The organism is Pseudonocardia petroleophila (genome assembly GCF_014235185.1).
Lineage (GTDB): Bacteria > Actinomycetota > Actinomycetes > Mycobacteriales > Pseudonocardiaceae > Pseudonocardia > Pseudonocardia petroleophila.
Map to the genome: position 1 here is coordinate 6,101,290 of NZ_CP060131.1, position 57,671 is coordinate 6,158,960.

43 protein-coding genes and 2 pseudogenes (2 of these 45 only partly in view) are annotated in these 57,671 nt (G+C 76.8%); 17 read left to right on the top strand and 28 right to left on the bottom strand.

Features of this window, described 5'->3' with window-relative positions:
- The 9 genes from H6H00_RS29900 to H6H00_RS29940 all read right to left on the bottom strand — a co-directional run.
- A protein-coding gene (locus tag H6H00_RS29900) for a cyclic nucleotide-binding and patatin-like phospholipase domain-containing protein (RefSeq protein ID WP_185718955.1) crosses the window boundary here: on the bottom strand, positions 1–959 show its 5' portion. It extends 955 nt beyond the left edge of the window; the window shows 959 of its 1,914 coding nt (coding positions 1–959); the start codon lies at positions 957–959; its stop codon lies beyond the left edge, outside the window.
- Complete coding sequence (locus tag H6H00_RS29905; RefSeq protein ID WP_185718956.1) at positions 956–1,711, bottom strand: MinD/ParA family ATP-binding protein; 756 nt, start codon at positions 1,709–1,711, stop codon at positions 956–958. Before H6H00_RS29905 ends, H6H00_RS29900 begins: the two co-directional genes overlap by 4 nt.
- Positions 1,708–2,433, bottom strand: coding sequence for a response regulator (locus H6H00_RS29910; protein ID WP_185718957.1), 726 nt, complete (start codon positions 2,431–2,433; stop codon positions 1,708–1,710). The genes H6H00_RS29905 and H6H00_RS29910 overlap by 4 nt, the downstream gene beginning before the upstream one ends.
- A complete protein-coding gene (locus H6H00_RS29915; protein ID WP_185718958.1) occupies positions 2,430–2,609 on the bottom strand; it encodes a hypothetical protein in 180 nt (59 codons plus the stop codon). Before H6H00_RS29915 ends, H6H00_RS29910 begins: the two co-directional genes overlap by 4 nt.
- 11 nt (positions 2,610–2,620) lie before the next feature.
- Positions 2,621–5,653, bottom strand: coding sequence for a hybrid sensor histidine kinase/response regulator (locus H6H00_RS29920; RefSeq protein WP_255425898.1), 3,033 nt, complete (start codon positions 5,651–5,653; stop codon positions 2,621–2,623).
- Positions 5,654–5,755: 102 nt separating this feature from the next.
- A complete protein-coding gene (locus tag H6H00_RS29925; RefSeq protein WP_185718960.1) occupies positions 5,756–8,449 on the bottom strand; it encodes an AAA family ATPase in 2,694 nt (897 codons plus the stop codon).
- A 64-nt stretch (positions 8,450–8,513) separates the two neighbouring features.
- A complete protein-coding gene (locus tag H6H00_RS29930; RefSeq protein WP_185718961.1) occupies positions 8,514–9,938 on the bottom strand; it encodes an aldehyde dehydrogenase in 1,425 nt (474 codons plus the stop codon).
- The gene (dmpG, locus tag H6H00_RS29935) at positions 9,938–10,972 is read right to left on the bottom strand and encodes a 4-hydroxy-2-oxovalerate aldolase (RefSeq protein ID WP_185718962.1); all 1,035 of its coding nucleotides are present in this window, start codon (positions 10,970–10,972) and stop codon (positions 9,938–9,940) included. Before dmpG ends, H6H00_RS29930 begins: the two co-directional genes overlap by 1 nt.
- Positions 10,969–11,874, bottom strand: a complete 906-nt coding sequence (locus H6H00_RS29940; RefSeq protein ID WP_185718963.1) for an acetaldehyde dehydrogenase (acetylating) — start codon at positions 11,872–11,874, stop codon at positions 10,969–10,971. Before H6H00_RS29940 ends, dmpG begins: the two co-directional genes overlap by 4 nt.
- A gap of 117 nt (positions 11,875–11,991) precedes the next feature.
- Here H6H00_RS29940 and H6H00_RS29945 point away from each other — a divergent pair, with 117 nt between their 5' ends.
- Positions 11,992–12,528: a YbhB/YbcL family Raf kinase inhibitor-like protein gene (locus H6H00_RS29945; protein ID WP_185718964.1), complete on the top strand. Its 537-nt coding sequence runs from the start codon at positions 11,992–11,994 to the stop codon at positions 12,526–12,528.
- 49 nt (positions 12,529–12,577) lie between these two features.
- On the opposite strand, the gene H6H00_RS32715 is transcribed toward H6H00_RS29945, so the two are convergent.
- Genes H6H00_RS32715 through H6H00_RS29965 form a run of 3 tightly spaced genes read right to left on the bottom strand, consistent with a single transcriptional unit; the run spans position 12,578 to position 15,171 of the window.
- Positions 12,578–13,102, bottom strand: coding sequence for a UGSC family (seleno)protein (locus H6H00_RS32715; RefSeq protein WP_304633001.1), 525 nt, complete (start codon positions 13,100–13,102; stop codon positions 12,578–12,580).
- Entirely contained in the window at positions 13,099–14,517 is a 1,419-nt protein-coding gene (locus H6H00_RS29960) for a thioredoxin family protein (protein ID WP_185718967.1), read from the bottom strand. The genes H6H00_RS32715 and H6H00_RS29960 overlap by 4 nt, the downstream gene beginning before the upstream one ends.
- A gap of 9 nt (positions 14,518–14,526) precedes the next feature.
- Positions 14,527–15,171 (bottom strand): TetR/AcrR family transcriptional regulator, encoded by a 645-nt coding sequence (locus tag H6H00_RS29965; protein WP_185718968.1) that lies wholly within the window; start codon positions 15,169–15,171, stop codon positions 14,527–14,529.
- A gap of 100 nt (positions 15,172–15,271) precedes the next feature.
- Between H6H00_RS29965 and H6H00_RS29970 the strand changes: the two genes are divergently transcribed.
- The 3 genes from H6H00_RS29970 to H6H00_RS29980 all read left to right on the top strand — a co-directional run bounded on the left by H6H00_RS29970 (position 15,272) and on the right by H6H00_RS29980 (position 18,217).
- Positions 15,272–16,279, top strand: a complete 1,008-nt coding sequence (locus H6H00_RS29970; protein ID WP_185718969.1) for a CPBP family intramembrane glutamic endopeptidase — start codon at positions 15,272–15,274, stop codon at positions 16,277–16,279.
- 5 nt (positions 16,280–16,284) lie between these two features.
- Positions 16,285–16,953, top strand: a complete 669-nt coding sequence (locus H6H00_RS29975) for a hypothetical protein (RefSeq protein ID WP_185718970.1) — start codon at positions 16,285–16,287, stop codon at positions 16,951–16,953.
- Positions 16,954–17,041: 88 nt separating this feature from the next.
- A complete protein-coding gene (locus tag H6H00_RS29980; protein WP_185718971.1) occupies positions 17,042–18,217 on the top strand; it encodes a hypothetical protein in 1,176 nt (391 codons plus the stop codon).
- 12 nt (positions 18,218–18,229) lie between these two features.
- Here H6H00_RS29980 and H6H00_RS29985 read toward each other — a convergent pair whose 3' ends face one another.
- Together H6H00_RS29985 and H6H00_RS29990 are read right to left on the bottom strand one after the other, a co-directional pair.
- Positions 18,230–19,168, bottom strand: coding sequence for an NADP-dependent oxidoreductase (locus tag H6H00_RS29985; protein ID WP_185722884.1), 939 nt, complete (start codon positions 19,166–19,168; stop codon positions 18,230–18,232).
- Positions 19,169–19,232: 64 nt separating this feature from the next.
- The gene (locus H6H00_RS29990; RefSeq protein WP_185718972.1) at positions 19,233–19,616 is read right to left on the bottom strand and encodes a YkvA family protein; all 384 of its coding nucleotides are present in this window, start codon (positions 19,614–19,616) and stop codon (positions 19,233–19,235) included.
- Between the two features lie 67 nt (positions 19,617–19,683).
- Between H6H00_RS29990 and H6H00_RS29995 the strand changes: the two genes are divergently transcribed.
- The 3 genes from H6H00_RS29995 to H6H00_RS30005 all read left to right on the top strand — a co-directional run bounded on the left by H6H00_RS29995 (position 19,684) and on the right by H6H00_RS30005 (position 22,570).
- The gene (locus H6H00_RS29995; RefSeq protein WP_185718973.1) at positions 19,684–20,151 is read left to right on the top strand and encodes a hypothetical protein; all 468 of its coding nucleotides are present in this window, start codon (positions 19,684–19,686) and stop codon (positions 20,149–20,151) included.
- A 5-nt stretch (positions 20,152–20,156) separates the two neighbouring features.
- Complete coding sequence (locus H6H00_RS30000; RefSeq protein ID WP_185718974.1) at positions 20,157–21,740, top strand: thiamine pyrophosphate-binding protein; 1,584 nt, start codon at positions 20,157–20,159, stop codon at positions 21,738–21,740.
- 116 nt (positions 21,741–21,856) lie between these two features.
- Positions 21,857–22,570, top strand: a complete 714-nt coding sequence (locus H6H00_RS30005) for a PadR family transcriptional regulator (RefSeq protein WP_185718975.1) — start codon at positions 21,857–21,859, stop codon at positions 22,568–22,570.
- A 107-nt stretch (positions 22,571–22,677) separates the two neighbouring features.
- On the opposite strand, the gene H6H00_RS30010 is transcribed toward H6H00_RS30005, so the two are convergent.
- From H6H00_RS30010 to H6H00_RS30020, 3 genes are all read right to left on the bottom strand, one after another.
- The gene (locus H6H00_RS30010; RefSeq protein ID WP_185718976.1) at positions 22,678–23,067 is read right to left on the bottom strand and encodes an SCO5389 family protein; all 390 of its coding nucleotides are present in this window, start codon (positions 23,065–23,067) and stop codon (positions 22,678–22,680) included.
- Positions 23,068–23,076: 9 nt separating this feature from the next.
- Positions 23,077–24,030: an ATP-binding protein gene (locus H6H00_RS30015; protein WP_185718977.1), complete on the bottom strand. Its 954-nt coding sequence runs from the start codon at positions 24,028–24,030 to the stop codon at positions 23,077–23,079.
- A gap of 94 nt (positions 24,031–24,124) precedes the next feature.
- Positions 24,125–25,444 carry an MFS transporter gene (locus tag H6H00_RS30020; RefSeq protein WP_185718978.1) on the bottom strand — a complete coding sequence of 440 codons (1,320 nt, stop codon included), beginning with the start codon at positions 25,442–25,444 and terminating at the stop codon, positions 24,125–24,127.
- A gap of 99 nt (positions 25,445–25,543) precedes the next feature.
- Between H6H00_RS30020 and H6H00_RS30025 the strand changes: the two genes are divergently transcribed.
- On the top strand, positions 25,544–26,485 hold the full coding sequence (locus H6H00_RS30025) for a proteasome assembly chaperone family protein (protein WP_185718979.1): 942 nt from the start codon (positions 25,544–25,546) through the stop codon (positions 26,483–26,485).
- Positions 26,486–26,500: 15 nt separating this feature from the next.
- Here the strand turns inward: H6H00_RS30025 and H6H00_RS30030 are convergent, their stop codons facing one another.
- The gene (locus H6H00_RS30030; protein ID WP_185718980.1) at positions 26,501–27,592 is read right to left on the bottom strand and encodes a calcium-binding protein; all 1,092 of its coding nucleotides are present in this window, start codon (positions 27,590–27,592) and stop codon (positions 26,501–26,503) included.
- Positions 27,593–27,711: 119 nt separating this feature from the next.
- Positions 27,712–29,976, bottom strand: coding sequence for a thiamine pyrophosphate-binding protein (locus tag H6H00_RS30035; protein ID WP_185718981.1), 2,265 nt, complete (start codon positions 29,974–29,976; stop codon positions 27,712–27,714).
- 89 nt (positions 29,977–30,065) lie between these two features.
- Here H6H00_RS30035 and H6H00_RS30040 point away from each other — a divergent pair, with 89 nt between their 5' ends.
- Both H6H00_RS30040 and H6H00_RS30045 read left to right on the top strand, forming a co-directional pair.
- Positions 30,066–30,536 carry an Lrp/AsnC family transcriptional regulator gene (locus tag H6H00_RS30040; protein ID WP_185718982.1) on the top strand — a complete coding sequence of 157 codons (471 nt, stop codon included), beginning with the start codon at positions 30,066–30,068 and terminating at the stop codon, positions 30,534–30,536.
- A gap of 153 nt (positions 30,537–30,689) precedes the next feature.
- Positions 30,690–32,399 carry a BCCT family transporter gene (locus tag H6H00_RS30045; RefSeq protein ID WP_185718983.1) on the top strand — a complete coding sequence of 570 codons (1,710 nt, stop codon included), beginning with the start codon at positions 30,690–30,692 and terminating at the stop codon, positions 32,397–32,399.
- Here the strand turns inward: H6H00_RS30045 and H6H00_RS30050 are convergent.
- A complete protein-coding gene (locus H6H00_RS30050; protein WP_185718984.1) occupies positions 32,389–33,357 on the bottom strand; it encodes an NADPH:quinone oxidoreductase family protein in 969 nt (322 codons plus the stop codon). The two genes, H6H00_RS30045 and H6H00_RS30050, sit on opposite strands and share 11 nt — an antisense overlap.
- A 62-nt stretch (positions 33,358–33,419) precedes the next feature.
- Positions 33,420–33,722, bottom strand: coding sequence for a hypothetical protein (locus tag H6H00_RS30055; RefSeq protein WP_185718985.1), 303 nt, complete (start codon positions 33,720–33,722; stop codon positions 33,420–33,422).
- 82 nt (positions 33,723–33,804) lie between these two features.
- On the opposite strand from H6H00_RS30055, the gene H6H00_RS30060 reads away from it, so the two are divergent.
- From H6H00_RS30060 to H6H00_RS32940, 3 genes and pseudogenes are all read left to right on the top strand, one after another.
- Positions 33,805–34,383, top strand: a complete 579-nt coding sequence (locus tag H6H00_RS30060; RefSeq protein ID WP_255425448.1) for a class I SAM-dependent methyltransferase — start codon at positions 33,805–33,807, stop codon at positions 34,381–34,383.
- Positions 34,384–34,435: 52 nt separating this feature from the next.
- Positions 34,436–36,094, top strand: coding sequence for a hypothetical protein (locus H6H00_RS30065; protein ID WP_185718986.1), 1,659 nt, complete (start codon positions 34,436–34,438; stop codon positions 36,092–36,094).
- A 349-nt stretch (positions 36,095–36,443) separates the two neighbouring features.
- Positions 36,444–36,728 (top strand): annotated as a pseudogene (locus tag H6H00_RS32940) (hypothetical protein); the annotation flags it as partial.
- Positions 36,729–36,919: 191 nt separating this feature from the next.
- Here H6H00_RS32940 and H6H00_RS32945 read toward each other — a convergent pair.
- Positions 36,920–37,669, bottom strand: a pseudogene (locus tag H6H00_RS32945) (serine/threonine-protein kinase); the annotation flags it as partial.
- A gap of 70 nt (positions 37,670–37,739) precedes the next feature.
- Here H6H00_RS32945 and H6H00_RS30075 point away from each other — a divergent pair.
- Positions 37,740–38,732 carry an alpha/beta hydrolase gene (locus H6H00_RS30075; protein WP_185718988.1) on the top strand — a complete coding sequence of 331 codons (993 nt, stop codon included), beginning with the start codon at positions 37,740–37,742 and terminating at the stop codon, positions 38,730–38,732.
- Here H6H00_RS30075 and H6H00_RS30080 read toward each other — a convergent pair.
- The 3 genes from H6H00_RS30080 to H6H00_RS30090 all read right to left on the bottom strand — a co-directional run bounded on the left by H6H00_RS30080 (position 38,653) and on the right by H6H00_RS30090 (position 42,467).
- Positions 38,653–40,197, bottom strand: coding sequence for a serine/threonine-protein kinase (locus H6H00_RS30080; protein WP_255425449.1), 1,545 nt, complete (start codon positions 40,195–40,197; stop codon positions 38,653–38,655). The genes H6H00_RS30075 and H6H00_RS30080 overlap by 80 nt on opposite strands.
- A gap of 53 nt (positions 40,198–40,250) precedes the next feature.
- The gene (pgm, locus tag H6H00_RS30085; protein ID WP_185718989.1) at positions 40,251–41,876 is read right to left on the bottom strand and encodes a phosphoglucomutase (alpha-D-glucose-1,6-bisphosphate-dependent); all 1,626 of its coding nucleotides are present in this window, start codon (positions 41,874–41,876) and stop codon (positions 40,251–40,253) included.
- Positions 41,877–41,969: 93 nt separating this feature from the next.
- Positions 41,970–42,467, bottom strand: a complete 498-nt coding sequence (locus H6H00_RS30090) for a hypothetical protein (RefSeq protein ID WP_185718990.1) — start codon at positions 42,465–42,467, stop codon at positions 41,970–41,972.
- Between the two features lie 198 nt (positions 42,468–42,665).
- Here H6H00_RS30090 and recC point away from each other — a divergent pair, with 198 nt between their 5' ends.
- The 3 genes from recC to recD are packed head-to-tail and all read left to right on the top strand — an operon-like array spanning position 42,666 to position 50,982.
- Positions 42,666–45,872, top strand: coding sequence for an exodeoxyribonuclease V subunit gamma (gene recC, locus H6H00_RS30095; RefSeq protein ID WP_185718991.1), 3,207 nt, complete (start codon positions 42,666–42,668; stop codon positions 45,870–45,872).
- Positions 45,869–49,171, top strand: a complete 3,303-nt coding sequence (locus H6H00_RS30100; RefSeq protein WP_185718992.1) for a UvrD-helicase domain-containing protein — start codon at positions 45,869–45,871, stop codon at positions 49,169–49,171. The genes recC and H6H00_RS30100 overlap by 4 nt, the downstream gene beginning before the upstream one ends.
- Positions 49,168–50,982, top strand: coding sequence for an exodeoxyribonuclease V subunit alpha (gene recD / locus H6H00_RS30105; protein WP_255425450.1), 1,815 nt, complete (start codon positions 49,168–49,170; stop codon positions 50,980–50,982). The genes H6H00_RS30100 and recD overlap by 4 nt, the downstream gene beginning before the upstream one ends.
- Positions 50,983–50,984: 2 nt before the next feature.
- Here recD and H6H00_RS33035 read toward each other — a convergent pair whose 3' ends face one another.
- The 3 genes from H6H00_RS33035 to H6H00_RS30125 form a co-directional block, all read right to left on the bottom strand.
- The gene (locus H6H00_RS33035; RefSeq protein WP_439653260.1) at positions 50,985–52,046 is read right to left on the bottom strand and encodes a DUF3558 domain-containing protein; all 1,062 of its coding nucleotides are present in this window, start codon (positions 52,044–52,046) and stop codon (positions 50,985–50,987) included.
- A 2,832-nt stretch (positions 52,047–54,878) separates the two neighbouring features.
- Positions 54,879–55,856 (bottom strand): hypothetical protein, encoded by a 978-nt coding sequence (locus H6H00_RS30120; protein WP_185718995.1) that lies wholly within the window; start codon positions 55,854–55,856, stop codon positions 54,879–54,881.
- Positions 55,853–57,671, bottom strand: partial view of an AAA family ATPase gene (locus tag H6H00_RS30125; protein ID WP_185718996.1) — the 3' portion only. Its footprint extends 1,550 nt past the window's final position; the window shows 1,819 of its 3,369 coding nt (coding positions 1,551–3,369); its start codon lies beyond the right edge, outside the window — the gene reads right to left on this strand; its stop codon occupies positions 55,853–55,855. Before H6H00_RS30125 ends, H6H00_RS30120 begins: the two co-directional genes overlap by 4 nt.

The following is a 57,671-nucleotide window of genomic DNA, read 5'->3' on the forward strand; positions in this document are numbered from 1 at the left end:
CCCGACGGCGCCGCCGTGCCCACGGGGTGCAGCAGCACCAGGTCGCGCCGCCGCTCCCCCGGGACCAGTGCGAGCGCCCGCTCCGCCGCGCCGGGGGCGGGGTCGTCCCCGGCCCGCGCGACCAGCAGCACCCGGTCGGCCTGGCGCAGGCAGCGGCGCGTCCACTCGGTGTCGCCGTCGTCGGCGCGGTAGACCACGAACCGGTGCGCCGCCTCGACGCGCTGCAGCCAGGCCAGCAGCCGGCCGTTGCGCGGGTCGGCGGGCTCGGTGCCCGACGCGCCCGGTCCGATGGCGGCGTCGACCGTCGCGGAGGAGACCTCCCGTGCCCGGCCCAGCGCCGTGACCAGCGCGGCGACGACCTCGTCGGGCACCCGGCCCGTCCCGGCGGGCAGCAGCGCGATCGTGGTGCCCGGGACCTCCGCGGGGACGGTCGCGGGCGCGGGGCCGGACTCGGCGCGCAGCAGGGCGCGGCACAGCCCGAGCAGCGACACCGGGTGCGCCGCGGCGACCCGCTCGAACCCGGCCACGCCCAGGCGCAGCACCAGCGAGTCGCGGACGGCGTGCACGTGCGGGCCGTCCGGGTCGGCGTCGGGTCCGGTCGCGTCGGCTCCGGGGGCGGCCCGCAGCAGCGCCGCGGCCCCGACGACCTCGCCCGGGCCGATCTCGCGGACCCCGCTCCCGGACCGGACGGCGAGCCGGCCGTAGGCGAGCAGGTGCAGCGCGCCTGCGCCCGGCACCACCTCCCCCGCCGCGACGTGCACCGGGTCGAGCTGCACGAACAGCTCCCGCAGCGCGGGGCGGTCCAGCCCGCCGAACACCTCGGTGCCGGCGAGGAAGTCGAGCACCTCGCTGCCCGGTTCGGTGCCCGACCAGCTCTCCGCCAGCAGCAGCAGCGGGCGGCGGCGGCGCGTGGACCCGACCCCGGCCGCGATCCTCCCGCGGTCGAAGAACTCGCTCACGCCCGCACCCCGACCAGGTGGTCCGCGAGCTGCGCGTACAGGGCGGCCACCGGGTGGTCCGGGTGCTCCAGCACGAGGATCCCGCCGCTGGAGAGCACCATCAGCTCCTCGGAGTGCGGGACGACCGCCGCCACGGGCGTGTCGTAGGCCGCCGTCACCCGCCGCGCCACCTCGGCGGCGTCGAACGACTCCGGGGTCTTGTTCACCACCAGCACCGTGCGGGGCACCGCGAGCTTGCGCGCCACGCTCACCGTGACGTGGGTGCCCTCGTAGTCCTGGTGGTCCGGGCGCAGCACGATCGCGAGCGCGTCGGACAGCGCGATCGACAGCAGCGTCTCCTCGTTCAGGCCGGGGTGGGTGTCGAGCAGCAGCACGTCGAGCTCCAGTTCGGCCGCCAGCGACCGCACCCCCTCGCCGAGCAGCCCGACGTCGTACCCCTCGGCCATGATCCGGGCGATGTCGTGCGGCGCGACGCTGGAGGGGACCAGCCAGATCCGGCCCGCCACCCCGGGCGGGGTCACCTCGCGGGCCGCGTCGCGCAGCGGGTACCGGCCCCACAGGTAGCCGTCGAGGTGGTGCTCGAGGCCGTCCTGGTCGACCCCGAAGAGCACGTGGATGCCCGGGGAGAGGATGTCGAGGTCGACCACCCCCACCCGCAGCCCGCGTCCGGCCAGCACCGCCGCGACGTTCGCGGTGGTGTTGGACTTGCCGGTGCCGCCCCGGAAGGAGTGGACGGACACGATGGACGTCATGGGGTTCCCCCGTTCTGCCGGCCCGGCCCCGAGCGCAGGTCCGCGGCTCGGCGTTGCAGGTCGGCGAAGTAGTCGGTCTCGGTGATGGCGGCGACGGCGCGCGCGGTCCGGGCCTCGTCGATCTCGATGCGCAGGGCCCCGACCTGCGCGCGCAGCCGCTGCTCGCGCTGCGCGACCTCGTGCGCCATCCGCCCGAACACCCGTGCCAGCAGGCCCAGCGCGTCGTCGCGGCCGGCCACGCCGTCGAGCGATCCCGGGTCGAACTCCCCGCGCTCGACGGCCGCGGCGGCGTCGACGACGTGCCCGACCTGCTCGCGGTACTCCCGCTCCAGGTCGGCGAGGCGCTTGCGGGCCAGCCCCGACCGCAGCCGCGCGCGCAGCACCGCGGGGTCGACGGGCTTGGGCAGGAAGTCGTCGGCGCCCAGCTCGATGCAGCGCACCACGCCGTCGCGGTCGTCGGACCCGGAGATGACGACGACCGGCAGCGTCGCCGTCGCCTCCTGCGCCCGCATCCGCGCCAGCACCGCGTAGCCGTCGAGGACCGGCATGACGATGTCGAGCAGCACCAGGTCGAACCCGCCGCCGGAGACCAGCTCCCAGCCCTGCCCTCCGTCGACCGCGACCTCCACGTCGAGGCCCTCCCGCTCGAGCGCACGGCGCAGCAGCAGGCGGTTCATCGGGTCGTCGTCGACGACGAGCACCCGCCCGCGCAGCGCGCTCACCGGGTGACCGCGTCGGGGGTGCGGGGTTCGAGCAGCCGCAGCAGGTCCATCCAGCCGGAGAAGTGCACGACGTCGGGCGAGCCGGTCCGCCCGACGGTGCCGACCACCCGGCCGTCCGGGGTCGGCCGGATCTCGACGACGAACCGCTCGCCCGCGCCACCCGCGTCCACGTCCATCGGTTCCTCCTCTACACGGCCGGCTCGGCGGCCGGCAGCTCGCGCAGCACCGCCGCGACCCGGGTCTCGATCTCCGTGACGAGCGCGGCGGCGTCGGGCGCACCCGCCTCCAGCGCGCGGCAGGCGTCGGCCAGGCGGGCCGCGCCGAGCGTCGCGGCGTTGGAGCGCAGCGTGTGGGCCGCCGTCCGGACCTCCCCCGCGTCGCCGGACCGCAGCCGGGCCACCAGCCTCGGCAGCTCGTCGGCCGCGGCGGCGACCAGCTCGGCGACGACCGCGGCCCCGTCGGGCCCGAAGGACCGGGCCAGCTCCCGGAGGACCGCCGGGTCGAGCTCCGGGACGGGGTCGAGCTCCGGGGCGGCGTCGATCACCGGGGCCGGGGCCGGGACGCGGCGCAGGACCTCGGCCAGGCCGTCGAGCCGGATCGGCTTCGCCAGGTAGTCGTCCATGCCCGCGGCCAGGCACATCTCGCGGTCACCGTCCATCGCGTTGGCGGTGACCGCGACGAGCCACGGGCCGCGCCCCTCGCCCGCCCGGATCCGCCGGGCCGCCTCCAGCCCGTCCATCTCGGGCATCTGGACGTCGAGGAGCACGGCGTCGTAGGGGCGGGCGGCGACGGCGTCGAGGACCTCCAGCCCGGTGGTGGCGACGTCGGCCGTGTGCCCGAGCTTCGTCAGCATCGCCAGGGCCAGCGTGCGGTTGACGGGGTTGTCCTCGGCGAGCAGCAGCCGCAGGCCCGCTCCCGGGACGGGTGCGGGCGCCGGGGCCTGCGCGGGGACGGCGGGCGCCCCGAGCAGCGTCGCGAGCACCTCGGCGAGCCGGGCCCGCTTCACCGGCTTGGTCAGCCAGGCCGCGACCGCGGCGCCGTCGCGGGTGCCGCCCAGCGACGACAGGCAGGCCACCGGGGGCCCGCCGTGCTCGCGCAGCCGCGCGGCGAGGGTGCCGCCGTCCATCTCCGGCATGACGTGGTCGAGCAGCGCGACGTCGTAGACCTCGCCGTCGGCGACCCGCGCCAGCGCGTCGAGCGGCGACCCCGTGTCGTCGACGACCATCCCCCACGACGCGCACTGCGCGGCGAGGATCCGGCGGTTCGTCGCGTTGTCGTCGACGACGAGGACGCGGCGCCCGGACAGGACCGCCGGCGTCACGACGGCGGGGGCGGGGGCGGACGGCGCCGTCACCGCGAACCCGAACGTCGTGCCCCGCCCGACCTCGCTGCGCACCCACACCCGCCCGCCCATCAGCTCGGCGAGCCGCCGGGAGATGGCCAGGCCGAGCCCGGTGCCGCCGTGGCGGCGGGTGGTGGAGACGTCGACCTGGCTGAACGAGCGGAACAGCCGGTCGAGCCGGTCGGCCGGGATGCCCGGGCCGGTGTCGGTGACCTCCACGGACAGCCCGTCCGGCTCGGCCGCCACCGTCACCACGACCTCGCCGCGCGCGGTGAACTTCACCGCGTTGCCCACCAGGTTGACCAGGATCTGGCGCAGCCGCGTCGGGTCGCCCAGGACCGCCGGGGGCACGTCCGGGTCGACGGCGCAGACCAGCTCGATCCCCTTCTCCGCCGCCCGCGGGGCGAGCAGGTCCAGCGCGCCCTCGACGCAGTCGCGCACGTCGAGCGGCACCGCCTCCAGCTCCAGCCGGCCCGCCTCGATCTTCGAGAAGTCCAGGATGTCGTCGATGATCGTCAGCAGGCCGTCGCCGCTCTGCTCGATCACCCGGGCCAGCTCGCGCTGCTCGGCGTCGAGGTCGGTGGTGAGCAGCAGCTCCGTCATCCCGATGACGGCGTTCATCGGGGTCCGGATCTCGTGGCTCATGTTGGCCAGGAACGCGCTCTTGGCCGCGTTCGCGGCGTCGGCGGCGGACCGGGCCTCCCGGGCCTGCTCGTGCAGCCGGGTGCTCTCGATGGCCCCCGCGATCTGCCCGGCGACGGTCTCGGCCAGCGCCAGCTCGGCCGGGGAGAACACCCGGCGCCGCTCGACGGACTCCGCGAGCACCATCCCGATGACGTGCCCGCCGCGGCCGAGCAGCGGCGCGACCATGAACCCGCGGACCCCGCGCGCGGCGAGCAGGTCGCGCGTGGCGGGGGCGAGCGTGACCGCGTCGGGGTCGGCGACGGCGACCGCGCGGCGCAGGGCGGCCGCCCGCTCCGTCGGCCCGCCCGCGGTCAGCGGCACCTCCACCCCGACCTGCGTGGGCGCCGGCCCGTCGACGGCGTGGTCGGCGCGGATCACCAGGGACCCGGCGTCGTCGAGCAGGGCGACCGCGGCCCACGGCACCCGGAACAGCGCCGCGAGCCGCCGCGCCGCCCCGTCGAGGACGTCCTGCAGCGACGACGCCGTCGCGACCGTCCGGGTGATCGCGCTGAGCGCGGCGAGCTGCTCGCGGTCGCGGGTGAGGCTCTGCGCGATCACCCCGGCGACCGCCGCGATGATCAGGCCGATGCCCATCCGGAAGGTGATCGACACGACCAGGAACGGGTGCCCGTAGACGAGCGTGCCGAACACCTCCCGCAGCGTGTACGCCACGGTGAGCAGCCCGATCGCGACCATCGCCCCGCGCAGCTGGAACCGGACCGCGGCCTCCATCGGCAGCACGTAGAGCACCGCCCAGATCGCGGTCTCGGTGTCGAAGGTGAAGACGAAGACCAGCCCAAGGAACACCGTGCCGTTGAGGACCAGCGCGGCCACGCCCGTGCGGCGGGCCCGGCGCACCGTCGTCATCCGCGGGATCAGCGGCCAGATCACCAGGTTGCCCACCGCCAGCAGCGCCAGCAGCCCGAGCGCCAGCTCGAACATCCCGGGCGGGTAGGGCAGGTAGTAGGTGAGGACCTGGGCGAGCCCGAACACGAACCCGCCCCAGCGGATCCGCAGCATCGCGCGCTCGGCCCGCACGAGCCGGGCGAGCTCGGCCGTCGCGAGCGTCTCGAACTCGGCGGTGGTGTCGGGCTCGCGGCCGCCGGCCATCGCCAGGCCGCCGCCGGATCCCCGGCCCCGTCCGCGGCCCGGCGGGCGGCCGGGACCCGGTGACCCGGCCGAGCCCCAGTGCATCGCCACGCTCCGCCCCCTCGGTCACCGGGCGACCCCGGCCGGGACCGACCCTGGCAGTGCGGCGACCGCGGCGCGCCACGGTGCTCCGTGGGATGCGGTGGGTCAGCCGCCGTCCGCCCCACGGAGCGCCCCACGGAGCGGGCGCTCCAGGCGGCCCGCGAGCTGTGCGCGGGAGCGGATCCCGAGCTTCGCGTAGACGTTGCGCAGGTGGAACTCCACGGTGTTCAGGCTGACGATCAGCTCGGCGGCGACCTCCGGGTTGCTCATCCCGGACGCCGCGAGGCGCGCGACGCACAGCTCCCGCGGGGTGAGCGCGCCGGGTTCGCGGGCCGTCCGGCGGGTCGGGGTGAGGCCGCAGGCCGCCAGCTCCTCGTCGCAGCGCTCCAGCGCGGGGCGGGCCCCGAGCCGTTCGAGCACCGCGCGGGCCGACCCCAGCGCGTCGGCCGCGGCGCGGCGCCGCCCCGACCTGCGCAGCAGCGCGCCGTGGGCCAGCGCGGTGAGGGCGGTGTCGATCTCGGCGCCGGTGTCGCGGGCGTGCCCGGCCGCGGCCCGCAGCGCCCGCTCGGCCCCCGCGACGTCGCCGCGCGCGGCCTGCAGCCGGCCGCGGACCCGGCAGGCCGCGGTCAGGGCGACGCGCCGGCCGAGCTCCTCGGCGCGGCGCTCGAACGGGGCGAGCACGTCCTGCGCCTCGTCGGGGCGCCCGAGGTGCAGCAGCGCGTCGGCGAGCATGCACGGCCAGTTCGAGACGCCCGGCTCCCCGGCCCGGCCCGCGGCGCGCTCCGCGAGCGGTCCCAGCAGCTCGACGACCCGCGCGTGCGCCCCGCGGGCGTCGGCGACGTTCGCCGCCGCCACCGTGGCCCCGACCCGGTCCAGCGGCAGGCCGGTCGCGGCGGCCGCGGCCGTCGCCGCCGCGACGTGGGCGTCGGCCCGCTCCCAGTCCCCGCGCGCGGCGTGCGGCATCGCGGCGTAGGAGTGCAACCGGGCCAGCATCCAGTCCTGCTCGGCGTCCTCGGCGAGCGCGACGGCCTCCGCGGCGTCGGCGACCGCGCCGTCCCAGGCGCCCATCCGGTGCTGGGTCAGGGCGAGGTAGCCCTGGGCGTGCAGGCTCGCCACGAACATGCCGCCCGAGCGCAGCGCGGTGACCGCGTGCGACAGCTCCGCGCGCGCCCCCGCGTGGTCCTCGGTCCACAGCAGCCGGGCCCCGCGGGCCACGGCCGTCGCGAGCTGCTCGGTGGGGGCGATCGAGCGCCCGGCCAGGGCCAGGCTGGTGACGAGCGAGACCGACTGGTGCGGGTCGACGGCCAGGGCCCGGGTGCCCCACTCGACCGACTCCGCGGCGCGCAGCTGCAGGTAGTAGAGGTGGCACAGCGCGTCGCAGACCCCGGCGCGGAACCCCGGGTCCGCCCCGCCCGCGGCCGACCAGGCCGCCAGCAGCAGCTGCTCGGCCTCGGACGTGCGTCCCGCGGTGAACGCCAGCAGCCCGCGCACGAAGCTCTCGTGCGCCGATCCGCCGCCGGGCACCGCGCGCGCCAGCTCGGTGGCCCGCGAGCGCTCGCCCGCCAGCACCAGCAGCTCGACGGCGTCGAGCAGGCTGCGGTTGCGGTCGGCCGGGTCGGGGAACAGCCCGGCCGCGGAGATCAGCGTGGCGGCCGCGCGGGAGCGCTCGCCGCCGTCGACCTGGTCCGCGGCCAGCGCCCGCAGCTCCCCGGCGAGCTCCCGGTCGCTGCCGCCCGCCGCCGCGACGCGGTGCCGCAGCACCTCGTCGGGGGTCGCGACGATCCGGGCGGCGCGGGCGTGCAGCGCCATCCGGTCGGCCAGGTCGAGGTCGTGGTAGACCGCCGCCCGGATCAGCGCGTGCGGGAAGCGCAGGGCGGTGCCGTGCGGGGCGGGCGCCGTCGTCACGATCCGGGCGGTGACCGCGGCGGCGACGACCTCGGCCCCGCTCTCCCCCGCCAGTGCGACGGCGTCGGCGAGGCGGCAGCGCTCGCCGAGCACCGCGGCCGCGGCCACGACCGCCCGCGCGCCCGGCGGGCACTGCGAGAGCCGCCCCAGGACCAGCACCGAGTAGGACAGCGGCGAGGGCAGCGGCCCCTCCCCCGCCCGCAGGACGGCCGGGTCCACCTCCTCGAACAGCGCCCGGGCGTGCAGCGGGACGCCCCCGGTGTGGTCCAGCAGGCGCTGCGCGGCGGGCAGCGGCAGCTCCCCCGACCCCAGCTCCCGGCCCAGCGCGACCAGGTCGTCGACGCCCAGCCCGCCCAGGCGCAGCGTCCGGCCGCGGTCCCCGGACGCCAGCGCCCGGAGCCGGTCGACGCGCCCGCCGTCGAGCGGGCGGGCGGCGACGAGGGTCAGGACCCGGTCGGAGCCCAGCCGGCGCAGCGCGAACACCAGTGCCTGCACCGACGGCACGTCGGCCCAGTGCCCGTCGTCGACGACGAGGACGACGGGCCCGCCGCGCTCGCGCAGCCGGTCCAGCAGCGCCACCAGCGCCGCCCCGACGACGGGCGGCTCGTCCGCCGCGCGCACGGGCAGCGGCGGCCCCGCCACCCCCACCCGCTCGACGGCCCGGGCCAGCTGCTCGACGACGCCGTAGGAGACGAGCTCCTCGGCCTCCTCGCCACTGGCCCGCAGCACGCCCGCGGAGGGGTCGAGCCCGTCGAGGAAGGCCTGGACGAGCGCGGTCTTGCCGGTCCCGGGGTCGCCCTCGACGACGACGACCTGCGAGCGGCCGGCCCGGGAGAGCGCGAGGTGCTCCCCGAGCACCGCCAGCTCGCGGTCCCGCCCGACGAACACGGCCATGCGCCGATCATGGCACCGGGCGGACGTGCTGGGCCACGTGCCCTCGTCGGCTCCGCCGAACGGGCTACTGCCGGATCGCCATCACCACGGCCTTGGGCTCGGTGAAGAACTCGCGGCTGAAGTTGCCGCCCTCGCGGCCCCAGCCGGAGTCGGCGAACCCCCCGAACGGGGCGCGCAGGTCGCGCACGAAGAAGCAGTTGGTCCAGATCGTGCCGGCCCGCAGCTGCGCGGCGACGCGGTGGGCGCGCGAGAGGTTCTCGGTGAAGACCATCGCGTTGAGCCCGTAGGGCGAGTCGTTGGCGACGCGGACGGCCTCGTCCTCGGTGTCGAACGGCGTCACCGTGACGACCGGCCCGAACACCTCCTCGCACATGATCGGCGAGTCGGCCGGGGCGTCGACGACGACGGTCGGCCTCACCGTCCACCCGTCGCCCAGGCCGCCGGTGAGGACCTTCCCCGCGCTGGTCTCGACGTAGCCGCGCACCTTCTCGAAGTGCGTCCGCGACGCCAGCGGCCCGATCTGGGTGGCCGGGTCGCGGGGGTCCCCGATCACGAGCGCCTCCGCCGCGGCGACGAAGCGGGCCAGGAACTCGTCGAGGACCGGCCGCTCGACGTAGAGCCGGGAGCCCGCGAGGCAGACCTGCCCGGCGTTGGTGAAGATCGCCTTGATCGACCAGTCGACGGCGTTGTCCAGGTCGGCGTCGGCGAAGACCAGGTTGGCGCCCTTGCCGCCCAGCTCCAGGCTGACCGGCGTGAGGTTCCTCGCCGCGGCCCCGGTGATGATCCGCCCGGTGCCGGACTCGCCGGTGAAGGTGATCCGGTCGACGCGGGGGTCCTCGGTGAGCGCGGAGCCGGCCGAGTCGGGGCCGTAGCCGTGCAGCACGTTGAGCACGCCGGGCGGCAGACCGGCCTCGATCGCGAGCCGGGCGAGGATCGTCGCGGATGCGGGGGTGTCCTCCGCGGGCTTGAGCACGACCGTGTTGCCCCAGGCCAGCGCGGGCGCGACCTTCCAGGACTCCAGCATCAGCGGGAAGTTCCACGGCGCCACCGCCGCGACGACGCCGGCCGGCTCGTAGCGGGTGTAGGCGTGGTGGCCGGTGTCCATCGGCAGCGTCTCGGCCATCGCCAGTCGGGCGTGGTCGGCGAAGAAGCGGAAGTTCTGCGCGGTGCGCGGCACGTCCTTTCCCAGTGCGTCGGCCAGCGGCTTGCCCATGTCGCGGGAGTCGGCCATGGCCAGCTCGTGGGCGTGCTCCTCGACCAGGTCGGCGAGGCGGTGGATCAGCGCGCCGCGCTCGGCGAAGCCCATCCGCGGCCACGGCCCCTCGTCGAACGCGCGGCGGGCCGCGGTCACGGCGAGGTCGGCCTCCGCCGCCCCGCCGAGCGCCACCCGCGCCCACGGCTCCCGCGTCCACGGGTCGACCGAGTCGAACTCGGCCCCGTCGAGGGAGGGACGCTCCTCGCCGTCGATGACGTGCCCGAAGGTCTCCATCAGCCCTGCTCCCCCTCCGCGGCCAGCTGCAGCGCCACGTCGATGATCATGTCCTCCTGGCCGCCGACCAGGCCGATCTCCCCGCAGCGGCGCAGGATCGCGTGGGCGGGCACCTTGTAGCGCTCGGCCGCGGTCTCCGCGTGCAGCAGGAACGACGAGTAGACCCCGGCCCAGCCCTGCACGATCGCGTTGCGGTCCATCTTGGGCCAGCGGTTGAGGTACGGGCGGACGACGTCCTCGGCGGCGTCGATCAGCGCCATCGGGTCGACGCCGGTGGAGACGCCGAGCCGGTCGAACACCGCGGCGAGCACCTCGGTGGGCGAGTTACCCGAGCCCGCGCCGAGCGCGCACAGCGAGCCGTCGATGTAGCGGACGCCCACCTCCTGCGCGATCACCGAGTTCGCGACGCCGAAGCTGAGGTTCTGGTGGCCGTGGTAGCCGACCCACGCCTCGTCCCCGACCTCGGCGACGAGCGCCTCGAACCGCGCCCGCGCCTCGTGCATGAGCAGCGCGCCGGCCGAGTCGGTGCAGTACGGGGCCTGGCAGCCGGCGTCGACCATGATCCGCGCCTGCTTCGCCAGGTCCTCCGGCGACGTCCGGTGCGCCATCATGAGGAACCCGGCGGTCTCCATGCCGAGCTCCCGCGCCGCGGCGAAGTGCTGCGGCGAGACGTCGGCCTCGGTGCAGTGGGTGGCCACGCGCACCATGTCGGCGCCGGCGTCGCGGGCGCGCTTGAGGTCGTCGACGGTGCCGATGCCGGGCACCAGCAGCACCGCGATCTTCGCCTGCTTCGCCTCGTCGCGGGCCGCCGCGATGAGCGTCATCTCGTCGGTGTGGGAGAAGCCGTAGTTGAACGACGAGCCGCCGAGGCCGTCGCCGTGGGTCACCTCGATGACGCCGACGCCGGCGCGGTCCAGCGCGCGGACGGTGTCGCGCACCTGCTGCTCGGTGAACTGGTGCGCCATCGCGTGGCTGCCGTCGCGCAGCGTGGTGTCGACCATGCGGACGTCGTGGGTGAGATCGGGGCGGCTCATGCCGGCACCTCCAGCTTCCGCGCCGCCATCAGCTCGCCCACCCGGGCGGCCGCCGCGGTCATGATGTCGAGGTTCCCGGCGTACTCCGGGAGGTAGTCGCCGTTGCCCTTGACCTCCAGGAAGACCGCGACCCGGCCGTTGCCGCGCCAGCTGTCCCGGGGGTCGTCGAACTGCGGTTCGGCCCGCAGCGTGTAGCCGGGCACGTACTCCTGCACCGCGGCCACCATCTCGTGCACCGAGCGGGTGATCGCGGCGTGGTCGGCGTCGGGGCCGATCATGCAGAACACGGTGTCGCGCATGATCATCGGCGGCTCGACCGGGTTGAGGATGATGATCGCCTTGCCGCGCTCCGCGCCGCCGACCTCGCTCACCGCACCCGAGGTGGTGTGCGTGAACTCGTCGATGTTGGCCCGCGTGCCGGGCCCGGCCGAGCGCGACGACACCGACGCCACGATCTCGGCGTAGGGCACCGGCGTGACGCGCGAGACGGCGTGCACCATCGGGATCGTCGCCTGGCCCCCGCAGGTGATCATGGAGACGTTCGGGGCCGCGATGTGGTCGTGCAGGTTCACCGGCGGGCAGACCATCGGGCCGAGGTGCGCAGGGGTGAGGTCGACGGCCTGGATGCCGGCCTCGGCGTAGCGCGGGGCGTTCGCGATGTGCGCGGCCGCCGACGTGGCCTCGAACACGATCTGCGGCAGCGGGTCCTGGCGCAGCAGCCAGTCCACCCCCTCGGCGCTCGCCTCGATCCCCTGCTCCCGGGCACGGGCGAGGCCGTCGGACTCGACGACCCCCACGACGTACCGGACGTCGATGACGTCGCTGCGCTGCAGCTTGGCCAGCAGGTCGGTGCCGATGTTGCCCGGCCCGACGATCGCGGCGGGCACGCGTGCGGAGCTCATGGCGTCCACACTGGCGTGCACCCCGGTACGGGGGAACCACGGCGTTCCGACCAGCGGAACACCTCTCTCCGTAACTAGGTTGTGTCCCGTACACCGCGATCCGAAGGAGCAACACACATGGCGTCCCCCGCCGACCCGTACACCTTCCTCCCCGAGGTGCCCACGTTCACCGTGACGAGCACCGACGTCGAGGACGGCAAGACCCTCCCCGCCCCGCACACCAGCGGCGCGTTCGGCGTGCCCGACGGCGAGGACCGCTCCCCGCAGCTGAGCTGGTCCGGCTTCCCGGAGGGCACGAAGAGCTTCGCCGTCACCGTCTACGACCCCGACGCGCCCACCGCGTCCGGCTTCTGGCACTGGGCGGCGTTCAACATCCCGGCGTCGGTCACCTCGCTGGACGCCGACGCCGGTGCCCAGGGCGGCGCGAACCTGCCGTCCGGTGCGGTGCAGCTGAAGAACGACGGCGGCTTCGCCGGCTACATCGGCGCGGCCCCGCCCGCCGGCCACGGCCCGCACCGCTACTTCGTCGTGGTGCACGCCGTCGACGTGGAGTCCCTGGAGGTCCCCGCGGACGCCACACCCGCGTTCCTGGGCTTCAACCTGTTCTCCCACACCCTCGGCCGCGCGACGATCACGCCCGTCTTCGAGCAGTGACCGACGCACTTCGGAGCCGTAGCGCTGTTCCGGGGCCTCCCGGACCGCGTCACGGCTCCGAAGTGCGGGTGACCCGGGTGAGGATGGCGTCCAGCGAGCTGTCCGCGAGGGCGCGCATCTCGGCGTCGGTGCGGTCCTGGACGGGGTGCGGCACGAAGACCGCGGGGACCTCCGCGTAGCCCAGCGCCCCGGCCTGGGCCGCTGCCGCGTCGACGAACTCGGTGGACGCGCAGAACGCGACCACCACTCCCCGGGACTCCAGGTCGGCGAAGTCGTGCACACTGCACGACGTGCACGAGCCTCAATCGGCGAGCGCGGAGATCACCACGTCGCACTCGGCGGCGATCTCGCGGCGCAGGTCCGGCGGCAGCGGCTTGGCGAAGGTCGGCTTCGCGTAGCGGCGCACGGCCACCCCGCGCCCGGTCAGCAGCTCCTCCAGCCGGTCGAGGAACACGTCCCCGCGGGGCTTGGAGATGTCCAGCAGCCCCACCCGCACGCCGTCGAGCGACTCCGGGCGGGCGATCGCCCCGCGGTGCGCCGACGCGGTCTCGTCGGTCGGGTCCAGCACGATCACGGTCGAACCTCCCTGGTCACGGGCGTGGAACCGGCGGCGCCGCCGACCCAGCCACCGATCACCGCCGAGAACATCCCGGCACCCCCGCCCGCGTGCACGACCATCAGACCACCGGGGCGGAACTTCGGCAGCGGCTGCGTGGCGCGCGCCGCCGGCACACCCTCCTCGATGCCGCCCGCCCCGCGCACGACCTCGGCCGGGTCGAGCGTGAGCGCCTCGGCGAGCGCGTCCTCCAGGTCGGCCCGGGACCACCCCGCGGCGGCGAAGACCCGCGCGTGCTCCGGGCAGACGACGAGGGTGGCGTCGAAGCCCGTCACCAGCTTCGGGTGCGCCACCGACCGCAGCCCGGCGGCGAGCGAGCGGGCCAGCGAACCGGGTGTCCGGGAGATCTGGTCGGCGATCCCGCGCGGGCCCTCCGCGGCGAACACCGTGACGGCGGAGACCCCCGGCGCGATCCCGCGCGAGACCGACAGCGGCTCCCACGGCGACCCCGCCTCGTCCTCGGCGAAGCAGAACCCGGTCTTGCCGGGATGCCCCAGGGTCGCCCGGTCCACCCCGCCGGGCCGCCCGCCGCCGACGTTGCGGACCACCAGCTGCAGCGCCCGGCCGATCGTCGCGTTGGCGCGGGTGCCCTGGCCGAGTGCGTTCCCGCCGGAGTTGAGCCCGATCTGCCCCGCCACCGGCCCGTTGACGACGATCGCCGGGCCCGCGCCCCACGTCGTGGCGAGCAGGCCGTGGGCGTTGAACTCGTCGGTGCACGCGGCCTCGACGGCGGCCAGCACGACCGGCAGGTACTCGGGGCGGCACCCCGCCAGCACCGCGTTGACCGCCACCTTCTCGACGGTGACGGGCACCAGGTTCGGCGGCACCACGGCCACGACCTCGTCCGGGGCGCGCGTCGTGCCGTCGAGCATCCGCAGCACCCGGGGCCGGGTCGGGGCGACCACCGGGAGACCGTCGGTCCAGCCCCGGTCGAACAGCGCCTCGGCCTCGTCCTCCAGCGCCGTCAGCTCCAGGGGCCGGGAGCGCAGCGTGTGCCCGCGGGCGCGGACCAGCAGCTCGTCGGCCAGCTCCGGGTCCGACGTCCGGGAGCCGCAGCCGGGCCGGTGCTCCGGCAGGCCCTCCCCCAGCCCGTCGACGCCCGTCAGCTCCTCCCAGGCCGGGCGCAGCCACCCCTCGGTGCGCGCCACCTCGGCGCCGTCGGCGAACCGGACGAGCGTCGGGACGGTCTCCACGCCGAGCGCGAGGCTGACCTCCAGGCCCGTGTCGTCGCGGGCGCCCGGCGGGAACGCGGGATCGTCCTGGCTGTAGACCGTGACCCCGGCCAGCCCGGCCAGCACCGGTTCGACGAGCCGGCAGGTGGGGCAGTCGCGCTTGACGACGGCGACGATGCCGTCGCGCGGGAGATCCGGCACGCGGTGATCCTAGAGCGCCGCCCGATCGTCCGCCGTCGCCCGGACCCCGGCCGGTCGCACCGGTGACCCGGCCGGCCGCAGGACGGCCGCAGCGGCGGTCGCGAGCGTGTGCGCCTCGAACGCGAGCCGCGTCCGGTCGCCGGGCAGGGCGCGCTCCGCCAGGAGGCCGGTGACGACGGTCAGCAGGAACCGGGCGTGGTGCTCGAGCTCGCCGGGCGCGAGCGCCCCCTCGTCGCGGAGGTGGGCCAGCCACTTCCCGACGCGGTGCACGGCGAGCCGTTCGAGCGCCAGGAAGGCGTGGACGGCGTCGTCGGACGGGGGCGACGCGACGTAGGCCGCGTGCTGTGCGCGCCAGTGCTCGCGCGCCGGCTCGCCCGTCCCCACCTGCGCCAGCAGCAGTCGCAGGCAGGCCTCGAGCCGTTCGGCCGGCGTGCGTGCGGGGTCCTGCATCGGGTCGTCGGGCAGCTCGAGGGTGTGGATGCCGGCGACCACGGTGTCGACCAGTTCCCGCTGCGTCGGGAAGAAGTGGCGCAGCGACCCGGTGCTGACGCCGGCCCGGGCGGCGACCGCGCGCACGCTGAGCCGGGCCGTCGGGTCCTCGCCGAGCATCGTCGCCGCAGCGATCAGGATCTTGTCTCGCGTGCTCCGCCCCATGCGTCCGCTCCTCCTCTCCGGCTGTCCGCCGCCACTGTCTATCACAGTGTGCTAGCTTCCCGGACTATCACACTGTGCTAGTCGACCGCGGGGAGAGACGATGACGACGACCGACCACCAGCCCTGGCTCCTGCGAGGTGACCACCCGGTGCGGGGTCCCGCGGTGCCGGCCGGCGTCGAGTACCACCGCGTGTACGCGGGGCAGGACCGGCGCATCCTGCGCGGGCTCCTCGCGATCGTGCTGCTCGTGGCGGGGTTCGTCGGGTTCGCGGTCCTGTTCCAGCACCTCTCGGAGGTCCTCGACGCCGCCCTGTACGGACGGTCGGGACCGTCGACGCCGCTGCGGCAGGCCGCGGGCGCGCTGGCCCTGGCCGCGCTGATCCCCTACTCGATGCTGCTGCAACGCGTCCTCTACGGGGTGCCCGCGGGGTCGCTGCACTCGGTGGCGGGCCGCTTCCGCTTCGGGGTCCTCGGCCGGTCGCTGCTGGTGCTCGGGCCGCCGGTCCTCGTCGTGATGGCGATCGGGGCGCTGGGCGGCGTCGACTCCGTCCCGTGGACCACCGCCGACCTCGTCTGGTCCTTCGTGATCGGGATGCTGCTGACCCCGCTCGGCGCGGCCGGTGAGGAGTACGGCTTCCGCGGGCTGATGTTCCGCGTCCTCGGCGGCTGGACCCGCGGAGCCCGGTCCGGGGCGGTCCTCGGCATCGTCGTGACGACCGTGCTGTTCTCGCTCGCGCACGGGACGCTCGACCCGTTCCTGTTCACCTCCTACCTCGTGCTGTTCTCGTCGACGGCGATCGTCACCTGGCGCACGGGCGGGCTCGAGGTCGCCGTCGTCGTGCACGGCGTCTACAACACCGCCGCGCTCGTGCTCGGCACGGCCCTGCACGTCGACATCGGCGCCGAGCTCGCGAGCCGGTCGGAGGCGGTCGGCTCCTGGGCGAACCTCGTCCCCAGCGCGGTGCTGGTCCTCCTCACCGCGGCCGTCTGGTGGGCCACCCGCGGCGGTCCGGCACGCACCCCGCAGGACGCGCGGCCGACGGGCGCGGCCCAGGCCGCCGCAGCGCCCCCGCGGACGCCCGCCGTCCCGACGACGCGGGGCCGGTGACGTCGATGGGTGCGAGGTCGACGGGTGCGAGCTGGAACGAACGCCGCCTGAGCAGGCGCGCGGAGCCGGGCGACGGGCGGGCGCTGCGGCCCTTCCGCTGGTGGCAGGTGATGAGCCGCTCGGTGCTGTCGATCACGCTCCCGGTCCAGGGCCGCCCGGTCGTGCACACGGTCGAGGTCCGGCACGCCGGGGACGCCGTGACGGGGGTGGTCCGCGCCGGGCTGTACGTCGACGGCCGCCTCCGGCTGCAGTCGCCGCTGCCGGCGCGCTTCCCCGTCGCGGGCGGGCACGTCGAGGTCCGCACCAGCCAGGCGGGCATGCGTCGCTGCCGGTTCGTCGGCGACGACGGGACGGTGCGGCGCCTCGTCCCGGACCCGCGGTCCGCCGAGGGGCGGCGCCTGCGCTTCGCGCGCGAGCACCCGACGGCGAGCGGGATCGTCGGGGCCGCCTCGATCCTCGTGCTGCTGATCGGGCTCGGCCTGAACCTGCTGCAGATCGCGGAACCGGTCTCCCGGATCCCGCCGATCGCCGCGGCGTGGGGCACGTTCACCTCGCCGGTGGACCTGCCGCTGTGGCTCAACCTCGCACTCGGCGTCGCTGCGGCGGCCGGTGCCGCCGAGCGCGCGATGCGGCTGCGCCACCACTGGCTCCTCGACGGCGGGGCCGCCACCTGACCCCTCGACCCGACCGTCCACGACGATCTCCGGGCGGCGTCCCGGACGGGTAGCGTGGAGGTCGTCCCGGCGCGCGAGGGGAGACAGGTTGTTCCGATGGTCCGACCGGGGCACCCCGGACGCGGCTCCGGACGACCGCGCCCTCGCCGCCCGCAACGCCGCCACCCAGGCCTTCCTCGCCCTCGACGACGAGCAGCGGGCCACGGCCACGGCGGTCGACGCCGCGGAGGAGCTGGGCACGGGCCGGCGTCTGGGTGAGGCGTGGCGGCAGGTCGCGGTGCTCGGCGACCACGCCACCGAGGCCTACCTGACCGCCACCACCGACACCCCGCCCGGGCGCACCACCCACGCCGCCGACGAGCGGGCCGCCGCGGAGATCGAGCGCGCCCGCGAGGCGATCCGGCGGTTCCGCTCGTCGCACGCGCGGGTGCTGGACGAGGCCGCGCACGTGGTCACCGGCCTGCCGCGGTCGGTGCACGAGGCCCGGGTCGCCCTGGTCGACGCCCGTGCGGCCGTCGCCGGCACCGACGGGGTCCGCTCGCGCCGCGCCGAGGAGCGGCTCGCCGCGGCCGAGCAGTCCGCCCTGCGGCTGGACTCCCCGGGCCTGCGCGAGCGCCGCGACGCCGTCGCCCGCACCCTGGAGCTGGCCCGCGAGGCCCACACCCTCGCCGCCGACGCCCCGCGCACCGCCGCCCAGGTGCGCACCGCGCTGTCCAGCGTCGCCACCCGCCGGGCCGCGGCGCAGACCCGCACCGACCGGATCCCGCCTGCGCTGTCCGGCCTGCGCCGGGAGTTCTCCGAGAAGTGCTCCCGCGACCTCGACGACGCCGAGCGGCGCGCGCAGGCCGCCCTCGTCGCGGCCGACACCGCGGTCGCCGACGCGCGCCGACTCGCCGACGCGGGCGACTGGGACGACGCCGCCGACCAGATCGCCGCCGCCCGCGCCGAGCTGGGCCGGGCCGAGGAGCGCGCCGACGCCGTCACCGACCGGCTCGCGGAGCTGCGCGACGTCCGCGCCGACCCGGCCCGGTACGCCGCCGACGCCCGGTTCGTCGTGCGCGACGCCCAGCGGCTCGTCGTGGACCGGGGGGTCGTGGCCGAGTTCGGGCCCGTCCTCGACGCCCAGTCGGTGCGGCTGCAGAACGCCGTCGACCGCCTCGACGGCGTCCACCCGGACTACTGGTTCTACCTCACCGAGCTGCGCGGGGTCCGCGAGCGCGTCGGGCAGGTCGTGGAGCGGGTGCGGGCGGCGGCCGGCCGCTGACCGCGGGCACGGTCAGACGGTGAGCACCAGCTTCCCGGTGGTGCGCCCGAGCTCCCCGGCGCGGTGCGCGTGCGAGGCGCGCTCCAGCGGGAACGTCTCCGCGACGACGACGCGCAGGTTGCGCTGGTCGACCAGGCGCGCGAGCTCCTCGAGGCCGTCGCCGTCGGGCTCGACCATCATCCCGGTGGCCCGCAGCCCGCGCTCCCGGGCGGCGGCGAGCGCGTCGGCGGCGGCGGCCGAGGGCAGGCAGACCATCAGCCCGTCGGGGTGCAGGACGTCGAGCGAGCGCACGGCGACCTCGCCGCCGATCAGGTCGTACACGACGTCGACGGGGTCGACGACCCGCTCGAACGCCTCCCGCCGGTAGTCGACGGCCTCGTCGACGCCCAGGTCGTGCAGCAGGTCGTGCTTGCCCGACGACGCGGTGCCGATCACGTACGCCCCGCGCGACTTCGCGATCTGCACCGCGAGGTGCCCGACCCCGCCCGCGGCGGCGTGGATCAGCACCCGCTGCCCGGGCTGGACGGCGGCGATGTCGACGAGGCTCTGCCACGCGGTGAGCCCGGCGAGCGGCAGCGCGGCGGCGGCGACCTCGCCGAGCCCGGCCGGACGGTGCGCGAAGTGCCGCGACGGGGCCGTCACGAACTCGGCGTACGCGGCGGCCTGGCGCGGGAACCACGGCATCCCGAACACGGTGTCGCCGACGGCGAACCGGGTGACGCCGACGCCGACGGCGTCGACGGTGCCCGCGACGTCCCAGCCCACGGTGAACGGCGGCTCGCCGAACACCTTCGCCATGCCCGAGCCCGCCCGGGTCTTCCAGTCCACCGGGTTCACCCCGGCGGCGGCCACCCGCACCCGGATCTCGGTCGGCAGCGGCTCCGGGACCGGCGCCGAGCCGAGCACGAGCACCTCGGGGCCGCCGAACGTCCGCTGCGTGATCGCGCGCATCGTCTCCACGGGCGGTTCCTACCAGGGCGCGCGGCCCGACGCCGGGGCGACCGGCGCGATCGGCTCAGTTCGGCGGTGGCTGGTCGATCACCGTCGGTCGGCTGCTGCCCGCGCCCGCCGTGCGCTCCCAGGACAGGAAGCGGTCGGTCTCGGAGAGGAACGCCCCCGCGATCCACAGGGCGACGACGGCGTCGTCGCCCAGGCCGATCAGCCCGAGGAACAGCTCGGGGACCAGGTCGACCGGCGACGCCAGGTACGCCAGCCCGAGGACGATCAGCACGAGCCGCCCGCGGGCCTCCGGGAAGCGCCCGGACGCGGCGGCGGTGACGAGGCGGGGCAGGGCCGTGAGCCGGTCGCCGATGCCGGGGGCGCCGGGGCGGCGGCTCTGCGTGAGCGCCTTCCAGATGGCGCGGAAGGCGGCGACGCGGCGTGGTCCGAGAGTGGGCACACCGGACACAACGCCGACGGGCACCCACACGTTCCCCTGACCCCGGCCCCTCTATCCTGCGCGCATCATGAAGCGCGCACGACTGCTGCCGGCGACCCTGCTGGTCCTGGCCCTGGCCGGCTGCGGGGGGTCGGTGGCCGACCGCGACCGCCCCGACACCACCCGCGAGCGCGCCGCCCCGGCGTCGCCGTTCTGCGCCGCGGTCACCACGACCAACACCGCGCTCGCCCCGCTCAGCTCCCCCACCGCCCAGGGGATCCCGGCCGAGCAGCTGACCAACACCGCCGACGCCGTCCGCGCCGGCACCGCACAGCTCCTCAACACCGCGCCCGAGGAGATCCGGGCCGACGTGGAGCGGTACGTGCGGGTCGTCGACCTGCAGCTCGACGCGCTCGTCGCCAACGGCGGCGACAGCGCCGCGCTCGCCGGCGACCCCGCGTTCACCGCGCAGGTCAACACCCCGGAGAACACGGCCGCGAGCCAGCGGGTCCGCGACTACGTCGCCCGCAACTGCGTGGCGGGCGCGGCGGGCTGACGGCGGTGGACACGACGGTCGCGGGCCAGGTCCTCGACGTCGTGCGCCGCCGGGGCGCCACGGCGGTGTTCGGGCTGCCCGGCGTGCACAACCTGGCGTTCTGGAACGCCGGGACGGCCCCGGTCGTCGTGCGGCACGAGCAGGCGGCGGTGTACGCGGCCGACGGCTGGGCCCGCACGACCGGCCGGCTCGGCGCCGCGGTCGTGACGACCGGTCCGGGGGCGGCCAACGCGGTGGCGGCGTTCGGCGAGGCCGCCGCGGCGCGTTCGCCCGTGCTGCTGGTGGCCTCGGAGATCCCGCAGGCCCTGCGCCGCCCCGGCCGGGTGCGCGGGGTGCTGCACGAGTCGCGCGACCAGGCCGCGCTGTTCGCCCCGCTCGCGAAGGCGGTGTTCACCCCGCGCACGCCCGCCGACGTCGCCGCGGTGATCGAGGAGGCCGCCGCGACGGCGCTCGCGCACCCGCGCGGCCCGGTCTACCTCGACGTCCCCGCCGACGTGCTGGGGCAGCCCGCCGTCGCGCTGCCGCCGGTCGCGGAGCCGGTCGCCGCCCCGGTCACCGGCCTCGACGGGGCCGCGGCCGTGCTCGCCGGGTCCCGGGTCGTGCTGTGGGCGGGAGGTGACGCGGCCGACCACGCCGACGCGGTCGCCGCGCTCGCGGTGCACCTCGCCGCGCCGGTCGTCGCGAGCTTCCGGGGACGCGGCGTGCCGCCCACCGGGCACCCCGCCGCGGTCGGCCTGCCGCCGCACGAGCCCGAGCCCGCGGCGCTGATCGCCTCGGCCGACGTCCTGCTCGCCGTCGGCGGCGACCTCGACGGCATGAACACCCGCAACTGGACGATGCCGCGCCCGCCGCGGCTGGTGCTCGTCGACGCCGCCCCGCCCGTCGACCCGCCGGAGTGGGCGGCGGACGCGACCGTCACCGGACCCCTGGACGCGGCGCTGGCCGGCCTCGTCGCGCGCACCCCCGCCGCGCCGGGACGGGCCCCGGCGGGCCTGCGCGAGGCCGTGCTCGACCGCCTGCGCACCGACCCCGCCACCGCCGAGGCCGTCACCCTGCTCGACGCGGTCGAGCACGCCCGGACGCCCGACACCGTCCTGGTCTGCGACATGGCCGTCGCCGGGTACTGGGTCGGCGGGTACGCCGCGGCGCCCGCACCGCGACGGCTCGCCTACCCCGTCGGCTGGGGCACGCTCGGCTTCGGCCTGCCCGCCGCGCTCGGGGCGGCGGCCGCGGGCCACCCGGTGATCGCGGTGTGCGGCGACGGCGGGCTGATGATGGCGCTGGGCGAGCTGGCCACGCTGGTGCAGGAGCGGCTGCCGGTCGCCGTCCTCGTCGTCGACGACGGCGGCTACGGGATGCTGCGCTACGACCAGCGGCGCGCCGGGCACCCCGAACGGGGCGTCGACCTCGTGACGCCCCACTTCCCCGCGCTCGCCGCCGCGTTCGGCCTCCCCGCGACCGACGTGGCGTCGGTGGCGGAGCTGCGCGGGCCCCTGGCCGCCGCGGTCGCGTCGGGCGGGCCGCACCTGCTGCGCGTCCCGGCCGTCCTGCTGCCCCCGCGCACGACCTCGCCCCGCTGGGCGGAGTGAGCCACTGATGTGACGCAGAGCACAGTGCTCTGCGACCTTTCGCGATATATCGTGATGGCACACGAGCTACTCAGTGCTATCGGAGCAGGAGGCTCGCAACGTCCAGGAGACACGACATGAACAGCCCACGATTCCGGGGACGCCCCCGGCACCCGCGCTTCGGCGCACCCGACACCGCCGGTCCCGGCCCGTTCGCCCGTCCCCCGTTCGCCGGCCCGGCCGACGACGGCACCGACGGACCGCACCGCCACGGCGGCCCCCGCGGCCGACGGCACGGCGGGCCCCGCTTCGGCGGCCCCGGCTTCGGCGGCCCGCCGTTCGGCCCGGGCGGCCGCGGCGGCCCGTTCCCCGGCGGCCCGCGCGGCCGTCGCGGACGCCGCACCTCGCGCGGTGACATCCGCGCCGCCGTCCTCGCCCTGCTCGCCGAGCAGCCGCGACACGGCTACGAGATCATCCAGGAGATCGCCGAGCGGTCCGGTGGCGCCTGGCGCCCCAGCCCCGGCTCGGTCTACCCCACCATCTCCCAGCTCGAGGACGAGGGACTGGCCTCGGTCGAGAAGACCGACGGCCGCCGGGTCGTCTCGCTCACCGCGGCCGGCACGACCTACGTCGCCGAGCACCGCACCGAGCTCGACGCGGTCTGGGAGCAGGTCGGCCGCAGCGCCGAGGAGTGGGCCGACGGCGAGGCGGGCGAGCTGTGGGAGCAGCTCGGCCAGCTCCACGCCGCCGCGCAGCAGGTACTGGCCGCCGGCACGCCGGACCAGGTCACCGCGGCCACCACGGCGCTGACCGAGGCCCGCAAGACGATCTACCGGCTGCTCGCCGAGTAGCCGCCGCCCGTCCCCACCCGGCCCGAGTTGCAGGAAGGCCACCTCGCCGCCACGTCATGGCGGCGAGGTGGCCTTCCTGCCGTCGGGGAGGGGGAGGCGGGGGCCGGTCAGCAGTCCCGCAGCTCCGGGCTCTGGTTGAGCACCTGGCCGCGGGGGCTGATGAACTCGCGGTAGACCGCCGAGTCCACGTCGGCCGGGGCGAACGCGGCCACGCGGTGGCAGTTCTGGAACGCGAGCACCACGCCGAAGTGCCGCTCCAGCGCCCCGCGGATCGCGTTGCTGGCCAGTGCGCGCAGCAGCTGCCCGCGCTCCTGCTCGGACGGCGGCGGCACCTCGTGCTCCCCGAACGGCTTGCCCGGGGCCCGGTCCGCCACGGCGGCCGAGACCGTCGACCAGGCGTAGGGCAGCGAGTCGCGGACGACGGCGACGAACTGCGCGTCGTCCAGCTCGCCGCGCGCGGCGGCGTCGAGCACCGGGGTGGGGACGTCGAGCGACATGCGGTTCTCCTAGCGGGTGGCGGTGGACAGCACCCCGGGCACGAAGCCGGGGTCGATCTGGGCGGCGAGGTCGGTGCCGACGGCCCGGTTGCCCCAGGCCCGGGCGTTGCGCAGGTGGAACTCGACGGTGCCGCGGTGGTAGGCGGCCCAGTCGCGCCGGCGGGCGTCGAGGGCGCTGCGGACGGCGTCGAGCGCCGCGAGGTTCGCCGGCTCGAGCGCGGCGACCGGCTCGACGCTCCCCCGCTCCGCGGCCCGCACCCACGCCGACTGCCCGAACCAGCCGATCAGCGCGTCCCCGACCTGCTCCCGCAGGTAGTCGACGTCGGCGACGTCGGCGACCTTGTTGCCCAGCACGGCGAGCGCCACGCCGTGCCCGGCCGCGTGCTCGGCGTACTGCCGGAACACCCCGACGCCGCGCCGGGTCGGCTCGCTGACCAGGACCGTCAGGTCGAAGCGGGTGAACAGGCCGGACGCGAAGGCGTCGGCACCCGCGGTCATGTCGACGACGACGTACTCGCCCGGACCGTCGACGAGGTGGTTGAGGTAGAGCTCCACCGCGCCGGTCTTGGAGTGGTAGCAGGAGACGCCGATGTCGGCCTCGTCGAACTCGCCGGTGACGAGGTGGCGCACCCCGGCGACCTCGACGGAGTACCGGGTGAGCAGCTCGCCCGCGGGGTCGAGGTCGAGCATCCGCGACCCCGTGCCCGGCGGCGTGGTCTTGATCATGGAGTCGGCCGAGGCGATCCGCGGGTTCGTGCCGCGCAGGTGGTCCTTGAGCCAGACGAGGTCCGACCCCAGCGGGCGCGGCGGCTCCCCGTCGTACCCGAGCGCCTGGCCCAGGTGCTGGTTGATGTCGGCGTCGATCGCCAGCACCGGGTGCCCCTGCTCGGCGAGGTGACGGCTGAACACCGCCGCCGACGTCGTCTTCCCGCTACCGCCCTTGCCGACGAACGCGATGCGCACCCGGCCTCCCCTCACTCGTCCCGACCCTGCCAGAACGGTGATGATAAGCGTTGTCACTTTCGGGTGAGAGCGCTCGGGGGTGGGCGACGGTGCGTCAGCGGCGGCGGCGCGCCAGCACCTCGCGCAGCGGCGGGACGACGACGCCGTCGGCCGCGAGCTTGCGCCGGGCCCGGCGTCGGGCGACGAGGATCCCGACCGTCGCGAACGCCCAGATCACGTACTGCACCGTCCACGCCGCCCGGAACGCCTCCGGCGAGTACCCGCCCGCACTGAGCCCGAGCACCACACCGACGGCCTGCGCGACCAGCAGCGACGCGAGGAACCCGCCGATGTTGACGATCCCGACCGCGGTGCCCTGGCGGTGGCCGGGGTTGAACGTGCGCGCGTAGTCGAAGCCGATCATCGAGCCCGGGCCGCCGAGCGCCAGCACCACGACGAGCCCGACGAGCAGCCAGTGCGGGGCGGGCGGCGGCACCAGCAGCACGACCGTCCAGGTGCCGGCCGTCAGCGCGATGACGGCGAGCACCAGCCAGGAGCGCCGCAGCGGGTGGCGGGCGGTGAACTCGCCGAACAGCGGCCCCGCGACGATCCCGACGGCGACGAACAGCGTCAGCAGGGCGCTCGCCTGTCCGGAGCTGAACCCCTGCCCGGCGACCAGGTAGGGCACGCCCCACAGCAGCGCGAACACCGTGCCGGAGAACTGGGTGCCCATGTGGGTCCAGAGCCCGAGCCGCGTGCCCGGTTCGCGCCAGGACTTCTTCAGCCCGTCGACGATCTCCCGCGGCGACGGCGCTGGCGGCGGCGGGGCGGCCCCCGGCGGGCGGTTGCGGACGACGAGCAGCACCGCGATCGCGACGAACACGCCGAGCGCCGCGGCCGAGAGGAACGCGGTCGTCCAACCCGGCCCGTAGAGCAGCGCGGCGAGCGGCAGCGCGGAGAGCACCTGCCCGAGCTGCCCGAGCAGGCCGGTGAGCTGCGTCATCAGCGGGACCCGGCGCACCGGGAACCAGGCGTTGACGACGGCGAGCACGCTGATGAACGTCAGCGCGTCCCCGGTGCCGACGAGCACGCGCGCGGCGATGGCCAGCGGCAGCGACGTGGCCAGCGCGAGCGCGACCTGCCCGGCCGCCATCGTCAGCGCCCCGACCACGACGAGCCGCTTGGCCCCGAACCGGTCGAGCAGCACGCCGACCGGGATCTGCAGGCTCGCGTAGACCAGCAGCTGCAGCACCACGAACCCGGACAGGACCGCGGGCGGGGCGGCGAACCGGTCGGCCGCCTCCAGCCCGGCGACGCCGAACGAGGTGCGGTGCATGACACCGACGAGGTAGGCCGACAGGGCGACGACCCACACCGCCCAGATGCGGCGGGAGGGGGTCGTCCTCGGCGTCGAGGTGGGGGCGAGCGCGTCCATGTCCCACCCATGGTGCGCGATGGGGGGCCGGAACGGGATGCTGTGCGGGCAGGTTCACGTTGTGCGAATGGACCGCCGTCGGAAAGTGGGAGGTGCGCGGTGCTGGAACCGGCCGAGCTGTACGAGATCGTGGACGACGCCCCGGCGCTCGAGGAGCCCGTGCTGATCGTGGCGCTGGACGGTTTCGTCGACGCCGGCAACGCCGGGCGACTGGCGCTGGAGGCGCTGGAGACCAGCGGGAGCTCGTCGACGACGATCGTGAGGTTCGACGTCGACCAGCTCGTCGACTACCGGTCGCGGCGGCCCCCGCTGCGCTTCGAGTCCGACCGCTGGGCGGCCTACCACGGGCCCGAGCTCGACATCGTCGCGCTCACCGACACCGCCGACACGCAGTACCTGCTGCTGTCGGGCCCCGAGCCGGACACGCAGTGGGAGCGGTTCTCCGCGGCCGTCGAGCAGCTGGTGCAGCGGCTCGGCGTCCGGCTGGTGATCAACCTCACCGCGATCCCGATGGCCGTGCCGCACACCCGACCCATCGGGGTCACCGTGCACGGCACGCGCCCGGAGCTGACCGAGGGCCACGAGGCCTGGTTCGCCACCGCCGAGGTGCCCGGCAGCGCGGTCGCGCTGATGGAGTTCCGGCTCGGCGAGGCGGGGCACGACGCGATGGGCTTCGCGGTGCACGTCCCGCACTACCTCGCCCGCTCGGAGTACCCGCAGGCCGCGCGCGTGCTGCTCGACCACGTCGGGCTCGCCGCCGGGCTCTACCTGCCGACCGAGTCGCTCTCGGCCGCCGCGGAGCGCGCGGAGGCGGAGATCGCCGAGCAGGTCGCGGGCTCCGAGGAGGTGGCGCAGGTCGTCTCCGCCCTGGAGCGGCAGTACGACACGGTGTCGTCCGGGCGCGGCGAGCGCGGCGGCATGGGCCTGTCCGGCGAGCTGCCCAGCGCCGACGAGCTCGCGGCCGAGGTGGAGAAGTTCCTGGCCGACCAGGACGACGAGAAGGACGGCGACGGGGGCCCGGGGCCGGTCACCCCGGGCTGACCTGCCGCCCCCCGCTCAGACGCGCGTCTCGCAGTTGCGCAGCACGTCCCCGGCGTCGGCGCGCACGACGTCGACGCCGGGTCCACAGTCGACGACGTCGACCTCGCCGTCGGCGACCCGCACGTCGTCGTCCCCGGCACCCGCCGAGACGACGTCGCGCCCGGCTCCGGCGTCGATCACGTCGGCGCCCGCCCCGGCGTCGATCGTGTCGGCGTCGGCGCCGCCGGAGATCTCGTCGGCCCCGTCGCCGGTGCGCAGGACGTCGCGCCCGGCTCCGCCCAGGACGCAGTCGTCGCCGCCCAGCAGGTCCGCGGCGTCGTCCCCGCCGAGCAGGTCGACGCGGTCGCCCGCCGCCGTGCCGCGGACGACGTCGCCCCGCGCGGTGCCCGTGCGGCCCGGCTGCGGCGCGCTCTGGCACGCCGTGCGCCGCACCGGCTCGAAGTCGTAGGTGGTGGTCGTGCCGGCGGAGGTGAACCGGGCGGTGTCGAAGGCGCCCGCGATCCCCGCGTCGTTCGACGAGGTGTCGCCCGCGTTGAGCGCGACCAGGAACGCCGTGCTGCCCGCCGGGAGGTCGTCGAGGGAGTCGCCGCAGGTCAGGTCCTCGCGCGCGGTCACGGCCGTCGCCGCGGTGGACGCCCCGAGGGTGAGCGTGTGCCAGCCGTCGCCGCCGGCGGTCGCCGCGTAGTCGTAGCGGCACTCGTAGAAGCTCGCGGGCGGGGTCGCGTCCTGCGCGCTGTCGACGTAGACGTTGACGTAGTACTGCTCGGGCGCCTTGTTCGCCGCCGCCGGGTCGATGTAGTAGTCGACCGACAGGCCGAGCGTCGCGGTCGGCAGCGTCACCAGGCGCTGGATGATGAACTTGCTCGCCGCCGGGGTCGCCGCGATCGGCCCGAACCGCACCGCCCCCGTGCCGCTGGTCTGCGGGCCCGCCACGAACTCGTAGGCCGTGGCGTTGGGAGCGGGCGAGACCGCCCAGCCCTTCAGGTCGTCGGGGGTGACGACGACCGTCGTGCCGGGCTGGGCGGCGGACGCCGCGGCGGGGGCGAGGACGAGCGCGGCGGCGACGGACGCGACGGCGAGTCCGGTGCGGGCGAGGGTGGGGTTCATGGCGGCGGCTCCTGGTGACGAGGCGTGGTGACCTGTCCCCGGGGTTCGCCGGCCCGCGACCGTCCGTTAGCGCCGTTCGCCACGGTTCACTCGGCCGAATGGAGCAGCTTGACTCCTGACTACCCCACGACGTCGAGCGCGGCGCCGACGATGCTGTCGGCGTCGAGGCCGTGGTGGCGGAACACCGACTCGAGGTCGCCGGACTGCCCGAAGCGCGAGACGCCCAGGTGGGTGGCCGGGACGCGGTTGATCCCGGCCAGGAACGCGAGCGTGTGCGGGTGCCCGTCGAGCACCGTGACCAGCGGGGCCGCGCGGCGCGCCGGGAAGGCGGCGTCGAGGATCCAGCTCTCGGCGTCGCCGCGACCGGCGCGGGCCTGCACGGCGTCGAACACGAGCCCGGGGCTCGTCACGCAGACGACGTCGCACGGGTGGCCCTGCGCCTCCAGGCGCTCCGCCGCGGCGAGCGCCTCCGGCACCACCGCCCCCATCACCGCGATCGTCACGGCCGGGGCCGCGGCGCTGCGGCGCAGCGGGTACGCGCCCGCGACGACCTGACGCCGCCTGCGCTCCCGCGCGGCCGGGTCGGCGGGCATCGCGGCGAGCGACTGGTCGACCGGGCGCGTCGAGAGCCGCAGGTAGGCCGACCGGCCGCCGGGGCGGCCGAGCCGGGCCAGCGACGCCAGCAGGGTCCACTCGACGTCGATCGCGAACGCGGGCTCGTAGCTCGTGCAGTCCGGCTGCTCCAGGCCCACCGACGGCGTGGTGATCGACTGGTGCGCGCCGCCCTCCGGGGCCAGCGCGACCCCGGACGGCGTGCCGACCAGGATCGACTGCCCGCCCGCGTACATCCCGAACGACCACGGCTCCAGCGCGCGCTCGACGAACGGGTCGTAGAGGACGCCGATGGGCAGCAGCGGGGCGCCCCAGCGGCTCCAGGTGGCCCCCAGCTCGCCGAGCAGCCCCACCAGGTTGGTCTCGGCGATGCCCAGCTCCAGGTGCTGGCCGTCGGGGCGCTCGCGCCAGTGCAGGATCGTCTCGGGGTCGTCGGCGAACCAGTCGACCTGCTCGCGCGCGGCCCACACCCCGACCTTGTTGACCCAGCCGCCGAGGTTGGTGGAGCTCGACACGTCCGGGCACAGCGTGACGACCCGCTTCGCCGCCTCGGGGGCGGCGCGGGTGAGGTCGAGCAGCGCCCGGCCCAGCGCCGCCTGCGTGGTGGCGGTGCCGGACGGGGTGCGCCCGATGTCGGTGGGCAGCGCCGGGACCGCCTCGACGGTGACGGGCTCGCGCCGCAGCCGCTCCCCCACCTCCGCGCACACGGCGGCGGCCGCGTCGTCGGCCAGCGGCGCCCACGGGTCCTCGACGTCGGCGCCGACGGCGGCGGCCAGCTCCGCGAACTGCTCGTGGGTGAGCAGCGACGAGTGGTTCTGCGGGTGTCCCTCGCTGGCCAGGCCGTGGCCCTTGACGGTGTAGGCGAAGACCACCGTGGGCCGGGTGTCGTCGATCGCGGCGAACGCGGTGCGCAGGGCGCTGAGGTCGTGGCCGCCGAGGTTGCGGATGGCCGCGTGCAGCGTCGGGTCGTCGAGGCCGGCGACGAGCTCGGCGAGCTTCGCGTCGTCCCCGGGGAGCCGTTCGCGCAGCTGGGCCGGGGTGCAGCGGAGCAGCCGCTGGTACTCCGGGTTGGGCATCTCGTCGATCCGGGCACGCAGGGCGTCGCCGCCGGGGCGGGTGAACAGCTCCTCCAGCAGTGCCCCGTACTTGACGGTGAGGACCTGCCAGCCCGCGGCGTCGAACATGCCCTGCAGACGGGTGGCCCCGATGTTGGGGACGACGCGGTCGAGGCTCTGCCGGTTGAGGTCGACGATCCAGACGATCTCGCCGAGGTCGCCGACCATCGGGTCGAGGACGGCCTCCCAGCAGGCGCCCTCGTCGAGCTCGGCGTCGCCGACCAGGGAGTACTGACGGCCCTCCCCCGCCCGGACGTAGCGGCGGGCGATCGCGCCCCAGATCGGGGCGGTGGCGCCGATGCCGACCGAGCCCGTCGAGTAGTCGACGGGGTCGGGGTCCTTGGAGCGGCTCGGGTAGCTCTGCAGGCCGCCGAACTCGCGCAGCGTCTCCAGCTTCTCCGCGGGCAGCTCGCCGAGGAGGTGGTTGATCGCGTGCAGGACGGGCGAGGCGTGCGGCTTGACCGACACCCGGTCCTCGCGCCGCAGGTGCTCGAACCAGAGCGCGGTCATGATCGTCACCATCGACGCGCTCGACGCCTGGTGCCCGCCGACCTTCAGCCCGCTCGGGTTCGGCCGCACCCGGTTGGCGTGGTGCACGATCGCGGTCGCCAGCCACAGGACCCGCTGCTCGATGGTGCGCAGGACGTCGTCGCTCATCCCCCCACTGCACCACCGGGACGAGGTGTGCACAACCGAGGACGTTCTCGTTGGGCAGAACGCCCGCGTCCTGCTCGATCTCGGGCAGAATGCCCGGCGTGGACGCCACCGACGCCCGTCTGCTGCAGGCCCTGACCGACGCGCCGCGCGCGTCGGTGCTCGCGCTGGCGCAGCGGCTCGGGATCTCCCGCAACACCGTGCAGGCGCGGCTGGCCGCCCTGGAGGCCCGCGGCGTGCTCGGTTCCTTCGAGCGGCGGATCGACCCGGCGGCGCTGGGCTACCCGCTCACCGCGTTCGTCTCGGTGCAGGTCGTGCAGCGGCGCCTGGCCGACGTCGCCGACGCGCTGGAGCGGGTGCCGGAGGTCGTCGAGGTGCTGGGGCTGTCGGGCGAGGCCGACCTGCTCTGCCAGGTCGTCGCCCGCGACGCCGACGACCTCTACCGCATCGCCGGGCAGCTCCTGGCCACCGACGGGGTGGAGCGCACGACCACCTCGCTGGTGATGCGGCGGCTCGTCGAGCACCGCCTCGGACCGCTGCTGGAGCGGATCAGCGGCGTGTGACAACCGCGCGGCGATCGCGCTCCTGCGGTTGACGTCCCCGGTGAACGGGGCGGATCGTGTCGTGAACGACCGAATGGTCCGTCCGGGGGACTCCGGACGGGCGCAGGACACGAGCCGTGAGGGGGAGGCCCCGTTCCACCGGGGCCGACGACGATGACCATTCAGGAGACACCGCGCAGCGAGGAGCCCGTCTCGGACGGGCCGGCCTCCGACGTCCTGGCGGCCCCGGCCGCCGACCAGCGCCATCCCGTCGACCGCGTCATCTTCGGCGTCGCCGCCGTGCTGGTGATCGCGTTCATCGTCTGGGGGGCCTCGTCCACCGACACGCTCAGCGCGGTCGCCTCCACCGTCCTGTCCGGCATCATGAACGCCGGTGGCTGGGCGTTCGTGCTGGCCGCGAGCGGGTTCGTCGTGTTCGCGCTCTACCTGGCGTTCAGCCGGTTCGGCAAGATCCCGCTCGGCCGCGACGACGAGGGCCCGGAGTTCCGGACCGTCTCGTGGATCGCGATGATGTTCAGCGCCGGCATGGGCATCGGCCTGATGTTCTACGGCGTGAGCGAGCCGCTGTCGCACTTCACCTCTCCCCCGCCCGGGACGGTGGCCGCGGGCGACCCGGCGGCGCTCGACGTCGCCATGGCCACCACGCTGTTCCACTGGACGCTGCACCCGTGGGCCATCTACGCGGTGGTCGGCCTCGCGATCGCGTACTCGACGTTCCGCCGCGGGCGCCGCCAGCTGATCAGCTCCGCGTTCGCGCCGCTGCTCGGCGAGAAGCGCACCGAGGGCCCGCTGGGCAAGGCCATCGACATCCTCGCGATCTTCGCGACGCTGTTCGGCTCGGCCGCCTCGCTCGGGCTGGGCGCGCTGCAGATCGGTGCGGGCCTGCAGATCAACGGCTTCCCCGTCCCCGACGCGATCAAGCCGCTGCTCGTCGGCATCATCGCGGTGCTGACGATCGCGTTCGTCTGCTCCGCCGTCACCGGCGTCGCCAAGGGCATCCAGTGGCTGTCCAACATCAACATGGTGCTGGCGGGCGTGCTCGCCGTCGTCGTGTTCGTCGGCGGGCCGACCATCCTCATCCTCAACCTGCTGCCCACCGCGATCGGCGACTACGTCGGCAACCTCTCCGAGATGGCCTCGCGCACCGCGGCCAACGGCGGCGACCCGACGGCCGAGTGGCTGTCGGGCTGGACCGTCTTCTACTGGGCCTGGTGGATCTCCTGGACGCCGTTCGTCGGCATGTTCATCGCCCGGATCAGCCGCGGGCGCTCGATCCGCCAGTTCGTCACCGGCGTCATCCTCATCCCGAGCGCGGTGAGCCTCGTCTGGTTCGCGATCTTCGGCGGGGCGGCCATCGACCAGCAGCGCGCGGTCGACCCGACCGGCGCCGTGGGCCTGGCGTCCCAGTCGACCGAGGGCCAGCTGTTCGGGCTGCTCGGCTCGATGCCGGGCGGCAGCCTGCTCAGCATCCTCGCGATGGTGCTCATCGCGATCTTCTTCGTCTCCGGCGCCGACGCCGCGTCGGTGGTCATGGGCACCCTGTCCTCGCGCGGCTCGATCGAGCCCGCGCGCTGGGTGGTGATCTTCTGGGGCATCGTGATGGGCGGGATCGCCATCATCATGCTGCTGGTCAGCCCCGGCGACGAGGCGCTGCAGGGCATCCAGAACATCACGATCATCATGGCCGCGCCGTTCGCGATCGTGATGGTGGCGCTGTGCGTCGCGCTCACCAAGGACCTGCGCGACGACCCCCTGATGCGGCGGGACGTCCGCTCCCAGGAGGCCGTCGAGCAGGCGGTGGTGTACGGCACCCGGAACTACGGGGACGACTTCCACCTGTCGGTGAAGAAGATCAAGGAGTAGGCGCGGTCTCCAGCACGACCTTGCCGGTGACGCGGCGCTCGTCGATCGTGGCGAGCGCCGCGTCCGCCTTCTCCAGCGGGAACGTCGCGCTGATCAGCGGGTCCAGCGCGCCGGAGCGCAGGTGCGGCTCCAGGTCGGCCCACTGCTCCGCGACGTAGCCGGGGCGGCCGAGGGCGAACGCGCCCCAGCCGACGCCGACGACGTCGACGTTGTTGAGCAGCAGCCGGTTCACCTTGACCGTGGGGATGTCCCCCGCGGTGAACCCGACGACCAGCAGCCGGCCCTCGGGGCGCAGGCAGCGCAGGGAGTCGGTGAAGCGGTCGCCGCCCACCGGGTCGACGACCAGGTCGACGCCGCCGAGCTCCTTGACCGCGTCGCGGAAGCCGTCGGCGAGGACGGTGTGCGTGGCCCCGGCCGCCCGGGCGACCTCGGCCTTCTCCGGCGTCGACACGACGGCGACCACCTCGGCGCCGAGCGCGGCCGCGAGCTGGACGCACGCGGTGCCGACGCCGCCCGCCGCGCCCTGCACGAGCACCCGCTGCCCGGCCTCGAGCCGGCCGCGGCGGCGCAGCGCGAACTGCGCGGTGAGGTAGTTCATCGGCAGGCAGGCGCCCGCGGCGAAGGAGACCTCGTCGGGGAGCGGGAAGACGTGGTCGGCGTGCACGGCCACCACCTCGGCGAACGCGCCGATCGTGGTGAACGCGCAGACGCGGTCGCCCGCGCTCACCGCGGCCCCCTCCGGGGCCTCGCGCACCACGCCGGCGATCTCCGAGCCGAGCGTGAACGGCGGGTCGGGCTTGTACTGGTAGAGCCCCTTGCTCTGCAGCACGTCGGGGAAGTTCACGCCCGCCGCGCGCACGTCGACCAGGACCTGGTCGGCCCCGCGCTCCGGCTCGGGGACCTCCCGCACCTCCACCGCCGCCGGGCCCTCCAGCCGCACCACCTGCACTGCGCGCACGCGCCACCTCCGCTTCGTCGTCGACGGTCATCCTGCACCGGGAGCGGGCGGCGGCGCAGGGCTCAGGCGGGGACGCCGTCGCCGTAATGCGCGGAGTGGCGGCTGCGGGTCAGCTCCTCCACCAGGGTCGTCAGCCAGCCGTCGACGCGCTGCTGGACGCGCTCGAGCCCGTCGAGCTCGCAGGCGAGGTCCAGCGCGTCCCCTCCGCCGCCGTCGAGGGCCCGGCGCAGGTCGCCCCGCACGCGCTCGATCCGGGCGCGGCAGCCGTCGGCGGTCTCGACGTGGGCGTCGAGGCGGGTGCGCTGGTCGTCGGAGATCCCGGACGGGACCGAGGCGACGAGCTGCTCGAGGCGGTGTGGGTGCACGGATCTCCCCCTGCTGTGATCGTGGTCACCGACGACGCTAGATCGCCCGGGCTGTTCACGGAAGGCCCCTACGGTCACCGGCGTGGCGTACCTCGGCGACACCGCCCTGTTCCTGCGCGAGTTCGCCCGCGACCCGCTGCACACCGCGGCGGTGGCCCCCAGCTCGTCCGCGCTGGCCACGGCCATGGTCGCGGCCGTCCCGGCGGGGGCGACGGTCGTCGAGCTCGGGCCCGGCACCGGCGCGTTCACCCGCGCGCTGCGGGAACGGGCCCCCGCGCGGCACCTCGCCGTCGAGCTCAACCCGCGCTGGGCGACGCTGATCACGCAGCGGCACCCCGACGTCGACGTGGCCGTCGCCGACGCCCGCACGCTGCCCGCGCTGCTCGCGGAGCGGGGGATCCCGCAGGTGGACGCCGTGGTCAGCGGCCTGCCGTGGGTCGCGTTCGCCGACGGCTCGCTGCACCGGGTGATCGCCGACGCCCTCGCCCCCACCGGCGTGTTCACCCAGTTCGCCTACTCCGCCACGCGCTGGGCGCCGCCCGCCCGCCGGCAGCTCGCCGACCTCCGGACCCACTTCGCCCAGGTCGTGACCACGCCGGTCGTCTGGCGGAACCTGCCGCCCGCCGTGGTCCGCGAGGCACGCACGCCGGTGCGCCGCTGAGTCACCCCACCCCCGTCGATCGCCGCGATCGGGCAGTGCCAAGGTGGGTCGAGTGCGACTCGTATTCGGCCCGGAGGACGTGGAGGTCTACGCCGCTGCCCGCGACCGGCTGCGGCTGCACATCGTCGCCTGGGCCCGGCGCCGGGGCATCGAGGTGGAGCCCGCGCTCGTCGCCGCCGCGCTGGACCACAAGCACGGCGTCGACGGCCGGCTGGCGCACTGGACCCGCGCCCACGTGGCCGACGCGCTCGCCGTCTGGTTCCCCCGCACGGTGGCGCTGCGCGACGACGACCGCGACGCCGTCCCCGTCGCCCTGCACGCGCTGATCGGGTTCCTCGCCGAGCACGACTGGCTCGACTCCCGCTCGGCCCCGGCCGCCGAGCTGCACGCCCAGGTCGACGGCTCCACCCCCGCCCTGCACGACGCGCTCGACGACGAGCGCAACCACGACCTCGGCACGTTCTGGGCCGTGCAGATGCTGCGCCACGGCGTGCCGACCGGTGACGCGGCCGCGGTCACCCGGTTCCTGGAGCGGGTCGACCGCGGGGAGCTGGAGATCGACCGGGCCGCGCTCGCGGAGATCACCAGCCGCCAGCGGGTCCCCGAGCAGTCCCCTCCTCCCCCGCTGCTGCCGGTGATCCTGCCCGGGGCGGCGCACCTGCTGGCCGCGGCCGACTCGTCGGTGGCGCTGTCGCGGCTGCGCGCGTTCACCCGCTGGGTGCGGGCCGGGCGCGCGGTCACCCGCGAGGGGCACCTGCTGCTCGGCGACGCCCGGTCGGTGGCCGAGCAGCTCGACCTCGACCACTTCTCCCGCGCCCGCGCCCGCACCAGCGACGACCTGCCCGAGATCACGCTGCTGCTGACCTGGGCGAAGCAGGCCCGGCTGGTGCGGATCGTCAACGGGCGGCTGGTGCAGGTCAAGAGCGCGGCCCCGCTGCTGAGCCGGCCGATCGAGATGTGGCGGCGCGCGTTCGAGGCCGTCGGGCGGATCGGTGAGCACTTCGGCGGCAGCAACGTGTTCGGGGCCCCGTCGCTGTTCGGGATGAGCCTGGGCGAGGCGCTGCCGCTGCTGCTGCACCAGCTCTACGCGGCGGGCGGCGACCCGATCCCGGTCGAGCGCTTCCACCGGGCCGTGCGCGAGACCGTCAACCGGCGGATGGGGTGCGTGGTCGACGACCTCGCCGGCGACGTCGAGCAGCGGCTGTGGCGCCGCGACGTCACCGCACTGCTCGACGCACTGGAGCTGCTCGGCGCCGTGCACCTCTCGGAGAGCCTCGACACCGACGACCACGAGGAGCTCGCCGAGCTCGCCGGCCGCGACGACCCGGACCCGACGTGGGTGGAGCTCACGCCGATCGGGCTGTGGGCGGTGCACGAGATGCTCGTCGACTCCGGGGTGCACGTGCCGGTGGTCGGCGAGCTGGCCGACGAGGACGTCGAGTACGTGTGCGTCCGGATGGCCCGTGCGCGCCCCGAGGTGGCCGACGCCGAGCTGGCCGCGTGGGTCGCCGCCCGTCCGGGGCGGGCCGCCGCGCAGGAGCTCCTGCGCTTCCTCAACCGGGTGGAGGAGCCGCGGCACCGGGAGCTGGCGCTGCGCGCGCTGGCCCGCACCGGCAGCCCGGCCCGCGAGCGCAGCAGGCGCGCGCACCGGCCGGTCGCGACCGGGGCCCAGCCGCGGGTGGAGTGCGACGCGCGGGCGCGGCGGCCCTGATCCCCTGCCCGGTGTGCCGGGTCAGCGACGCTCGGCGGGGCGCCGGGTCCGACGCCGCCAGAGCGTGAGGGCCCAGACCCCGTAGACGCCGAGCGTGGCGACGACGATCGCCGTGCCCGACTCCGCGAGCCCCAGCCCGAGCGCCACCAGGAGCACCGCGACCAGCACGACCGGCAGCGTGAGGACGAGCAGCGTCGTGGTGCGGCCGGAGCCCCAGCGGCGCGGGCGCAGCGCACCGGCCGTCAGCGTGCCGAACAGGGTGCCGCTGAGCGTCCAGAACAGCAGGCCGGTCTCGAAGGAGACGTTCTCCAGCACCAGGAAGTGCGCCACCGCCCCGAGCAGCAGCGCCGTGGCCAGCAGCGCGCGCCGGGGGCGCGGCGGTGGGGTCGCCTCGGCGGGTTCCGGGGCCGGCCACGGGGCGTCGGGGCCGGGACCCTGCCCGGGTCCGGAGGCCGGACGGCTCTGGAGGGGACGGCTCTGGGGCGGGAGGCTCTGGGGCGGGAGGCCGGGCGCCGGACCGTTCGCGACCGGACGGTACGGGGCCGAACGGTCCGGCCCGCCGTCGCTCGCCGGCCGACCGTCCGGGATCCGGCCGTCGGGGACCCGGCTGTCGGGGGCCCGGCTGTCGGGGGCCCGGCTGTCGGGGGCCCGGCTGTCGGGGGCCCGGCCGTCGGGGGCCCGGCCGTCGGGGCGCGGGAAGGAGGCCGGGGCCGGGTGCTGCGCGCCCGCCGGCACGGGCACCGTCGCGGGATCCGGGACGCGCTCGGGGTCGAGTGCGGCGCGGGCGTCGGCGGCGAGCTCCCCCGCGGTGGGGTACCGCTGCGCCGGGTCCTTCGCCATCGCCCGCGCCACGACGGCGTCGAGCCCGGGCGGGGCGCCGTGCTCGGACGGGCGCGGCGGGGCGTCGCGCACGTGGGCGTTCATCAGCGCGGCGGGCTCGCGGTCCGGGAACGGGCGGCGCCCGGTCAGCGACTCGAAGAGCAGACAGCCCAGCGCGTAGACGTCGGAGCGGCCGTCGACGTCGAGACCGCCGAACCGCTCGGGCGCCATGTAGTCGAGCGTGCCGACGGTGGCACCGCTGGCCGTCAGCGACCCGCCCGAGGTCTGCCGGGCGATGCCGAAGTCGCCGAGGTAGGCGAACCGGGGCGTGCTCGGGCGGTCGCGGGTGAGGAACACGTTGGCGGGCTTGACGTCGCGGTGCACCAGCCCGGCCTCGTGCGCGGCGTCGAGCGCGCTCGCGACCTGCCCGATCATCACGACGGCGGACTCGGCGTCGAGGGGGCCGGAGCCGGACAGGACGGCGGCGAGGTCGTCGCCGTCGACGAAGCGCATGTCGAGGAACAGCTGCCCGTCGATCTCGCCGTGCTTGTGGATCGGGACGACGTGCGGGTCGGTGAGCTGCGCCGCCACCAGCGCCTCCCGGCGGAACCGCTGCCGGTACTCGGGATCGGCGGACAGGTCGGCGGTGAGCACCTTGAGGGCGACCGTGCGGGCGAGGTCGGTGTCGAAGGCGCGGAAGACCCGGCCCATGCCGCCCTGCCCGAGCAGACCGTCGAGCCGGTAGGGACCGAACATCTCCGACGCCACCCAGCCTCCGTCCCCGAACCGCCCGGTGAGCCTACCCGCGCGGGTGCATGATGGCCGGATGTCGCGGATCGATCACGGCTTCCCCGTCGGCGGCGACGAGTGCGCGGCGTGGCTCTACCGCCCCGACCCCGACCCCGACCGCGCCGACGGCCCCGTCCCCGCCGTGGTCCTCGCCCACGGTTTCGGGATGACCCGCGACTGCCGCCTCGACGCCTGGGCGCGGCGGTTCGCCGCGGCCGGGTTCGCCGCGCTGGTGTTCGACTACCGCGGCTTCGGCGACTCCGGCGGCCGGCACCGGCAGGTCCTCGACATCGCCGCGCAGCGGGCCGACTGGCGGGCCGCCGTCGCGCACGTGCGGGCCACCGACGGGATCGACCCCGACCGCGTCGCGCTGTGGGGCACCTCCTTCAGCGGCGGGCACGTGCTGTCGGTCGCCGCGGACGACCCGCGGCTGGCCGCCGTCGTCGCGCAGGTGCCCTTCGTCGACGGCCCGGCGCTGCTGCGCGGCGCCCGGCGCGGGCCCCGCGAGCCCGGCGCGCTCGCGGCCCGGGTCCGGCACACCGCCCGGCTCGTCGGGGCCGCGCTGGGCGACGAGGTGCGCGGCCGGCTCGGGCGCGCCCCGCTGCTGGTGCCGGTGGCGGGCGAGGTGGGCAGCGGCGCGGTGATCGCCGGGCCCGGCGCGGAGCGCGCGATCCGCCACCTCGTGCCCGACGGCGTGGCGTGGCGCAACGAGGTGGCGGCGCGGATCGCGCTGCGCGTGCCGCTGGACCGGCCGGGACGGCGGGCGTCGCAGATCCGGTGCCCGCTGCTGGTCGCGGTGTGCGACGGCGACACCGTGACCCCGCCGGGGCCGGCGCTCGCGGTGGCGGCCGCCGCCCCGCGCGGCGAGGCCGTCCGGCACGCGTTCTCGCACTTCGAGGCCTACGTCGGAGCCGGGTTCGAGGCGCTGTGCGCCCAGGAGGTGGAGTTCCTCAGCCGCCACCTGCGCGCGCCGGGCGGGACCACAGCGACACCGCCCACAGCCCGTAGACCACCAGCGCCACCACCGTGAAGACGATGCCGGCCGCGGCGTTGTCGGGGGTGTCGCTGGAGTAGCCGGTGGGCAGCGCGCCGAGCACGAGGGCCAGGAACACGGCGGCCGCCACCAGCGGGACCGCGACGACCACCAGCGCCACCCGCCGCCCCCCGCCCCAGGACGGCCTGCGCCGGTTGTCCACGGCGAGCGTGCCGAACACGATCCCGGACAGCCACATCATCACGAGGATCCCGTTGAGCTCGAACGTGGCCAGCACCAGCAGGTGCAGCAGCGCGCCTGCGCCGATCCCGAGGATCCCGGCCGTCGAGGGCGCCCGGCGGCGGGCGGGCTCCAGCGGTCGTGAGAGCCCGGCCGGGGCCGAGAACCCGACCCGGTGGACCGAGCCCAGCGCGTCGCCGGACCGCACCACCGACCCCGGGCCGACGCCCGGGACGACCAGCAGCCCGGCCTGCGGGTCGGCCACCGGCCGGCTCTGCCCGTCGCGCATCCGGACGACCATCACGACGGTGCCGGCGACGTAGGGCTGCCCCGGTGCGACCAGCCACCGCTCGACCTGCCCCACCCCCTCCGGCACGTCGAGGCGCAGGGGCTCGGTGCCGTGGGCGACGGGCGCCGCCTTCTCCAGCGGCACCACGGGCGGGGCCGCGGGCACGTGGCCCGACAGCGCCGCCCGGGCGGCGCCCGCCAGCGCCCCGGCGGTGGCGTGGCGCTGCGCGGGGTCCTTGGCCATGCCGCGGGCGACGACCGCGTCCAGGCCCGCGGGCACCGGGTGCGTCGCCGACGGCCGGGGCGGCGCGAGGTTGAGGTGGGCGTTCATCAGGGCCGGCAGCTCGTCGCCGGCGAACGGCTTGCGGGCGGTCAGCGCCTCGTGCAGCAGGCAGGCGAGCGCGTAGACGTCGGCACGGGCGTCGACCTCGCGGCCGAGGAACCGCTCGGGCGCCATGTAGTCGAGGGTGCCGAGCGTCGTGCCGGTGGCGGTGAGCGTCGACGACGACGCGCTCCGCGCGATCCCGAAGTCGCCGAGGTAGGCGAAGCGCGGCCCGCCGGGGCGGCCGCGGGTGAGGAACACGTTGGCCGGCTTCACGTCGCGGTGCACCAGCCCGGCCTCGTGCGCGGCGTCCAGCGCGCTCGCGACCTGCTCCACCACGCGGACGGCCGACTCGGCGTCGAGCGGGCCGTCGCGGCGCAGGACCTTCGACAGGTCGTCGCCGTCGACGAGGCGCATGTCCAGGAACAGCTGCCCGTCGATCTCGCCGTGGCGGTGGATCGGGACGACGTGCGGGTCGGTCAGCTGCGAGGCGACCTTGGCCTCGCGGCGGAAGCGCTGCCGGTACTCCGGGTCGGCGGACAGGGCGGCGGGCAGCACCTTGAGCGCGACGGGCCGGTCCTGGTCGGTGTCGAACGCGCGGTAGACGCGGCCCATCCCGCCCTGCCCGAGCAGCCCGTCGAGCCGGTAGGGCCCGAACATCTCCTCCGTCACGCGACGAGACTAGAGGGGCGCCCCGGGAGGTCGCCCGGACGCGCCGCCGGGCCCTACGCCAGTGCGGCGCTCACGACGTCCCGGGCCTCGCCCTGGATCCGGGCCAGGTGCTCGGCCCCCCGGAAGCTCTCGGCGTAGATCTTGTAGACGTCCTCGGTCCCCGACGGGCGCGCGGCGAACCACCCGCCGTCGGTGACGACCTTGAGCCCGCCCAGCGCGGCCCCGTTGCCGGGGGCCTCGGTGAGGCGCGCGGTGATCGGCTCGCCGGCGAGCTCGGTGGCCGACACGTCGGAGGCGGACAGCTTCCCGAGCTTCGCCTTCGCCTCGGGGGTGGTGGCGACGTCGGTGCGCGCGTACTCGGGCGCGCCGAAGCGGTCGGTGAGCTCGCAGTAGCGCTCGCTCGGCGTCCGCCCCGTGACGGCGAGGATCTCCGAGGCGAGCAGCGCGAGGATGATCCCGTCCTTGTCGGTGGTCCACACGCCGCCGTCGCGGCGCAGGAACGAGGCCCCCGCGCTCTCCTCCCCGCCGAAGCCGAACGAGGCGTCGATCAGGCCGGGCACGAACCACTTGAACCCGACGGGGGTCTCGACGAGCGTCCGGCCGAGGTCGGCGGCCACGCGGTCGATCATCGACGAGCTGACGGCGGTCTTGCCGATCCCGGCGTCGGCCGGCCAGCCGGGGCGGTTCGCGAACAGGTAGCCGATGGCGACGGCGAGGAAGTGGTTGGGGTTCATCAGGCCGTCGGCGGTGACGATGCCGTGCCGGTCGGCGTCGGCGTCGTTGCCGGTGGAGATCTGGAAGGCGTCGCGGTTGGCGACGAGGGAGGCCATCGCGTACGGCGACGAGCAGTCCATCCGGATCTTGCCGTCCCAGTCCAGCGTCATGAACCCGAACTGCGGGTCGACGTCCGGGTTGACCACGGTGAGGTCGAGGCGGTGGCGCTCCGCGATCGCCCCCCAGTAGGCGACGCTCGCGCCGCCGAGCGGGTCGGCGCCGATGCGCACGCTCGCGGCCCGGATCGCGTCGAGGTCGACCACCTGCGGGAGGTCCTCGACGTAGGCGCCGAGGTAGTCGTAGCGGCCGATGGCGTCGCGGTCCAGCGCGGTGCGGCGGACGCCGTCGAGCTTCGCGGCCAGCAGGGCGTTGGCGCGGTCGGCGATCCACCGCGTGGCGTCGGAGTCGGCGGGCCCGCCGTGCGGGGGGTTGTACTTGAAGCCGCCGTCGGCGGGCGGGTTGTGCGACGGGGTGACGACGACGCCGTCGGCCAGCCCGCCGACCTTCCCGCGGTTGTGGGTGAGGATCGCGTGCGAGACCGCGGGCGTCGGGGTGAAGGCGTCGTCGGCGTCGGCGAGGACGTGGACGTCGTTGGCCGCGAACACCTCGATCGCGGTGATCCACGCCGGTTCGGAGAGCGCGTGGGTGTCGCGGCCGATGAACAGCGGCCCGTCGATGCCCTGCCCGGCGCGGTACTCGCAGATCGCCTGGCTGGTGGCGGCGATGTGGTCGTCGTTGAACGTGGTGAGCAGTGACGACCCGCGGTGCCCCGACGTCCCGAACGCCACCCGCTGCGCCGGGTCGTCCGGGTCGGGGCGGCGGTCGGCGTAGGCGTCGAGCAGGGCTCCGACGTCGACGAGGTCCTCTGCTCGGGCGGGGGTGCCGGCGCGGGGGTGGGTCGACATCGGGGGCGCTCCTTCACGTGCGGGATGGTCGGGACCACCCTGCCGTGTCGGGGCCCGCCGCGCTGCACCGGTCGGCGATCAGCGCGGTACCGGTCAGGCGGAGATCCGGCCCTGCTGCTGCGGGATGCGGGCGTGCACCTCGGCCGGGGTGAGCGGGCGGCTGCTGTCGGTGGCCAGGTGGAAGTGCCCGCTGCGCGAGCGGCCGCACAGGTAGGAGCGCAGGGCGCGGGCGCCGAGGGCCTCCAGCTCGCGGGCGGCGGTCTCGGCGTCCTCGCGGGTGGAGTAGATGACCTTGCCGTCGGTGCCGCGGCCCTGGCGCAGGGCGACGACGCCGGCGAGCTCGGCCTGGCTGGGGGTGCAGAACACGGGGCGGCCGCTCTTCGTCAGCCGGGCGTGGCGGTGCAGGACCTCGCTGCGCGCGGCGTCGCGGATGCCCTGGGCGGTGCTCGGCTCGACGATCGCGAACGGCACCGGGGTGTGCCGGACGGGGGTGAGCGGGGCGCGCTGGGCGGGGATGTCGCGCGGGCTGGGCACGGCGCGGGGGCCACGCTGGGCGGGGATCGCGGTCCGTCCGGGGATGTCGGCGTGCATCTCGGCCCTCCTCGAAGTCGTGGTGTGTTGTCCACCAGATCGCGTGGAGGACACTCTGCCGTTATCCGGACGGGAGCGGGATCGCTCGATCGTGTCGAGTATCGCGCAGGGTGACCGAGCGTGATCGTTGCGGAGCCGCGTGCGGGACTGTCGGACCCCCGCTCTAGCGTGTGGGCATCCGATCGGGAGGGGGTCACCGTGCTGCACGTCCACCGCGCCGAGCGAGCCGACGCCCTCGCCGAGGCCCTCGCCGACGTCCTGCGCACGCCGCTGGACGACCCGTTCGCCGCCGAGGTCGTCGCCGTGCCGGCGCGGGGCATCGAGCGCTGGCTGGCCCAGCGGCTCTCGCACCGGCTGGGCACCGACACCGGCGGCGGGGTGTGCGCGGGCGTGGAGTTCCCCTCGCCGGGGCGGGTGCTGGCCGCCGCCGTGAGCGCCGCCGTCGGGGTCGGGCCGGCCGACGACCCGTGGCGCCCGGAGCGCGTGGTGTGGCCGCTGCTGGAGGAGCTCGACGCCGCGGCCGGGCAGCCGTGGTGCCCCGACCTGCGGGCGCACCCGCGCTGGGCCACGGCCCGGCGCATCGCCGACCTGTTCGCCGCCTACGCCGAGCACCGCCCCGGCATGCTCGACGACTGGCGCGCGGGTGCCGACGCCCCGGGCGACCTGGGGTGGCAGTCGGAGCTGTGGCGCCGCGTCCGGGCCCGCATCGGCACCCCGGGGCCCGCGGAGCGGCTGCGCACCGCGGTCGACGCGCTGCGCGCCGACCCGTCGCTGGCCGACCTCCCGCCGCGGCTGTCGCTGTTCGGGCCCACCCGGCTGAGCACCGAGCAGCTCGTCCTGCTCCACGCGCTGGCCGCGCACCGCGACGTGCACCTGTGGCTGCCGCACCCCTCCCCCGCCCTCTGGGCGGCCGTCGCGGAGCGGGCGCCGTCGTCGGTGCCGCCGCGGGCGGCCGACCCCACGGCGGGCGCGGTCACCCACCCCCTGCTGTCCTCGCTGGCCCGCGACGTGCGGGAGCTGCAGGTCCGGCTCGTCGGCGCCGCTCCGGGGTTCGTCGACCACCACCACCCCGCGGCCGATCCCCCGCCCACGCAGCTCGGCCGGCTGCAGCGGGCGCTGCGCGACGACCGTCCGGGCGACGTGGGCGCGGCCGACGGGTCGGTGCAGGTGCACGCGTGCCACGGCGCGCACCGGCAGGTCGAGGTGCTGCGCGAGGTGGTGGTCGGGCTGCTCGCCGCCGACCCCTCGCTCGAACCGCGCGACGTGCTGGTCATGTGCCCCGACATCGAGACCTTCGCCCCGCTGGTCTCCGCCGCGTTCGGCCTCGGCGAGCTGGGCACCGCGGTGCACCCCGGGCAGCACCTGCGGGTCCGGCTGGCCGACCGCGCGCTGCGCCGGGTCAACCCGCTGCTCGACACCGTCGCCGCGCTGCTCGAGCTGGCCTCGGCCCGGCTCACCGCGTCGCAGCTGCTCGACCTGCTGGCCTCCGAGCCCGTCCGCACCCGCTTCCGGCTCGACGACGACGACGTCGTGCGCATCCGCGAGCTCGTCGTGGCCTCGGGCGTGCGGTGGGGGCTCGACGCCGCGCACCGCGCCCCGTTCCACCTCGACGGGTTCGGGCAGAACACCTGGGCGGCCGGGCTCGACCGGCTGCTGCTCGGCGTCACGATGTCGGGCGACTGGCTGGGCACCGCGCTGCCGCTCGACGTGGAGTCCGGCGACGTCGAGCGGGTGGGGCGGCTCGCCGAGTTCGTGCACCGGCTCAGCGGCGTGCTGGCCCGGCTGCGCACCCCGCAGCCGCTGGCCGACTGGGTCGACGCCCTCACGGCCGGCCTCGACGCCCTCACCGCCACCTCCGCCACCGACGAGTGGCAGGCCGGCCAGGCCCGCGGCGAGCTGGCCGAGGCGCTGCGCACCGCGGGGCCGCACGGGTCCCGCACCGCGCTGGGGCCCGTCGACGTCGCGGGCCTGCTCGACGAGCGGCTGCGCGGGCGCCCGAGCCGGGCCAACTTCCGCACCGGCACGCTCACCGTCGCCACGCTGGTCCCGATGCGGTCGGTGCCCCACCGCGTGGTCTGCCTGCTCGGCCTCGACGACGGCGTGTTCCCCCGCGCGGGCGTGCCCGACGGCGACGACGTGCTCGCCCGCGACCCGCTGGCCGGGGAGCGCGACGCCCGCAGCGAGGACCGCCAGCTCCTGCTCGACGCGGTGTGCGCGGCCACCGACCACCTCGTCGTCGTGCACTCCGGGGCCGACGAGCGCACCGGCGCGCGGCGCCCCCCGGCGGTGCCGCTCGGGGAGCTGCTCGACGTCGTCGGGCCGTCCGTGGTGGTGCGCCACCCGCTGCAGCCCTTCGACGCGCGCAACTTCACCTCGGGCGAGCTCGGCGTCGGGCGGCCGTTCAGCTTCGACCGCGCCGAGCGGGCCGGGGCGCGCGCCGCCGTCGCGGTGAAGGCCCCGCCCGCGCCCTTCCTGCCCGGGCCGCTGCCCGCCCGCGACGAGCCGGTGGTCGTCCTCGACGACCTGGTGGCGTTCGCCGAGCACCCGGTGAAGGCGTTCCTCAAGCAGCGCGTCGGGCTGTCGCTGTTCACCCGCGACGACGACCCCGACGACGCGCTGCCCGTCGAGCTCGACGGCCTGGAGCAGTACGCGATCGGCTCGCGGCTGCTGGCCGACCGGCTCGCCGGGCACGACCTGGCGCACTGCCGGGCCGCCGAGTGGCGCCGGGGCGACCTCCCGCCGGGGCCGCTCGGCGACGCCCTGCTCGCGCGCGTCGTCGACGGGGTGGAGCTGCTGGCCGCCGCGGCCGGGACGCTCCGGACGGGCGAGCCGGGGTCGCGCGACGTCGACGTCGAGCTGGCCGACGGCACGCGGGTCGTGGGCACCCTCGACGGGCTGCACGACCGCACGCTGCTGCGCGTCGAGTACTCCCGGCTCAAGCCCGCCCAGCGGGTGCGGGCGTGGGTGCGGCTGCTCGCGCTCACCGCGGGCACCGGCGAGGGCTGGCGGGCGGTGAGCCTGGGCCGCGCGTCCCGGGACGGGATCGCCCGGGCCACGCTCGCCCCGGTCACGCCCGAGCACGCCCGCGAGGTGCTCGCCGACCTCGTCGCGCTGCGCCGCGAGGGGCTGCGGGCGCCGCTGCCGCTGGCCACGCAGACCGGGGCCGAGTACGCCCGCCGCCGCCTCGGCGGGGCCGATCCCGGCATCGCGCTGGCCGACGCCCTGCGCACCTGGACCGGCGCCATCGGCGAGGGCGCCGACGACGCGCACGTGCGGGTCTGGGGCGCCGGGGCCGACCTCGCGGCCGAGGACGGCCCGCCCGGCGGGGAGCCCACGCGGTTCGGCGCGCTGGCGATGGGGCTGTGGGCCCCGCTGCTGGCCCAGGAGGGGGTGGACTTCCCGTGACGGCCGTACTGGCGCCGTCGGCGTTCGAGGTCACCGGCCCGCTGCCCACCGGCACCACCGTGCTGGAGGCCAGCGCGGGCACCGGCAAGACGTTCACGATCGCCGCGCTCGCCGCCCGCTACGTCGCCGAGGGCCGGGCCACCCTGCCCGAGCTGATGCTGGTCACCTTCGGCCGCGAGGCCACCACGGAGCTGCGCGAGCGGGTGCGCGACCGGCTAGTCACCGCGCAGCGCGGGCTCGCCGACCCGGTGGCGGCCCGCGCGGGCGACGACGAGGTGCTCGCCCTGCTCGCCGACGCCCCGCCCGGGGAGATCGCGGCCCGGCGCGCCCGGCTCACCCGGGCCCTCGCCGGGTTCGACGCCGCCACGATCGCCACCACGCACCAGTTCTGCCAGCAGATGCTCGCCGGGCTCGGGGTGGCGGGCGACACCGACCCCGGCGCGGAGTTCGTCGAGTCGATCGACGACCTCATCTCCGAGGTCGTCGACGACTTCTACGTGCGCAAGTACGGCGCGCGCGGGGCGGGCAACCCGGCGTTCGGGCGCGCCGAGGCGGGCAAGCTGGCCCGGGCCGCGGTGCTCGACGGCCAGGCCCGGCTCGAACCGGCGCACGCCCCCGACGGCTCCCCCGCGCAGGTGCGCCACCGGTTCGCCACCGCGGTGCGCGGCGAGGTGGCCCGCCGCAAGCGGGAGCGGCGCCTCTACACCTACGACGACATGCTCACCCGCCTGTCGGCCGCCCTGCAGGACGCCGACGGCACGGCCGCGCGACGCCTGCGCTCCCGCTACGGCGTCGTGCTCGTCGACGAGTTCCAGGACACCGACCCGGTGCAGTGGCACATCCTGCGCACGGCGTTCCACGGGCACACCACGCTCGTCCTGATCGGCGACCCCAAGCAGGCGATCTACGCCTTCCGCGGCGCCGACGTCGTCAGCTACCTCGACGCCACCACCGCGGCCGACCGGCACGCCACCCTGGCCCGCAACTGGCGCAGCGACGCCCCGCTGCTGCACGCCCTCGACACCCTGTTCGACGGCGCCGCGCTCGGCGACGACCGCATCCGCGTGCACACCGTCGAGGCCGCGCACCCGGCCCCGCGGCTGGCGGGCGCACCCGTCGACACGCCCGTGCGGATCCGGGTGCTGGCCCGCGACGGGCTCCCCCAGTCCGGGCGCAGGCTCGCGCTCGCGCCACCGGCCCGGGCCCGCGTGGCCCGCGACTGCGCCGCCGAGATCGCCGCCCTGCTCGCGAGCCCGGCCCGGCTCGACGGGGAGCCCGTCCAGCCGGGCGACGTCGCCGTGCTGGTGCGCACCAACGAGCAGGCGTCGGTGGTGCGGGCGGCGCTGGCGCGCGTCGGGGTGCCTGCGGTGTCGTCGGGCACGGCGAGCGTGTTCGGCACACCGGTCGCGAAGGAGTGGCTGACGCTGCTGGAGGCCCTGGAGCAGCCGCGCGCGTTCCGGGTGCGGGCCGCGGCGCTCACCTGCTTCGTCGGCGTCACCGCGGCGCAGCTGTGCTCGGAGGGGGCCGACGACCTGCTCGACCACCTCGGCGGCACCCTGCGCGACTGGGCCGCGGTGCTGCACCGCGGCGGGATGGCGGCGCTGCTGGAGGCCGTCACCGGCACCGAGCTGCCCGAGCGCATCCTCGGCACCACCGACGGCGAGCGCACCCTCACCGACCTGCGCCACGTCGCCCAGTCGCTGCACGCGGCGGCCACCGCCCAGCACCTCGGGCCGTCGGCCCTGGTCGACTGGCTGCGCCACCGCATCGCCGACGCCGCCACCGACGTCGGATCCGAGCGCAGCAGGCGGCTGGAGTCCGACGCCGCGGCGGTGCAGATCATCACCGTGCACCGCAGCAAGGGGCTGGAGTTCCCGGTCGTGCACGTGCCCTTCGCGTGGGACCGCTACGTGGGCGACCCGCCGTTCCCGCTGCTGCACGACGAACGCGGCGCGCGGGTGCTCGACGTCGGCGGCCCCACCGGTGAGTCGTGGGCGGCCCACTGCGACCGGCACCGCGCAGAGGAGGCGGGTGAGGACCTGCGGCTGCTCTACGTGGCGCTGACGCGGGCGCGCAGCCAGGTCGTCACGTGGTGGGTGCCGGCCACCACGGTCGGGTCGTCGCCGCTGCACCGGGTGCTGTTCGGGCGCGGTTCCGGCGGCACGCTCGCGGAGTCCTACAAGGTGCCCGCCGACCCGATCGCGCTGCACGCACTGGCGGCCCTGGAGTCGTCGACCATCGCGGTGGAGGCCGTGGGCCCGCCCGCCGACCCGGTGTTCGTCCCGGCCGAGCGCTCCGCGGGCGAGCCGGCGGTGGCGGCGTTCGACCGCGTCCTCGACACCGCGTGGCGGCGCACCTCCTACACCGCGCTCACGGCCACCGCGGGCCACCACGCCCCCACCGCGCTCACCGAGCCCGACGAGGCCGGCACCGACGACGAGCCGGAGCTCGAACCCGTCGACGGCGCCACCGGGCCCGCCGACCCCTCGCCGATGGCCGCGCTCCCGCTGGGCGCCGCGTTCGGCACCCTCGTGCACGCGGTGTTCGAGTCGGCCGACCTCACCGCCCCCGACCTCGCCGCCGAGCTCACCGCCCACGCCGCGGAGCAGCTCGCGTTCCGCCCGATCGCCGGCCTCGACGCCGCCGCGCTCGGCTCCGCGCTGCTCCCGGCCGTGCAGACCCCGCTCGGGGCGCTCGCCGACGGGCTGCGGCTGGCCGACGTCGCGCCGCGCGACCGCCTCGCCGAGCTCGACTTCGAGCTGCCGCTGGCCGGCGGCGACGACGCGACCGGTCCCCCGCTCACGCTCGACGCGCTGGTCCCGCTGCTCCGGACGCACCTGCCCCCGGCCGACCCGCTGCACGCCTACGCCGACGACCTCGCCGCGCTGGAGCCGTCCCCGCTGCGCGGCTACCTCACCGGCAGCATCGACGCCGTGCTCCGCCTGCCCTCCGGCCGGTTCGCCATCGTCGACTACAAGACCAACTGGCTCGGCGCCCCCGGCGAGCCGCTGACGGCCGCGCACTACACCCCGGCGCGGCTGGCGGTGGCGATGCGCGGGGCCCACTACCCGCTGCAGGCGCTGCTCTACGGCGTCGCGCTGCACCGCTACCTGCGGTGGCGGCTGCCCGGCTACGACCCGGGGCGCCACCTCGGCGGGGTGCTCTACCTGTTCGTCCGCGGGATGTGCGGTCCCGCCACGCCGGTCGTCGACGGCACGGCCTGCGGGGTGTTCGGCTGGGCTCCCCCGCCCGCGCTCACCGTCGAGCTGTCGGCGCTGCTGGAGCGGGGGGCGCCGTGACCGCTCCCGTGCTCCCCGAGGTCGACGTCCACGACGCCCGGTTCGTGCTCGGCGCGTCCGGCCTGCTGGCGGGCTTCAACGCGGCCGGGGTCCTCGACGCCGCCGACGTGCACACCGCCGAACGGGTCGGCGGCCTCGGCGGCGAGCCCGACGAGACCGTGCTGCTCGCGCTCGCGCTCGCCGTGCGCGCGGTCCGGCTCGGGTCGGTCTGCGTCGACCTCGCGGCGGCCGACCGCACGGTGCTCGGCGAGGGCGACGAGCTCGTCGACGTCTCCGCACTGCCCTGGCCCGATCCCGGCCCGTGGCACGACGCCTGCCTGCGCAGCCCGCTCGTGGCCGACGGCGCCGACGCCCCGGCCGGGCGGCCGCTGCGGATGGTCGCGGGGCAGCTCTACCTGGAGCGGTACTGGCGCGAGGAGGAGCTGGTGCGGCTCTCGCTGCGCGAACGCGCCGCCGCCGCCCCGCCGCAGCACGACCTCCCGGCGCTCCGGGCCGGGCTCGACGACCTGTTCCCCGACCCCCGCGCGCTGCGCCAGCGCCAGGCCGCCGCCGTGGCGTCGCTGCGCCGGGTCACCGTGCTCGCCGGCGGGCCCGGCACCGGCAAGACCACGACCGTCGCCAAGCTGCTGGAGCTGCTGCTCCGCCAGCCCGGTCCGGCGCCGCGGATCGCGCTGGCCGCGCCCACGGGCAAGGCCGCGGCCCGGCTGCAGGAGGCCGTCACCGGGAGCCTGCCCGGCGAGCTGCGGGGGCGGGTGAGCGAGGCGTCCACGCTGCACCGGCTGCTCGGCTGGCGTCCCGGCGGCGGGTCGGGGGCGTTCCGGCACGACCGCACGCACCGGCTGCCGTTCGACGTCGTGGTCGTCGACGAGACGTCGATGGTGTCGCTGACGATGATGGCCCGGCTGCTCGACGCCGTGCGCCCGGACGCGCGGCTGGTGCTGGTCGGCGACCCCGACCAGCTCGCCTCGGTGGAGGCCGGGGCCGTGCTGGGCGACCTCGCGCGCGCCGCCGGGCGCCCCGAGCCCGTCCTCGACGCCCACCTCGCCGCGCTCGGCCTGCCCGCCGGGGTCGTGCACGGCGTCGTCACCCTCGACCACACCTGGCGCTTCGACGGCGCGATCGCCGACCTGGCCCGCGCGGTCCAGCAGGGCGACGCCGACACCGCGCTCGCCGTCCTGCGCCGCGACGACCCGCAGCTCGCGTTCACCGAGAGCACCGACGAGGCGCGGGCCGACGTGGTCGCCGCCGGGCGGGCGCTGGCCGCGGCCGCGCGGGCGGGCGACGTCGGGGCGGCGGTGGGCGGGCTCGACGCGCACCGGGTGCTGTGCGCGCACCGCCGCGGGCCCTACGGGGTGGCCCGCTGGACCGCCGACGTCGACCGCTGGCTGGGCCACGGCCGGCCCGGGTCGCGCGAGCTCTGGTATCCCGGACGCGCGGTGCTGGTCACCACCAACGACTACGACGCGGGGCTGTTCAACGGCGACACCGGCGTCGCGGTGGAGACCCCCGACGGGCTGCGCGTCGCGTTCGCCCGCGGCGGCCCGCCCACCCTGTTCGCCCCGTCGCGCCTGTCGGAGGTCACCGGGGTGCACGCGATGACGGTGCACCGCGGCCAGGGCAGCCAGTTCCGGCGGGTCACGGTGGTGCTGCCGCCCGCGGAGTCGCCCCTGCTCACCCGCGAGCTGCTCTACACCGCGGTCACCCGGGCGCGGGAGTTCGTGCGCGTGGTCGGCACGGCCGACGCCGTCCGGGCCGCGGTGGAGCGCCCGGTCGCCCGGGCCAGCGGCCTGCGCCACCGCCTCGACGACTGACCTCAGCCCGGCAGGTTCGCCAGCGCGAGCTCCGCGATCTCCCGCTGGCCGTCGCAGTCGGCCGCTCCGGCCACCGCGAGCACCCCCGATCCGACGTCGACGACGGTCGAGCAGCCCTCACCCGACGTCCGGAGGGCTGCGAAGCCACCGATCTCGTCGTCGACGAACTCCCCGCCCGGGTACGCCGACCGGAACTCGTCGAGCCCCGCGCCGGGAGCCACCGTGAGCAGCACCGGCACGGTGAACGCCGGTCCCTCCTGCCGCCACGAGCAGGACCGCACCGGTCCCGCGTCGGCGGCTCGCCCTGGCCCGAGTCCGGCGGCGGCGACCTGGGCGGGGGTGAGCAGGTCGCACGGGGCGACCGCACCGAGGTCGGGCCCGGACGCGCCCCGCGCACACCCGGCCCCGGCCAGCACCAGAGCGGCCACCGTCAGCATCGTGATCATCCTCATCGGCGGATGGTGGCAGCCGGACCCCGCCGCCCGTGGCGCTTTCGGGACATCCGCCCTACTCGGGCGCGGTGACGATCCCGTCCGCGGCCGCCCGCACGTCGGGGTCGGGGTGGGCGCGCAGGGCGTCGACCCGCTGCAGCCAGTCGCCGGTCCAGCCGGTGCGGGGGCCGACCCGGGCCACCACGGCGACGGCGAGGAGCCCGGCCGCCGGGCCGTCGACTGCGACGAGCACGTCCACCCCGACGAGGGCGTCGGCCGCGGGCCACGCCGCCGTCTCCAGCGCCGGGCCCACCGCGGCCGCGACCACCGGGCGGTCGGCGACGAGCGCGGCCAGCGCGGTGAGGTCGTCGGCGAGGCCCGGTCCGGGGGCGGCCAGCACCGCGAGCAGCCGGGCCGCCGCGGGCAGCGTCGCCGGGTCGGCGGCCAGCAGGGCCGCCACCTCGCGGACCGGGCCGGGATGCCGCCGGGCGACGGCGCCGCGGGCGGCGAGGCCGGCGACGATCCGGTCCAGCCGCTGCCCGGCCGGGCGGTCGCGCCGCCGCGCGCCGCCGGAGCCCGGCGGGTCGGTCGCGGGGTCGGTGGTGGCGGCGTCGGCAGCGGGCTCGGCGGCAGCGGGCTGGCCGGAGGTGGGCTGGCCGGAGCCGGGCTGGGCCGGTCCGGTGCCGGTGGCGGCGAGCAGGGTGGAGACGATCGCGGGGAGGAGGGCGGGGAGCTCCGTCCACACGCCGGGCCGCAGGGCGGTGCCGGCCGCGGCGGACCAGACGGCGGTGGTGCGGAGGTCGGTGACGGCGTCGTGCAGGGCGTCCCGGGCGCCCGGGTCCCACGGCACCCACCTCCCGAGGGCGTGGAGCGCGGCCCGCGCGACGTCCGGCTCGGGGTGGGCGGTGATCCGCCGGACCAGCGCGGCGTACCGCGGGCGCAGGGCGGGTGCGGTCCGGCCGGGCACGGCGGCGAGGACGGCGAGCGCGAGGTCCCGCTCGCCCTCGCCCGCCTGCGCGTACAGGGCGGCGACCCGGTCGTCGCCGAACCACGGGCGCAGCGCGGTCAGCACCGCGATCCGGACGTCGCGGTGCCCGCCCGGCCACGCCGCGAGCAGGGTGTCGAGGGCGCCCTCGGGCCGGAACGCCTGCTGCCAGCGGACCAGTTCCTTGCGCGCGGTGACCGTCGCCGCCGACGCCGGGCCGGGCAGCAGCACCGCCAGCCGGGCGGGCGGGAGGTCGCGTGCGCAGCGGGCCGCGGCGGGCAGGGCGACCCGGGCGCGGTCGGTGGCGATGCCGCCCAGCAGCCGCCCGATGCCCGCCTCGGGGTCGGCGGCCCGGCCGAGCCCGGTGAGCGCCGCCTCCGCGACGAGCACGTCGGGATCGGCGAGCAGGTCGTCGACGGCGGTGGGCGCGAGCTCGGCCAGCAGCCCCGCGACGGCCGCGCGCCGGTGCCGCACCGTCCCGGGATCGGCCAGCGCCCTGCGGAGCAGCCCGCGGTGGGCCTCGACCTGCCGCGGGCTCCAGCGCCGCAGGTCGCGGGCCGTGAGGTCGGGGAGCCACCAGGCCGCACCGGTGCCGAACCGCCCGCGCAGCCGCCTCCCCGCCGACTCGAGCACGCGGGCGGGCCGGTGCCGCGCCAGCACGGCCAGCACCGGCGGCAGCGTGATCAGCGACCGGTCACGGGCGACCAGCTCCTCCGCCCGCGCGAGCCGGGTGCCCGGGGCGTCGAGCCGGGCGGCGACGGCGCGGCGCTGCACGTGGTCGTCGCGGACGGTGGTGGCCTCGGCGACCAGCGCCTGCAGCTCCGGCAGGTCCCGGGCCCGCCGGCCCAGCCCGGCGACCAGGCCGAGCACCGCCGTCGGCTCGCCGCGGCGCAGCGCCGACCGCAGCCGCGGCAGCACCCGCGCGACGACGGCGCGCTCCCGGCCGCGCGGCAGGGCGAGCAGGGCGGGGCCCAGCAGAGCGTCGTGGCGCCACGCGCCGAGGCGGTCGGCGGCGTCGAGGGCCCACGCGGCGACGGCCGACCCGTCCGGCCACGGGTGCCCGAGCAGCCCGAACACGACGTGGTGCAGCGCCGAGCGGGTCGCGCCGGAGGTGTCGCGGGCGTCGACGGCGGCGGTGACCAGCGCGTCGAGGGCGGGCAGGGCGGCGGGCTCGACCAGCTCGGGACGCACCCGGGCCAGCGCCCCGAGCACCCGGGCCCGGACCGGGTCCTGCTCGTTCGGGATCCGCCGCAGCCCGGTGAGCACCGCGGTGACCGTCGCGGGGTCACCGGTGGCCGCGGCCGCCCGGACCAGCAGCTCGTAACCGGTGGCGCGCAGCGACGCGTCGGCGCCGCGGGTGGCCGCCTCCAGCACCGGGCGGGCCTCCGGGAACGGCAGCCACGCGCTCACCCGCAGCGTCGTGGCCGGGTCGTCGCGGACGAGGGCGAGCATCCGGCGGGCCTCGGTGTGCCGGCGGGCGTGCGGGAGCAGGGCGAGCTCGTCGTCGCCGAGCAGGTCGAGGCCGCGGTCGCGCCCGGCGTGGGCGAGGTCGTGCACCGCCGCGCGCCGGTGCGGCGCGAGGCCGCGCAACACGTCGAGCAGCAGGCGGTGGCTCGGGCCGGACGCCCGGAGCAGGGCGCCGAGGTCGGCGTCGGGCAGCGCGGCGAGCCGGGTGCGGGCCGAGCGCCCGAGCGGGGACCGGCCCAGCTGGGCGACCCGGTCGGGGTCGGCGAGGAGCAGCGCGACCACCCGGGAGCCGTCGACGGCGAGCAGCCGGTGCAGCGCGGCGAGCAGGGCAGGCGGCAGGGGCCCGGTGAGCAGGCGCTCGGCGAGGTCGAGGACGGCGTCGGGACGCCGTCGCACCAACGCGCCCAGCAGCGGCCCGGCCCCGGCCCACCACACCGCCCGGCGCTCGGTGCCGCGACCCTCCAGCTCGGCGACCGCGTGCGCGGTCACCGCCTGCGGATGGCGCGCCACCAGCGCCCCCCACCGGCGCACGGCGTGGGCGAGCTCCGGCAGCCCGTCCGCGACGACGGGCGGGGAGCACCCGGGCAGCAGCGCCGCCGCGGCCGCGTCGCCGTAGCGGCGGCGGACCGTCGGCAGCAGCGCGTCGGCGAGGGGCTCGTGCCCGCCGCGGCGCAGCCGGGCCGCGACCCGCGTGCGGTCGGCGAGCGATCCGTGCTCCGCGACCACGGCCAGGGCGTCCGCGGGCAGGGCGGCGGCGCCCAGCGCGCGGGCCCGGACACCCGGGTGCACCGACCCGGTGGCCGCGGCGAGGTGCGCGGCGTCGCCCGCCGCGACCGCCATCGTGACGGCCAGGCCCGCCGCGTGGGCGTCACCGACGCCGAGGTCGGCGAGCAGGCGGGCCCGGTCGGCCGGGTCCAGGGACCGGGCGAGTGCGACGACCTGGTGCGTGCGCTCGTCGGGGTCGAGCCGGTCGACCTCGGCGAGCAGCCGGGCGGCCGTGGGCGCGGCGGGGCTCACGCCGGGACCGGGACGCCCGCCGCCCGGCGCAGTGCGCGGTAGAGCAGCGCGGGCTCGCCCAGGCGGCGGCGCAGCGCGCGCTCCAGCCCGGCGATCGGGTAGAGGTTCTGCGGCGCCCGGGAGTCCTTGTAGGCGACGGAGGCGAACCGCGGGAGCGTCACCTGGCTGAGGTCGGCCAGCGCGACCACCAGCTCGGCGGGCAGCTCGCCGCCGCACTCGATCCGCACGATCCCCGCCCACGGGGCGCCCGGCGGGCCGGGCAGCCGCAGGTACCAGGTGTGGCGGTGCAGCGCGCGGTCGCTCTCGGGCTGCTCGAGGCGGAACACCGGGGTGCGCCGTCCGGGGCCCAGCGCGGCGACGACGCCGTTGAGGTCGGCCGGCAGGTAGGTGCGCGCGTGCGTCTTGACCAGGCCGAGCGCGCGCGGCAGGTGCAGCCGGCCCAGCGCCCCGTCGACGACGACCAGGTCGTCGTCGTCGCCGTGCTCATCGCGCACGCCCGAGGCGACGAGGAACTCGGTCTCCTGCATCCGCGTCTGCACCGCGACGCTGAGCGCGGTGCCCGGGTCCTCCCCCGGGCGGCCGGACTCGACGCGCGTGCAGGAGTAGGTGCCCGCCGTCGTGACGACGTCGACGCCGTCGGCCGAGCTCGTGACCAGGCTGCGCCGGACGTCGGCGCGGACCAGGTGCGCGCCCTCGTCGGGGCAGCAGCACACGACGCCCGCGGCGTAGGAGGCGCACAGCGCGGGCGAGGCGACGCCCCCGCCCTCGTCGACCCAGACCTGCGCGTCGGTGCGCCGGACCCCGTCGACGAACAGCACCCGCGACGGCGCGAGCAGGCCGACCTGCGGGTCGATCGGCCCCCACTGCTCGACGGGCCGCTCCAGCCCGACCACGGCCTCGACCCGCGACGGCTCCAGGTCGGTGCCGACGCTCGTGCCGTACGAGGGGTCCCAGGGATCGACGGTGAATCTCACAGGTTCTCCCTCGTGACCGACGACGTCCGCTGGTCGCGCGCCACCCGGAACCGCACCGGCACCCGCTCGGCCAGCGCCGGGACGTGCGTGACGACCCCGACCATCCGGTCGCCGCGGGCCGCGAGGTTCTCCAGGGTGCTCGCGACGACCTCCAGGTTGGCCTCGTCGAGGGTGCCGAACCCCTCGTCGAGGAAGATCGACTCCAGCCGGGCGGCCCCGCGGGCCGCGAGCCCGGACATCTGCGCGGACAGGGCGAGTGCGAGCGCGAGGCTGGCCTGGAACGTCTCCCCGCCGGACAGCGTCTTGACCGGGCGCTTCGCGTCGGCGTCGGCGTGGTCGACGACCAGGAACTCCCCGTTGTCGTGGGTGAGCGCGAACTGGCCGCCGGACAGCTCCGCGAGGCTGGTGGACGCGTCGGCCACCAGCGCGTCGAGGGCCGAGGCCACCAGCCAGCGGGGGAAGCCGTCGGAGCGCAGGAGGCCGCCGAGCATCTTCGCGACCTGCTGCGACTCCTCGGCGGCGTCGCGGTCGGCGCCGATCCGCGCCGCGGTGGCGCGGCGCTCGGCCAGGCGGGCGTGCGCACCCCGGGCCCGCTCGACGGCCGCGGCCACCGCGGGCCGGGCGGCCGCAGCGTCGACCGAGGGCCCGGTCCCGGCCTCCGCGCGCTCCCGCGGCCGCGCGGGACCCGGGTCGGTGCGCGAGGCGTCGGGCCGGGCGGGCGGCAGGTCCAGGTCGTGGGCGGCGAGGTCGTCGACGAGGGCGCGCACCGCGGCGTCGCGCGCCTCCCGGGCCGACCGGGCGGCGGCGTCGGCCGCGGCCCAGGCGGTGCGCCGCTCGGCCGCCGCGCCGCTCGCCCACCCGGCGAGGGCGTCCCAGGCCGCGCGCAGGTCGTCGCCGGTGACGGCGGGGGCCCCGAGCGGCACCAGCGGGTCGCGCGCCGCGCGCAGCGCCGCCCAGGCCGCCCCGACCTCGTCGGCCACCTGCGCCGCGTCGCGCTCCGCCGCGCGCAGGGCGGTGCGGGCGGAGCGCAGGGCCGCGTCGGAGGTGCGCGCGGCGTCCTCCAGGGCCGTGCGCCGCTCCAGGGCGCGGGCGGCGTCGGCGTCGGACGGGGCGCCGTCCAGCGCGGTGCGCAGCTCGCCGAGGCGCGCCTGCACCGCGTCGACGGCGCCGCGCGCCTCCTGCTCGGCGCGCGCGGCGGCGGTCTCCTCGTCCCGGCGCTCGGTGGCAGCGCGGTCGGCCGCGTGCAGCGCGCTCCCGGCGGCGTCGGACTCGCCGTCGGCGGCGGCCACGGCGGCCCGGGCCGCGGTCAGTGCGCCGTCGCGGGCTGCGGCCTGCTCCGCCGCCCACCCGACGAGCGCGGTCCAGCCGGCCAGCACGTCGTCGTCGGGCACGGCGGGCGCCCCGAACGGCACCAGCGGGTCGCGGGCCGTGCGCAGCGCGGCGGCGGCGTCCTGGGTGTCGGCCCGCACGGCGTCGACCTCGCGGGCCTCGGCCTCCCGCGCCCGCCGCGCGGCGCGGACGGCGGTGTCGGCCTCGCGGGCCGCGCGTTCGGCCTCGTCGAGGCCCGCGAGCCGGCGTTCGACGGTGGCGGCGTCGGGTTCGGGCCGCAGCCGGTGCAGCGCGGCGTCGAGCCGGTCGGTCTCGGCCGCCGCCCGCGCCAGCGCCGCTGACGCGGCGGCCTCCGCGGCGCGCGCGGCGTCGAGCGCGACCGCCGCGTCGGCGACGGCCTGCTCGGCTCCCGCGTCGGCGGGGACGGCGGCCGGGGGCAGCGCCGCCACGGCCTGCTCGCACACCGGGCACGCCTGCCCCACCACG

Bases quoted from the DNA above. Each gene is read 5' to 3' on its own strand.
- H6H00_RS29905 (WP_185718956.1), bottom strand. From the start codon at position 1,711: ATGACGTCCATCGTGTCCGTCCACTCCTTCCGGGGCGGCACCGGCAAG.
- H6H00_RS29915 (WP_185718958.1), bottom strand. From the start codon at position 2,609: ATGGACGTGGACGCGGGTGGCGCGGGCGAGCGGTTCGTCGTCGAGATC.
- H6H00_RS29920 (WP_255425898.1), bottom strand. From the start codon at position 5,653: ATGCACTGGGGCTCGGCCGGGTCACCGGGTCCCGGCCGCCCGCCGGGC.
- H6H00_RS29925 (WP_185718960.1), bottom strand. From the start codon at position 8,449: ATGGCCGTGTTCGTCGGGCGGGACCGCGAGCTGGCGGTGCTCGGGGAG.
- H6H00_RS29930 (WP_185718961.1), bottom strand. From the start codon at position 9,938: ATGGAGACCTTCGGGCACGTCATCGACGGCGAGGAGCGTCCCTCCCTC.
- dmpG (WP_185718962.1), bottom strand. From the start codon at position 10,972: ATGAGCCGCCCCGATCTCACCCACGACGTCCGCATGGTCGACACCACG.
- H6H00_RS29940 (WP_185718963.1), bottom strand. From the start codon at position 11,874: ATGAGCTCCGCACGCGTGCCCGCCGCGATCGTCGGGCCGGGCAACATC.
- H6H00_RS29945 (WP_185718964.1), top strand. From the start codon at position 11,992: ATGGCGTCCCCCGCCGACCCGTACACCTTCCTCCCCGAGGTGCCCACG.
- H6H00_RS29965 (WP_185718968.1), bottom strand. From the start codon at position 15,171: ATGGGGCGGAGCACGCGAGACAAGATCCTGATCGCTGCGGCGACGATG.
- H6H00_RS29970 (WP_185718969.1), top strand. From the start codon at position 15,272: ATGACGACGACCGACCACCAGCCCTGGCTCCTGCGAGGTGACCACCCG.
- H6H00_RS29975 (WP_185718970.1), top strand. From the start codon at position 16,285: ATGGGTGCGAGGTCGACGGGTGCGAGCTGGAACGAACGCCGCCTGAGC.
- H6H00_RS29985 (WP_185722884.1), bottom strand. From the start codon at position 19,168: ATGCGCGCGATCACGCAGCGGACGTTCGGCGGCCCCGAGGTGCTCGTG.
- H6H00_RS29995 (WP_185718973.1), top strand. From the start codon at position 19,684: ATGAAGCGCGCACGACTGCTGCCGGCGACCCTGCTGGTCCTGGCCCTG.
- H6H00_RS30005 (WP_185718975.1), top strand. From the start codon at position 21,857: ATGAACAGCCCACGATTCCGGGGACGCCCCCGGCACCCGCGCTTCGGC.
- H6H00_RS30010 (WP_185718976.1), bottom strand. From the start codon at position 23,067: ATGTCGCTCGACGTCCCCACCCCGGTGCTCGACGCCGCCGCGCGCGGC.
- H6H00_RS30020 (WP_185718978.1), bottom strand. From the start codon at position 25,444: ATGGACGCGCTCGCCCCCACCTCGACGCCGAGGACGACCCCCTCCCGC.
- H6H00_RS30030 (WP_185718980.1), bottom strand. From the start codon at position 27,592: ATGAACCCCACCCTCGCCCGCACCGGACTCGCCGTCGCGTCCGTCGCC.
- H6H00_RS30035 (WP_185718981.1), bottom strand. From the start codon at position 29,976: ATGAGCGACGACGTCCTGCGCACCATCGAGCAGCGGGTCCTGTGGCTG.
- H6H00_RS30040 (WP_185718982.1), top strand. From the start codon at position 30,066: ATGCCCGGCGTGGACGCCACCGACGCCCGTCTGCTGCAGGCCCTGACC.
- H6H00_RS30045 (WP_185718983.1), top strand. From the start codon at position 30,690: ATGACCATTCAGGAGACACCGCGCAGCGAGGAGCCCGTCTCGGACGGG.
- H6H00_RS30075 (WP_185718988.1), top strand. From the start codon at position 37,740: ATGTCGCGGATCGATCACGGCTTCCCCGTCGGCGGCGACGAGTGCGCG.
- pgm (WP_185718989.1), bottom strand. From the start codon at position 41,876: ATGTCGACCCACCCCCGCGCCGGCACCCCCGCCCGAGCAGAGGACCTC.
- H6H00_RS30090 (WP_185718990.1), bottom strand. From the start codon at position 42,467: ATGCACGCCGACATCCCCGGACGGACCGCGATCCCCGCCCAGCGTGGC.